The 47,883-nt window shown below is 55.9% G+C and carries 45 protein-coding genes and 1 pseudogene; 22 read left to right on the top strand and 24 right to left on the bottom strand.

What is annotated here, in order from left to right:
• The 13 genes and pseudogenes from ACO0LO_RS28345 to ACO0LO_RS28405 all read right to left on the bottom strand — a co-directional run.
• Positions 1–217: pseudogene (locus ACO0LO_RS28345) on the bottom strand (response regulator); the annotation flags it as partial.
• 278 nt (positions 218–495) lie between these two features.
• Positions 496–2,049 carry a DHA2 family efflux MFS transporter permease subunit gene (locus ACO0LO_RS28350; protein ID WP_422969789.1) on the bottom strand — a complete coding sequence of 518 codons (1,554 nt, stop codon included), beginning with the start codon at positions 2,047–2,049 and terminating at the stop codon, positions 496–498.
• A complete protein-coding gene (locus tag ACO0LO_RS28355) occupies positions 2,046–3,314 on the bottom strand; it encodes an HlyD family efflux transporter periplasmic adaptor subunit (RefSeq protein ID WP_422969791.1) in 1,269 nt (422 codons plus the stop codon). The genes ACO0LO_RS28350 and ACO0LO_RS28355 overlap by 4 nt, the downstream gene beginning before the upstream one ends.
• Positions 3,314–4,810, bottom strand: coding sequence for an efflux transporter outer membrane subunit (locus ACO0LO_RS28360; protein ID WP_422969792.1), 1,497 nt, complete (start codon positions 4,808–4,810; stop codon positions 3,314–3,316). The genes ACO0LO_RS28355 and ACO0LO_RS28360 overlap by 1 nt, the downstream gene beginning before the upstream one ends.
• 126 nt (positions 4,811–4,936) lie before the next feature.
• Entirely contained in the window at positions 4,937–5,413 is a 477-nt protein-coding gene (locus ACO0LO_RS28365; protein ID WP_422969794.1) for a MarR family winged helix-turn-helix transcriptional regulator, read from the bottom strand.
• A 164-nt stretch (positions 5,414–5,577) separates the two neighbouring features.
• Entirely contained in the window at positions 5,578–7,293 is a 1,716-nt protein-coding gene (locus ACO0LO_RS28370) for a PhoH family protein (protein ID WP_422969796.1), read from the bottom strand.
• 157 nt (positions 7,294–7,450) lie between these two features.
• A complete protein-coding gene (locus ACO0LO_RS28375) occupies positions 7,451–7,927 on the bottom strand; it encodes a peroxiredoxin (RefSeq protein ID WP_422969798.1) in 477 nt (158 codons plus the stop codon).
• Positions 7,928–8,135: 208 nt separating this feature from the next.
• Positions 8,136–9,077, bottom strand: a complete 942-nt coding sequence (locus ACO0LO_RS28380; RefSeq protein ID WP_422969800.1) for a polysaccharide deacetylase family protein — start codon at positions 9,075–9,077, stop codon at positions 8,136–8,138.
• 59 nt (positions 9,078–9,136) lie between these two features.
• On the bottom strand, positions 9,137–10,078 hold the full coding sequence (locus ACO0LO_RS28385; protein WP_422969802.1) for a formyltransferase: 942 nt from the start codon (positions 10,076–10,078) through the stop codon (positions 9,137–9,139).
• 68 nt (positions 10,079–10,146) lie between these two features.
• Positions 10,147–11,112 carry a glycosyltransferase gene (locus ACO0LO_RS28390; RefSeq protein WP_422969803.1) on the bottom strand — a complete coding sequence of 322 codons (966 nt, stop codon included), beginning with the start codon at positions 11,110–11,112 and terminating at the stop codon, positions 10,147–10,149.
• A gap of 15 nt (positions 11,113–11,127) precedes the next feature.
• Complete coding sequence (locus ACO0LO_RS28395) at positions 11,128–12,255, bottom strand: DegT/DnrJ/EryC1/StrS family aminotransferase (protein WP_422969805.1); 1,128 nt, start codon at positions 12,253–12,255, stop codon at positions 11,128–11,130.
• A gap of 83 nt (positions 12,256–12,338) precedes the next feature.
• Positions 12,339–14,054, bottom strand: a complete 1,716-nt coding sequence (locus ACO0LO_RS28400; protein ID WP_422969807.1) for a glycosyltransferase family 39 protein — start codon at positions 14,052–14,054, stop codon at positions 12,339–12,341.
• The gene (locus tag ACO0LO_RS28405; protein ID WP_422969809.1) at positions 14,051–14,428 is read right to left on the bottom strand and encodes an Mth938-like domain-containing protein; all 378 of its coding nucleotides are present in this window, start codon (positions 14,426–14,428) and stop codon (positions 14,051–14,053) included. Before ACO0LO_RS28405 ends, ACO0LO_RS28400 begins: the two co-directional genes overlap by 4 nt.
• Before the next feature lie 507 nt (positions 14,429–14,935).
• Here ACO0LO_RS28405 and ACO0LO_RS28410 point away from each other — a divergent pair.
• A complete protein-coding gene (locus ACO0LO_RS28410; protein WP_422969811.1) occupies positions 14,936–16,165 on the top strand; it encodes a pyridoxal phosphate-dependent aminotransferase in 1,230 nt (409 codons plus the stop codon).
• A 61-nt stretch (positions 16,166–16,226) separates the two neighbouring features.
• Entirely contained in the window at positions 16,227–17,537 is a 1,311-nt protein-coding gene (locus ACO0LO_RS28415) for a homoserine dehydrogenase (RefSeq protein ID WP_422969813.1), read from the top strand.
• A 92-nt stretch (positions 17,538–17,629) separates the two neighbouring features.
• On the opposite strand, the gene ACO0LO_RS28420 is transcribed toward ACO0LO_RS28415, so the two are convergent.
• The 3 genes from ACO0LO_RS28420 to ACO0LO_RS28430 are packed head-to-tail and all read right to left on the bottom strand — an operon-like array spanning position 17,630 to position 19,718.
• Positions 17,630–18,376: an NRDE family protein gene (locus tag ACO0LO_RS28420; protein ID WP_422969815.1), complete on the bottom strand. Its 747-nt coding sequence runs from the start codon at positions 18,374–18,376 to the stop codon at positions 17,630–17,632.
• The gene (locus tag ACO0LO_RS28425) at positions 18,367–18,669 is read right to left on the bottom strand and encodes a DUF4936 family protein (RefSeq protein WP_422969816.1); all 303 of its coding nucleotides are present in this window, start codon (positions 18,667–18,669) and stop codon (positions 18,367–18,369) included. The genes ACO0LO_RS28420 and ACO0LO_RS28425 overlap by 10 nt, the downstream gene beginning before the upstream one ends.
• On the bottom strand, positions 18,666–19,718 hold the full coding sequence (locus ACO0LO_RS28430; protein WP_422969818.1) for a YgfZ/GcvT domain-containing protein: 1,053 nt from the start codon (positions 19,716–19,718) through the stop codon (positions 18,666–18,668). The genes ACO0LO_RS28425 and ACO0LO_RS28430 overlap by 4 nt, the downstream gene beginning before the upstream one ends.
• Positions 19,719–19,858: 140 nt before the next feature.
• Between ACO0LO_RS28430 and mltG the strand changes: the two genes are divergently transcribed.
• The 15 genes from mltG to ACO0LO_RS28505 all read left to right on the top strand — a co-directional run bounded on the left by mltG (position 19,859) and on the right by ACO0LO_RS28505 (position 37,251).
• Entirely contained in the window at positions 19,859–20,845 is a 987-nt protein-coding gene (mltG, locus tag ACO0LO_RS28435; RefSeq protein ID WP_422969820.1) for an endolytic transglycosylase MltG, read from the top strand.
• A 100-nt stretch (positions 20,846–20,945) separates the two neighbouring features.
• On the top strand, positions 20,946–21,566 hold the full coding sequence (gene tmk, locus ACO0LO_RS28440; RefSeq protein WP_422969822.1) for a dTMP kinase: 621 nt from the start codon (positions 20,946–20,948) through the stop codon (positions 21,564–21,566).
• Positions 21,567–21,587: 21 nt separating this feature from the next.
• Positions 21,588–22,625 carry a DNA polymerase III subunit delta' gene (locus tag ACO0LO_RS28445; protein ID WP_422969824.1) on the top strand — a complete coding sequence of 346 codons (1,038 nt, stop codon included), beginning with the start codon at positions 21,588–21,590 and terminating at the stop codon, positions 22,623–22,625.
• 12 nt (positions 22,626–22,637) lie between these two features.
• A complete protein-coding gene (locus ACO0LO_RS28450) occupies positions 22,638–23,024 on the top strand; it encodes a PilZ domain-containing protein (protein ID WP_422969826.1) in 387 nt (128 codons plus the stop codon).
• A gap of 5 nt (positions 23,025–23,029) precedes the next feature.
• Complete coding sequence (locus ACO0LO_RS28455; protein ID WP_422969828.1) at positions 23,030–23,554, top strand: GNAT family N-acetyltransferase; 525 nt, start codon at positions 23,030–23,032, stop codon at positions 23,552–23,554.
• 243 nt (positions 23,555–23,797) lie between these two features.
• Positions 23,798–24,715, top strand: coding sequence for a 23S rRNA (adenine(2030)-N(6))-methyltransferase RlmJ (locus ACO0LO_RS28460; RefSeq protein ID WP_422969830.1), 918 nt, complete (start codon positions 23,798–23,800; stop codon positions 24,713–24,715).
• Positions 24,716–25,106: 391 nt separating this feature from the next.
• Positions 25,107–26,759 (top strand): 3-(methylthio)propionyl-CoA ligase, encoded by a 1,653-nt coding sequence (locus ACO0LO_RS28465; RefSeq protein WP_422969832.1) that lies wholly within the window; start codon positions 25,107–25,109, stop codon positions 26,757–26,759.
• Between the two features lie 131 nt (positions 26,760–26,890).
• Entirely contained in the window at positions 26,891–28,126 is a 1,236-nt protein-coding gene (locus tag ACO0LO_RS28470; RefSeq protein ID WP_422969834.1) for a branched-chain amino acid ABC transporter substrate-binding protein, read from the top strand.
• 95 nt (positions 28,127–28,221) lie between these two features.
• A complete protein-coding gene (locus tag ACO0LO_RS28475; RefSeq protein WP_422969836.1) occupies positions 28,222–29,169 on the top strand; it encodes a branched-chain amino acid ABC transporter permease in 948 nt (315 codons plus the stop codon).
• 2 nt (positions 29,170–29,171) lie between these two features.
• Positions 29,172–30,458 carry a branched-chain amino acid ABC transporter permease gene (locus ACO0LO_RS28480; RefSeq protein ID WP_422969838.1) on the top strand — a complete coding sequence of 429 codons (1,287 nt, stop codon included), beginning with the start codon at positions 29,172–29,174 and terminating at the stop codon, positions 30,456–30,458.
• Positions 30,455–31,216 carry an ABC transporter ATP-binding protein gene (locus tag ACO0LO_RS28485; protein ID WP_422969840.1) on the top strand — a complete coding sequence of 254 codons (762 nt, stop codon included), beginning with the start codon at positions 30,455–30,457 and terminating at the stop codon, positions 31,214–31,216. Before ACO0LO_RS28480 ends, ACO0LO_RS28485 begins: the two co-directional genes overlap by 4 nt.
• Positions 31,217–31,218: 2 nt before the next feature.
• Positions 31,219–31,920: an ABC transporter ATP-binding protein gene (locus ACO0LO_RS28490; RefSeq protein WP_422969842.1), complete on the top strand. Its 702-nt coding sequence runs from the start codon at positions 31,219–31,221 to the stop codon at positions 31,918–31,920.
• Between the two features lie 189 nt (positions 31,921–32,109).
• Positions 32,110–34,191, top strand: coding sequence for a 3-hydroxyacyl-CoA dehydrogenase NAD-binding domain-containing protein (locus tag ACO0LO_RS28495; protein WP_422969844.1), 2,082 nt, complete (start codon positions 32,110–32,112; stop codon positions 34,189–34,191).
• A gap of 191 nt (positions 34,192–34,382) precedes the next feature.
• Entirely contained in the window at positions 34,383–35,984 is a 1,602-nt protein-coding gene (locus tag ACO0LO_RS28500; RefSeq protein WP_422969846.1) for an ABC-F family ATPase, read from the top strand.
• Between the two features lie 139 nt (positions 35,985–36,123).
• A complete protein-coding gene (locus tag ACO0LO_RS28505; protein WP_422969847.1) occupies positions 36,124–37,251 on the top strand; it encodes an ABC transporter substrate-binding protein in 1,128 nt (375 codons plus the stop codon).
• On the opposite strand, the gene ACO0LO_RS28510 is transcribed toward ACO0LO_RS28505, so the two are convergent.
• From ACO0LO_RS28510 to ACO0LO_RS28535, 6 genes are all read right to left on the bottom strand, one after another.
• Entirely contained in the window at positions 37,248–37,868 is a 621-nt protein-coding gene (locus ACO0LO_RS28510) for a hypothetical protein (protein ID WP_422969849.1), read from the bottom strand. The genes ACO0LO_RS28505 and ACO0LO_RS28510 overlap by 4 nt on opposite strands.
• Positions 37,869–38,078: 210 nt before the next feature.
• The gene (locus ACO0LO_RS28515; RefSeq protein ID WP_422969851.1) at positions 38,079–38,354 is read right to left on the bottom strand and encodes a hypothetical protein; all 276 of its coding nucleotides are present in this window, start codon (positions 38,352–38,354) and stop codon (positions 38,079–38,081) included.
• A 1-nt stretch (position 38,355) separates the two neighbouring features.
• Positions 38,356–40,233: a ferrous iron transport protein B gene (gene feoB, locus ACO0LO_RS28520; RefSeq protein ID WP_422969853.1), complete on the bottom strand. Its 1,878-nt coding sequence runs from the start codon at positions 40,231–40,233 to the stop codon at positions 38,356–38,358.
• Positions 40,233–40,541: a FeoA family protein gene (locus ACO0LO_RS28525; RefSeq protein ID WP_422969855.1), complete on the bottom strand. Its 309-nt coding sequence runs from the start codon at positions 40,539–40,541 to the stop codon at positions 40,233–40,235. Before ACO0LO_RS28525 ends, feoB begins: the two co-directional genes overlap by 1 nt.
• Before the next feature lie 129 nt (positions 40,542–40,670).
• On the bottom strand, positions 40,671–41,180 hold the full coding sequence (locus tag ACO0LO_RS28530; protein ID WP_422969857.1) for a methylated-DNA--[protein]-cysteine S-methyltransferase: 510 nt from the start codon (positions 41,178–41,180) through the stop codon (positions 40,671–40,673).
• A 136-nt stretch (positions 41,181–41,316) separates the two neighbouring features.
• Complete coding sequence (locus ACO0LO_RS28535; RefSeq protein WP_422969859.1) at positions 41,317–41,838, bottom strand: DUF2726 domain-containing protein; 522 nt, start codon at positions 41,836–41,838, stop codon at positions 41,317–41,319.
• Positions 41,839–42,060: 222 nt separating this feature from the next.
• On the opposite strand from ACO0LO_RS28535, the gene ACO0LO_RS28540 reads away from it, so the two are divergent.
• The 5 genes from ACO0LO_RS28540 (at position 42,061) to ACO0LO_RS28560 (ending at position 46,652) form a co-directional block, all read left to right on the top strand.
• The gene (locus ACO0LO_RS28540; RefSeq protein WP_422969860.1) at positions 42,061–42,666 is read left to right on the top strand and encodes an RNA polymerase sigma factor; all 606 of its coding nucleotides are present in this window, start codon (positions 42,061–42,063) and stop codon (positions 42,664–42,666) included.
• Positions 42,663–43,349 carry a zf-HC2 domain-containing protein gene (locus ACO0LO_RS28545; RefSeq protein WP_422969862.1) on the top strand — a complete coding sequence of 229 codons (687 nt, stop codon included), beginning with the start codon at positions 42,663–42,665 and terminating at the stop codon, positions 43,347–43,349. The genes ACO0LO_RS28540 and ACO0LO_RS28545 overlap by 4 nt, the downstream gene beginning before the upstream one ends.
• On the top strand, positions 43,346–44,668 hold the full coding sequence (locus tag ACO0LO_RS28550) for a S8 family peptidase (RefSeq protein ID WP_422969864.1): 1,323 nt from the start codon (positions 43,346–43,348) through the stop codon (positions 44,666–44,668). Before ACO0LO_RS28545 ends, ACO0LO_RS28550 begins: the two co-directional genes overlap by 4 nt.
• Positions 44,669–44,687: 19 nt before the next feature.
• A complete protein-coding gene (locus ACO0LO_RS28555; RefSeq protein ID WP_422969866.1) occupies positions 44,688–45,365 on the top strand; it encodes a TorF family putative porin in 678 nt (225 codons plus the stop codon).
• Positions 45,366–45,521: 156 nt separating this feature from the next.
• Positions 45,522–46,652, top strand: a complete 1,131-nt coding sequence (locus ACO0LO_RS28560; RefSeq protein ID WP_422969868.1) for a TIGR03118 family protein — start codon at positions 45,522–45,524, stop codon at positions 46,650–46,652.
• A 60-nt stretch (positions 46,653–46,712) separates the two neighbouring features.
• Here the strand turns inward: ACO0LO_RS28560 and ACO0LO_RS28565 are convergent, their stop codons facing one another.
• Positions 46,713–47,495, bottom strand: a complete 783-nt coding sequence (locus tag ACO0LO_RS28565; RefSeq protein WP_422969870.1) for a SprT-like domain-containing protein — start codon at positions 47,493–47,495, stop codon at positions 46,713–46,715.
• Positions 47,496–47,614: 119 nt separating this feature from the next.
• The coding region (locus ACO0LO_RS28570) for a hypothetical protein (protein ID WP_422969872.1) at positions 47,615–47,883 on the bottom strand (269 nt) is incomplete at its 5' end.

Here is a 47,883-nt window from a genome sequence, read left to right on the forward strand (position 1 = left end):
CGCGCGCTTCGGCGGCGGAGTAGGCGTGCAGGAAACTTAAGGCGCGGTGCTGGATTTCCAGGCTGCCCAGCGCAAAGGTCGTCGCCGAATGCACGTCGGGATCGTCGTCTATTATCATGATCCGCCACGTCGGCCGGCTGGCATCCGGAGACGACGGAGCCTCATGGTCGTCAAAAAAGACCAGGCTGTCGTTATCCAGATTGATTTGTGAACTCATAGATATTTCTCCGAGTCTCAGTATATACCGCCAGATTGCGAGTATATAAGGAAACCAGGGGCTATTGGCAGATGATTGGGCTAGAGAATCATATGCCAGGCTGCCGGAATTACCTATGAGTTGCCTATGAAATTCAGGAAAATGGGGACTGAGTGTGTGTTTGCGGCAAAAAATGCAAACTAAGGTTAATTCGGCCAGTTTTCACTGGCGGAACCGGCCTGTATCGGCCATTGGAGGGTTTTGACAAAGCTGCGCTGCAGACAGCGCAGCTTTGTACTTTAGTGCGCTCCGCCTGCGTCCACCGGCACGGCCGATTTTGATGGCTTGGTCAGCCAGACCAGGCCGATCAATCCAAGGAACATCACGGAAGATATCCAGAAGATATCGGTGGCCGCCATCGTGCTGGCCTGCACGCTTATGGTTCTGTCAATAACGGCCCATGCGCCGGATTCCGGTATGCCCAGCTGTCCCATTTGTTGCACTGTTTGCACAAAAGCCGGATAGCTGCTGCCTGTGTGTTCGGTCAGTTGTGCATGATGCAAGGTGCCGCGGCTGTCCCAGATTGTCGTGGCGATCGACGCACCCATGCCGCCGCACATGATGCGGACAAAGTTGGATAAGCCGGCCGCTGCCGGTATTTTATGCGGCGCCTGGCCGGACAGGATGATGGACGTCAATGGAATGAAGAACATGGACATCGCGGCACCCTGTATCAGCGTGGGGATCAATAGCGACATCGTATCGACGTCGGTGCTGAATTTGGAGCGCATGTAGAAAACCAGCGCAAACAGCAGGAAGGCTACCGTGGCGACCCTGCGCGCGTCGAGTTTGGGCAGGAATTTGCCAATCAGCGGCGACAGCAGGATCGCAAACACGCCTACCGGCGCCATCACCTTGCCGGCTTCGGTGGCGGTGTAGCCCAATTGCGTTTGCAGCCATAGGGGCATGATGACAAGACTGCCGAAAAACAGGCCATAGCCTATCGATATCGCAACCACGCCGGCGCTAAAATTACGCCCCCGGAAGAGCGACAGATCCACCACCGGATGCTCTTCGCCCAGTTCCCAGATGATGAAATAAACCAGGCCGACCACGGCGACCAGCGTCAGCGCAATGATTTCGCCGGAATTGAACCAGTCCAGTTCCTTGCCCTTGTCCAGCATCAATTGCAGCGAACCTACCCAGATCACCAGCAGGCCGAGCCCGACCTTGTCGATAGGCACGAGCCGTATTGCCGATTCGCGTTTGCGGTATAGCGTCCAGGTGACCCATGCTGAAAAAACGCCGACCGGGATATTGATATAGAAAATCCACGGCCACGTGTAGTTATCCGAGATCCAGCCACCGAGCAGCGGCCCCATGATAGGGGCGACCAGCGTTGTCATGCCCCAGAGCGCAAGGGCCATGGAGCTTTTGGCAGGCGGGTAGCTGCCCAGCAGCAGCGATTGCGACAGAGGAATCATCGGGCCGGCGACCGCGCCCTGCAACACGCGTGCGGCGATCAGGATTTCTATGCTGGGAGACATGCCGCACAGCCAGGACGAGATGACGAACAGCAGGATGGAAGTGATGAACAGCCGTACCTGGCCGAAGCGCTGCGTCAGCCATCCGGTCAGCGGCACCGAGATCGCGTTCGCCACCGAGAACGAAGTGATGACCCAGGTGCCCTGTTGCGGCGATACACCCATATTGCCGGAAATCGCCGGAATGGATACGTTCGCAATCGACGAATCCAGCACGTTCATGAAAACCGCCAGCGACAAGCCCAGGGTGCCCAGCGCAAGCTGGGCACCTTTCAGGGGCTGGAGGGCGGGGGCTCCGGGTGCGCTCATTGATGGCTGGCGCCGCTGGTGGCAGCGGCCAGGTTATCCGTAACGATTTGCCCGATGTGCTTGTCTGCTTCCTTGCCGGTCTGGTCAAATACTTCGGTCTTATAGGCAGGGGTAGTGCGCGCCGGAGCTGCTGTCAGAGGCTGGCCCTGTTCCTGCGAAATATTGACCTTGACCTGCATCGACAGGCCTACGCGCAAGGGGTGGGCGGCCAGCTCTTTCGGATCCAGCGAAATGCGCACGGGTACACGCTGCACGACCTTGATCCAGTTGCCGCTGGCGTTCTGTGCCGGCAGCAGCGCAAACGCGGAGCCCGTGCCGGCAGACAGCCCGGCCACCTTGCCGTGGTATTCAACGTCGGAACCGTACAGGTCGGACTCCAGTGTCACATCCTGGCCGATGCGCATGTGCATCAGCTGTACTTCCTTGAAATTGGCGTCGATCCACAAGGCGTTCAGCGGCACGATGGACAGTAGCGGTGTGCCGGCGGCAACGCGCTGGCCAAGCTGCACTGAACGGCGGGCGATATAGCCCGTCATCGGCGCCGGCAGACTGGTACGGGCATACGCAAGGTAAGCCTCGCGCACGCGGGCCGCCGCGCGCTGCACGTTGGGATGCTGCTCCACACTGGTGTGGTCGGTCAGCACGCGGTTGGAGGCCAGTTGCTCCTTCGTTGCCAGCAAGGCGGATTCCGCACTCTGTAAAGCCGTCTTTGCGTGATCCACTTCTTCGGTAGAAACCGCGCCCGTGCTCAGCAATTGCTGGCGGCGCGCCAGGTCGGATTTTGCGCGTTCTACGTCGCTGCTGCGCTGACTGACATTGGCAGCCAGCGAGCCGTTATTGGCAAAAAGCACACGCACTTCACGTACGGTTTGCGCCAGTTGGGCATCCGCCTGGTCCAGTGCAACCTTGGAGTCGGCACGGTCCAGATCCACCAGCGGCTGGCCGGCTTGCACCATTTCCGTATCGTCGGCATGGATCGCCAGCACAGTACCGCCCACCTGCGGCGTTACCTGCACGACATTGCCGGCGGCATACGCATCGTCGGTGTGCTCATATTTTTTGCCGACCAGTTCCCAGTAGACGAGATAGGCCAGCCCAAGAATGACGAGGACGATCGTTACCTTGATCAATATGCCTTTACGCTTGCCGTTGCTGCCGTTTCCGTTTCCGTTTTCATTTCCACTTCCATTAGATGCTGGAGCCGGTGTTGCCGGTGCTGGATTTGCTTGAGTCGTTTGATTATTGTCTTGAGCAGGAGCGGTCATTACGCAGCCTCCGAATGAGATTTCTGTTGATCGGTAGATTGGTTTGAAGAGGTAGATGCTGCGCCGGGCAGGGCAGGGACGACCGGCGCGCGCAATTCGGGCGAGGCTTCAAAGCCGCCTCCCAGCGCCTTGATCAGGCTGATCTGCAAGTCGGCGCGGCGCATCTGGTTATCCAGCAGCATTTTCTGCTGTGTGATCAGCGCGCTCTCCGCTGCCAGCACGGGCAAGATGCTCGCTGTTCCTACTTTTCGCCTTTGCTGGGCTAGCATCACGGTGCGCGCGGAGGCTTGCTCTGCGATGCTTTGGTTCTTGTTCTGTTCTTCCGCTGCTTTCATCGACTGGACCTGGTCCGCCACTTCATGCAGGGCGTCTGTCAGGCTCTGGTTATACGTTGCCACCGCACTGTCGTAAGCGGCAACCTTGCCCTTCAGTTGCGCGCGCAGCCGGCCGCCTTCAAAAATAGGCAGCCTGATTGCAGGGCCGCCGCCGACGATGGCGCTGCCGCTTTTAAAGAAGTCGGAAAAGCCCAGGCTGGACAGGCCGACAAAGGCGCTCAGGTTGATATTCGGGTAGAACTGCGTCTTGGCCGTATCGATGTCGCCCTGCATTGCCTCCACGCGCCATCGCGCGGCAACGATATCCGGACGGCGGCCCAGCAGTTCCGACGGCAGCTGGGCGGGAAGCACGGCATTCCCGATCTGCGCCAGTTCCGGCCGAGGTATGCTTTGGCCGCGTTCAGGCCCTTGGCCAAGCAAGGCTGCCAGCTGGTTGCGGGTCAGCGAAATGGCTTCCTGCCACTGCGTGATCTCAGCCTTCAGTGTGGAAGTCTGCACCAGGCTTTGTTCTGTATCGGTCCTGGTGTCCAGTCCGGCTTTCAGCCTTTGCTGCGTCAGATCATCCAGCTTGTTGCGGATGGACAGCTGTCGTGTCGCCAAATCCAGTTGCGCATACTGGCGTGCCAGTTGCACCCACGCATGGGCAATGGAACTGCCAAGCACCAGGCGAGCGCTTTGCTGCTCCGCCAGCGCTGCTTTTTCCTGCGACAGTGCGCTGCGCATCTCGGCTGAGTGCTTGCCCCAGAAATCCACTTCGTACGAGATATTCAGCGCGAGCTCATTGTCGGTGTAATAGTTGCCGGCTAGCGGAGGCGGGATCAGCCCGTGTTCGGTAAAGCGCTGATATGTGCTGCCTGCGCTGGCGCCGACTGTGGGCAAAGTATCCGCATGCGTGGCTTCGATATACGCCCTGGCGGCGGCTACCCGCGCAGCAGCGACCTGCAGGCTGGGATTGTCCGCAATCGCAGAATCGATCAGGTCTTGCAGCGGCTTGCCGCCTATGCCCTGTGCCCAGCTGGCGTCCGGCCACGCGCCGGTCTGATTGACCAGTACGCCTGCGCCGCTTTGCGGCGTCAATGATTTCAATTGCGCATTGCTCTGGATACCGCTGAAGCTGACGCAAGCCGACAGCAGTACTGCTGCGCTGCTTGCCGCAAGCAATCCTGCAGACCTGCGCAGCCGACTAGGCAAGCTGCAGTGCAAAGATGAAGAGAGGAGATGTGTCATAGTAGGCTAGAAAAAATGGCAAATCTGCCGGTGTCGGACAGGAATGAAATGATTGTCATGTCAATTAGTATTTTTTGATTCCAGCAGCGGTCGGTTGGCGAGCAATTTCCTTAGCAGACTTTTCAAGAAACCTATTTCCTCGGGGCTGAAACCGGTGAATCCTACATTCAGTACGTCCGCAAAAATGCCGGGAATATTGAGCGCCAGTTGCTTGCCGGCGTCGGACAGCGCCAGCTTGAACAGGCGCTTGTCATGCGGGTCCGGAGTGCGTTCCACGAAACCCTTTGCTTCCAGCCTGTCCAGCATGCGCTTCATTGCCGCCGAGTCGATAAAGAGTTCGCGCGCGAGGTCGGCAGCGGTATTGCATTTGTCCATTGCCAGCAAAATGAAAATGCTGGCCTGCCCGTGGGTAATTCCCAGTTCGCCGAGGGATTCGTCGGCCGCTTTGGATAACATGGTCCTCGCACGGGCAAGCAGGTAGCCCACGCTGTCTTCCACTTGGTAATTATCGAATTTAAACGGAGAAGAGTTGCTCATGTGTTCATGTAAATCATTGCCTAGGCAACAGTCTACCTGAAATTAAATTCTTTTGCACAGGCTGAAATTGAATGCTGACCAGTGCTCTTTTGGTGTGGTCGTAGTCGGGCGGGGCAAAAAAAATCGGCGCCCAGGACGCCGATTTTGTTCGAGAAACAATATTACTACAAGATTTCGCTCGCATGATCCGCTAGGCGCGAGCGTTCGCCGCGTGCCAGTGTCACGTGGCCGCTGTGCGCCCAGCCTTTGAAGCGATCCACGACATAGGTCAGGCCGCTGGAACCTTCGGTCAGGTAAGGCGTATCGATCTGTGCGATATTGCCGAGGCAGATGATCTTGGTGCCCGGACCTGCGCGCGTGACCAGTGTTTTGACCTGTTTCGGCGTCAGGTTTTGCGCTTCGTCGATGATCAGGAACTTGTTGACGAAGGTCCTGCCGCGCATGAAGTTGAGCGACTTGATCTTGATGCGCGAGCGGATCAGGTCCTGGGTCGCAGCACGCCCCCAGTCGCCAGCATCGTTGTCGGACTTGTTCAGCACTTCCAGGTTGTCGTCGAATGCGCCCATCCACGGCGACATTTTTTCTTCTTCAGTGCCCGGCAGGAAGCCAATGTCTTCGCCAACAGGAACCGTTACCCTGGTCACGATAATTTCGTTATAGGTTTTGGTTTCCAGCACTTGCGCCAGACCTGCCGCCAATGCCAGCAGGGTTTTGCCGGTGCCGGCCTGGCCGAGCAACGTAACGAAATCGCATTCCGGGTCCATCAGCAGGTTCAGTGCAAAATTCTGCTCCCGGTTGCGGGACGTGATGCCCCAAACGCTGTGCTTGGCATGGCCATAGTCGCGCAAGGTCTGCAGCACCGCAGTCTTGCCGTTGATCTGCCTTACCTGACCATAGAAGGAAGCTTCCCCATTGTTCGGTTCCAGATAGACGAACTGGTTAACCAGCAGCGAAGGGATGATAGGGCCGGTAATCCGGTAGAACGTGGTGCTGAGGCCGTTCTTGTTTTCCTGCCAGGTTTCCACGCCTTTGCCGTGCTTGTTCCAGAAATCGTCCGGCAGTTGCACAATGCCTGAATACAGCAGGTCGGAATCTTCCAGTACATGGTCGTTGAAGTAATCCTCGGCAGGCAGACCCAGCGCACGCGCCTTGATGCGCATATTGATGTCTTTGGACACCAGCACTACCGGGCGACCCGGCTGGTCTGCTTCCAGCGCGCGCACGACAGTCAGGATCTGGTTGTCGGCTTTGCCCTGCGGCAGGCCAGCAGGCAAGGTGGCAGTCTGCAGCTTGGTCTGGAAGTACAGGTGGCCTTTGGCGTCCTTGTTGCCCAGCTTGGACAGCGGAATGCCTTGCTCTATTGCGTGGTGATCAATGTCGCCGACCAGCGCATCCAGCGAGCGCGATACCTGGCGCGCGTTGCGGGCGACTTCCGACATGCCTTTTTTGTGATCGTCCAGTTCTTCCAATGTGATCATCGGCAGGTAGACATCATGCTCTTCAAAACGGAACAGCGACGATGGATCGTGCATCAGCACATTGGTATCCAGCACGAACAGTTTGGTGACGCCGGATTTGTCCGCCGCACGGCTGGTGCCGGATTTGACGCGGCTTTCCGTTGTTTTTGCCTTGACGGCAGCGGGCTTTGCCGTTTTTGCCGCCGGCGTTTTTGCACGGGCCGGGGTAGCGGGAAGCTTGGCAACGACAGGCGTAGCCGTATCCTGCCTGGCAAGCGTTTTTGCCGGCAATGCCTGTGGAGGAACTGCCACTAATTTTGGTTCTGGTTTATCGGTTCTTGCAGGCTTACCCTTTTCTGCTTTCGGGTAATCCTTGGGGGACAACAGGGCCGCAGGTTTAGTCGGCATTTTCGGCAGGGGCATTAGGACCTCTTATCAAAGTTGTGAGAGCTAAAAATCATCGACTGCTTATCGACTGCTAGTGAACCCTAAAAGTCAAAAAGCCGCTATGGGCAACCCGGACAAGTTCGGGTCACTTCCATGCGCGGCTTTTTTCAAAGAAGATTCTGGGTTCCAATTACTAATGTGCGCTCACAAATTCCAACACTTCATCAACGTGTCCAGCTACTTTTACTCCACGCCATTCTTTCACTAATTTACCCGTTCCGTCAATGACAAATGTGCTGCGTTCGATTCCGCGCACTTGCTTGCCATACATGTTTTTCAGTTTCATGACATTGAACAGATTGCAAACCGCTTCGTCAGGGTCGGAAATCAGGTCAAACGGCATGCCCAGCTTGGATTTAAAACCTTCATGCGAACGTATGCTGTCGCGGCTGATGCCAAAGATGATTGCTCCATGCTCGTCAAACTGAGGATGCAGATCCCTGAAAGCCATGCTTTCCGTTGTGCAGCCTGGTGTATTGTCTTTAGGATAAAAATACAGCACCAGCTTTTTCCCTGCATAGTCACTGAGCTGGAACGCTTTGTCTCCTGTCATTGCTGCTGAAAAATTCGGAACTGTTTTATTAAGTGCGGATGGGCTTTCGTCGGCCACAGTGGTCTCCTGAACTGTTGATGGGGGAGAAAAGCGAGGGTAATGCAGAATTCCGGTCAATCTTCGCGACAAAGGGCGTCGTTGCGGCAGCGTCCTAGCCGGGTAAAGCACTGGCAGGCATCGCGGACGACCGCATCATAGTCTTGCATCGCTTGCATGGCAAGGGCTCCCTGATACTTTGGGCGGCGGCAACCAGTGTCAGCGTCAATCAGGCCGTCAGCGCCATCAGTTCGCCTGAACGGCCTGGCAATTCAGCCCAGCTGAAAGGGCGCACCGGCAATTCATCTGCCTTCAGCGTCTGGTAATAATCCGCCATGGATATGCAAGCGTAACCCTGCTTGCGCCATCCTGTCAGCAATTCTTCGAAAATGGGGGCGAGTTTCTGACCTTCAAGCTCCGCATGTAGCGTAAACACATGATTTTTTTGTATTGCCGTCAACTTCAGCAGCATAGCGGCAATATTTGACGTATCAATGACGGTGCCGTCTATCGTACGGCCCAGCAATTCGTCCAGTGTAGGCAGTGTGGTCGGCATCTGTACGCAGGCCAGGGTTTTTCCATTGATGCCCAGGCGGTAAGGGCCGGCGCCGGGGTCGGCAAGCTCGCCGTTGTCCTTCAGCATCGCCCGGCCATCGGACGCGTAGGCCATATTGAAGCTGTCTAGCTGCGAGAACGCGTGTTCATTCATTTGCCAGCCTGCCGCGCCGTGCGTTGCCGGTGCATGGCCGAAAATCTGCTGGAAGCGCTGAAAGGACTGCTGCATCTGCTTCGCAGTCCATTCGGCGCCACGTTGCCTGACATTATCCTGCCATACCACGTGGTCCCAAGTATGGATGCCGCATTCAAAACCGGCATCCTGCACTGCGCGCATGTTGGCCGCACATTGTTTGCCGATGTCCGGCGCCGGCAGCATGACGCCATACATGAGCGTTTTGATACCGTAGTGCTCGACGACGGAGGTGCGGGATACTTTCTGGAAGAAACCGGGGCGGAAAGCCCGCCGCAGTGCCCAGCCGGTATGGTCGGGGCCGAGGGAGAACAGGAACGTCGCCTGGGACTCATGCTTCTTCAGCATGCGCACCAGATTGGGAACTCCTTCGCGTGTGCCGCGATAAGTATCGACGTCGATTTTCAAGACTATGCTGGGCATGGAGACTTTCGGTGATGCGCTGCTTTTTCAGCTTATGATGAATCTGTAGATGATGCCTGTCAGGCTGGCGGCTGTGCATCTAGGATGGGCTGAAGTTCGACTGATGTCACAGGCTTGCCATCCTGCACCAGTTCCAGGATATGCAATGCACGGCCATCGCCGCAGACGCCGAGGATGGTATTGCCGGATACGGCAAGCCCGGGTTTCAGCTTGTGCGCATCCAGTTTCGACAGCCTGGCCTTGCCTATGACGTAGTGATGGCCGGCCTGTTCAAAGAAGGCACCGGGGTAGGGCGGCGCTACCGCCCTGTGCAGGTTGTAGACTTGCTGGGCGGGCTGGCTCCAGTCGATCTTGCCGTCTTCCGGTTTTCGGCCGCCGAAATAACTGCCTTTGGACAAGTCGTTGGCCGATCTTGGCGCTGTGCCGTCGATCAGCGCCGGCAGCACCGGCCACAAGGTTTGCTCCACTGCCACGGTCAGCTTGTTGAAGACTTCGTAAGCGGTATCATCCGGCAAGATGGGAACGGCGGTCTGCGCGATGATGGCGCCGGCATCCGGTTTGGCGGCCATCTCGTGCAGGGTGGCGCCGGTTTCGGTTTCCCCGTGCAGCACTGCCCAGTTGACAGGCACGCGGCCGCGGTATTTGGGTAGCAGCGAGCCATGCAGGTTATAAGCGCCGCGCTTTGCCAGCGCCAGCAGTTCAACCGGCAGTATGTGGCGGTAGTAAAAGCTGAAGATGAAGTCAGGGTGGATTTTTTCTACCTGGGCCATCAGCTCGGGCGATTTGGGATCGGCCGGCGTAATTGCAGGGATACCGTGTTCCTGGCATAAATCGGCTACCGATTCAAACCAGATGGTTTCTGCCGGATTGTCCTGGTGGGTAACGACCAGGGCCACATCCACGCCGCGCGCCAGCAAGACTTTCAGACAGCGCACCCCCACGCTGTGGTAGGCGAATACGACGGCTTTTACTGCAGGCTGGGGAGAAGCTTCATTTGCCATTTCGATATCCTGAACTGATGTCGGCTGCGTGTTGGTTGCGTATCGATTACTTGTCGGTTACATCAAGGTCAGTTGCTGTCCGGCCTGTCGGCACTGCCTTGTTCCAACACGGCTTGCACGACATAGCGCGGCCGGCCGCGTACCTGCTGGTAGATCCGGCCCACGTATTCACCCAGCAAACCTATGCCGAACAGGATGACACCCATCAGGAAAAAGGCGATGGCAAACAGCGTGAACAGACCTTCGGCTTCCGCGCCGAACAGGAAACGCCTTAGCAGCAGCCAGATGACCAGTGCGCCTGATGCGGCAGACAGGATCATGCCGAGCATGGAAAATATCTGCAGCGGCACCACCGAGAAACCGGTCATCAGGTCGAAATTCAGGCGTATCAGGCTATAGATAGAATATTTGGATTCGCCTGCAGCACGTTCTTCGTGTTCGACAATGATCTCTGTCGGCTTGCGCGCGAAGGTATAGGCCAGCGCCGGAACGAAAGTATTGACCTCGCTGCACTGGTTGATCAGGTCGATGACATTGCGGCCATAGGCGCGCAGCATATTGCCCTGATCGGTGATCTTGATGCGGGTAATCCTCTCGCGCAGGCGGTTCATGGCCTTGGAGGCATACGTGCGCCAGGCAGAATCCTGGCGTTTGCGGCGGATGGAGCCGACGTAGTCGTAGCCCTCGCGCATTTTTTCGACCAGCTTGCCGATTTCTTCGGGAGGGTTCTGCAAATCGGCATCCAGTGTCACGACGATATCGCCGCGGGTAGCCTGGAAGCCGGCCAGTATCGCCATGTGCTGGCCGTAATTGCCGTTGAACAGCACGACCCGCGTCACGTCTGGCCTGAGGCGGAACTGCGTCGCCAGCATTGCCGCAGTGCCGTCCCGGCTACCGTCGTTGACGAATACGATTTCATAGCTGACGCCGGTGGCAGCCAGCGCATCCAGCGCGGGATACAAGCGGGCGTACAGGCGGTCCAGACCTGCTTCTTCGTTATAGACGGGGATGACAACTGAGAGTTCTGGTTTCATCAGGCAGCGCTTATTTTATTGAAGGCAGGATTTTACCGCAGCTACGGCGCGTTCCACATCAGATTCGTTCATTGCCGGAAACAGCGGCAAGGTCACGATCTGCTTGCCGACCCTCTCGGCGATGGGAAACATGCCGTCGGTAAAGCCGCGTGCGCGGTAATAGCTGAACAGGTGGATCGCACGGTAGTGGTAGCCGAGGCCGATTTTCTTTTCCATCATCTGTTCCATGAACGTGGCGCGGTTGATGCGTTCGGGCAGTACGATATGGAACATGTGCCAGTTGCACTGCTCAAAATCGGCAACCGGCAGCTCGGCTCCGGTACTGGCTTCAAAATCATTGCCGAAAGCGGCAAAATAGTGTTTTGCCAGCGCCAGTCGCCTGGCATTGAATTCGGCCAGGTGCTTCATCTGGCCCAGGCCTATCGCCGCGGCAATGTCGGTCATATTGTATTTGCCGCCAAGCACGTCCACATCGATACCGTCCAGGCCGCTGCGGGTCACGCCCTGCAGCCGGTATTTCTCTGCCAGCCGGGCTTCTTCTGCATTGTTCAGCACCAGGCAGCCGCCTTCGCCGGTCATGATGTTTTTGTTGACCTGGAAGCTGAACGACGCAAAATCGCCGAACGAGCCTATGCGCTTGCCTTGCCAGGTCGAGCCTATCGCCTGCGCAGCATCTTCCACCACGCGTAGATTATGCTTTTTTGCCAGTGCATACAGTTTATCCATATCGCAGGGCAGGCCGCAGATGTGGACCGGAATGATGGCCTTGGTCCTGGGAGTGATGACGGCCTCGACCTTGTCCAGATCGATATTGTGCGTACGCGGGTCAATATCCGCAAAGACCGGCGTGGCGCCGGTTTCTATGATGACATTGGCAGTGGCAACCCAGGAGTTCGGCGTGGTGATCACTTCATCGCCGGCGCCTATGCCGGCGATGCGCAGCGCGATTTCCATCGTGCAGGTGCCGGAATTGAAGGTGCGCACCGGACGCCCGCCGAAATATTCGGATAACTGGGCTTCCAGTGCCTGCACATTGGGGCCGCTGGTCAGCCAGCCGGAACGCAATACATTGCCTACTGCGGCAATGGTTTCTTCATCAATGGTCGGTTTGGTAAACGGCAGGAAAGGCAGTTGCTCGCTCATGGATATCCCTTGTCTGGTCTTTGTCGGAATTATTATAAAGCCGGGAAATAGATTGCCCGGCCCTTGATTTGCGCCGCCTGCGTCTATTTTTCGGCCGGAGTTCCGGCCTGCGCAGGCTGCCGTGCTATGGTGCTGGCAATCACTGCCCGCCGTGGATCTTGCCCGATAAGCCGCATCGGCACACCTTGCTTTTGCATGTCCTCATAGACTTCCGTTCGCAGAATGGCGATGGAGAGTTTGCCGCTGGCGTAGTCGGCGCGCCATTTCTGGACAAAAGTGCTGCGCTCCGGTATCCACAACTGCGGTTCCTGCTGCAGGCCAAATTCCAGTTCATCCGGGAATTCTACCGGGATCAATGTGCGTCCCAGATAAAAGGGCAGGCATTGTTCGTACTGGCCTACCGTGTATATGGGCGTATCCGGCTTCAGTTCAGTCTGGATGGCATGCAATTGCAGCAGGCCCGCGCGGTAATAGCCCCATGGTTCGTAGCCCAGCAATACAGTCTGGCTGGCGAGAAGCCCCGCAGCCGACAGGCTGATGACGGCCCAATCCCTATGGCTGCGTGCAATGGCTGCCGCCACGATACCGCCGGCGGTGATGATCAGCGCCGTGGCGATCAGCCAGGGGATGACACCCTGGTTCAGCGCCTGTTCCAGCGGCGGCAACTTCGCCGACGCAATTTTTTCCGGCGAGACAAGGACAAATCCCAGCGTGGCTAAACCAAGCAAGGTAAACAGCATAGCGGCAAAACGCAGGCTTTTACTGGAACCGGCTTCCAGCTGGCAGGCAATCAGCAGCGCCAGCGATGGGAAGATAGGCAGGATATAGCCGGTCAGCTTGGAGTGGGAAATGCTGAAGAAAAAGAAAATGAAAATGGTCCACACCAGCAGCATCTGCCGGGCCTGGAAACCCTGGCTTTCCCTTTTGACGCCCGCCCACATGCCCTGCAGCAGCAGGCCTAGCCACGGAATAATTCCTATGGCCAGAATGCCGAAAAAGAAATAGGCCGGTTGGTTGCGCTTGTGCACGTTGCTGGTGAAGCGGTCCAGGTGTTCGTGGATAAAGAAAAAGTGCGGGTGTTCCGGATTCTTGATTGCCACCAGCACAAACCACGGAGCGGAGATGGCGAAGAAAAGCAGCAGGCCCTTGCCCATGTGCAGCCGCTTCCAGATCGCCCAGTCGCGCGAAACGAAGGTGTAAATCACCAGCACTGCTCCCGGCAATACCACGCCGATCAGGCCCTTGGTCAGCACTGCCAGCGCCATGCCCGCCCAGCACAGAAGCATGCCGTTTCGCTGTTCCGCTGCACTGGCGCCATTGCGCTGGCCCAGCAGCACGCCGCACAGCGTGATAGTCATCATTCCCGCTACCGCCATATCCAGCGAGTTATAGTGTGCCGATGCTGCCCATAGCACGCTGGAACCCAGCACCAGCGCAGCATTGATGCCGGTTCTGGCGCTGAATACCTTGCGCCCGGTGTAGGCAACCAGGCCCACGCCCAGCAAGCCGCACAGGCCGGTCCACAGGCGGGCCTGCCATTCGCCTACGCCGAACAGTTCAAACGTGATGACATTCATCCACGCCTGCAGCGGCGGCTTTTCAAAATACTTGATGCCGTCCAGGCGTGGGGTAATCCAGTCGCCCGTGACTAGCATTTCGCGCGCCATCTCCGCGTAACGGCCCTCGTCGGTGGGTATCAGCGTGCGGTTGCCCAGCATGTAAAACCAGACAATCAGGAAAAGTATCGACAGTATCCAGAGCAGGCGGCGGGAATCGAACGGGGACGAGGTTTGCTTCATTCAGTTTCCATGATCAGGGCCAGCGCGACTTTGCGGCCTTCCGCCATCAGGATGTTGTAAGTACGGCAAGCTGCCTGGTTGTCCATGCACTCAACGCCTATTCTTTTTTCCGTCAGCACGGCGGTCAATTTGGGGTGGACAAAACGCTGTTTGTAACCGGTGCCAAGTATCACGACATCCGGCTTGGTCGCTTCAAGCTGTACGAAATGCTCGGTGGTAAGGTCTTCGAACTTGCCGACAGGCCAGGCGGCAGGCAATACTTCGGGCAATACAACGAGGCTATGCTCATAGCGTATGGCATTCAGTTCGACACCGGTTTTATCGTAGGCGGTAACGGTTTGATATTGCTGGGTAAGGGTGGTGTGCAGCTTCATGGCGAGGTGGTGTGCGGTCCGACTCCTGCTCTTGGCAAATCGTCAGGCATGCTTTGCTTGATAATTGCCGCATTGTAGCTGCTTTTTTATTGCATAGCTTGTCAGTTTTCTGCTGCGGGCGTGGATTTTCCTGCCGGTGCGATCGGGGGGAATAAGGCTCTGTGAGGAATTGCTGTGCCATCATTAATATATTAATGGAGCGTAATTACTTTTATCTTCATTCACGCAACAGAATCGCCTGTAGCCCCGCGCTGTGTCGTGGTGCGAGGCAGGCGATCGCCCTCGGACATGCTTGCTAAATCAAGTTGATACGCCAAAAAAGCAAATAATATTAGACAATTTCGCAAAACGGATTGATAAAACCGTGCGCATTGGGCAGAATGGTTGGTTCGGCAGTGCAGCATTTTGCTGCATCCTTGCACCAAACTTTAGCAAAGAATCTATTGCCGGCCGCTGGGAGACGCGTGGCCGCATCAAGCTTCCGTAACCGATGGAAAGACCGCTGCAGTGAGAACCATACAAAAATCGAATAAACTCGCCGACGTCTGCTACGACATCCGTGGACCTGTGCTGGAAAAAGCCAAGCAGATGGAGGACGAGGGGCACAAGATCATCAAATTGAACATCGGCAACCTGGCCGTCTTCAATTTCGGCCCGCCGGACGAGATCGTGCAGGACATGATCCACAACATGCACAATGCTGCCGGCTACACCGATTCCAAGGGCATGTTCGCGCCACGCAAGTCCATCATGCATTACACGCAAGAAAAGCATATACGCGGTGTGACGATAGAGGATATCTATATAGGCAACGGCGCATCCGAACTAATCGTGATGGGCATGAATGCCTTGCTGAACACCGGCGACGAGGTGCTGGTGCCGGCACCGGACTATCCTTTATGGACGGCCGCGGTCAGCCTGTCGGGCGGCAAGCCTGTGCATTACGTCTGTGATGAAAGTGCGGACTGGATGCCGGATATCGACGATATCAAGAGCAAGATTACGCCGAATACGCGCGCCATCGTCGTCATCAACCCGAATAATCCTACCGGCGCGCTGTACCCGGTGGAAGTGCTGCAGCAGATTGTCGACGTCGCTCGCGAGCACCAACTGATCGTGTTCGCCGATGAAATCTACGACAAGACCTTGTATGACGAAGCCGAACATACATCGATTGCATCGTTGGCCGACGACGTATTGTTCCTGACGCTGAACGGTCTGTCTAAAAATTATCGCTCCTGCGGTTACCGCGCCGGCTGGATGGTGGTGTCGGGTGAGAAGCGGCATGCGAAAGACTATATTGAAGGCCTGAACATGCTGGCCTCGATGCGACTGTGCGCGAATGCGCCGGGGCAATTCGCAATCCAGACCGCATTGGGAGGCTACCAGAGCATCAATGACCTGGTCGGTCCGGGCGGCCGGCTGTTGCGCCAGCGCGATCTGGCGCATAAGCTGTTGACGGCGATACCGGGCGTTACCTGTGTCAAACCCAAGGCGGCGCTGTATATGTTTCCGAAGCTGGATCCTGAAATGTATCCGATCAAGGACGATCAGGAATTCATTCACGAACTGTTGACCGAACAGAAAGTGTTGCTGGTGCAGGGCACGGGGTTCAACTGGATCAGGCCCGATCACTTCCGTGTCGTATTTTTGCCGAATTCCGACGACCTGACCGATGCTTTCGGCAGGATTGCGAATTTCCTTGAAGGATACCGCAAGCGCCACGGCACCGGCTGAACGAACTTGTCATTAAAGTTTTACCTTGTTTACCTCATTAACCAGCATCATTGAAGATTATATGAAACCCATCAAAGTAGGTCTGTTAGGCATAGGAACGGTAGGTTCCGGCACATTCAACGTCTTGAAGCGCAACCAGGAAGAGATTATGCGTCGCGCAGGCCGTTCGATTGAGATTACGATGGTGGCAGACCTGAACGTGGACAGGGCGCGCGAGTTGACCAATGGAGAGTGCGAGGTCGTCAACGACGCCAATCTCGTCGTGAACCATCCCGATATCGACATCGTCATCGAACTGATAGGCGGTTACGGCATCGCCAAAGACCTGGTGCTGAAAGCCATTGCGCAAGGCAAGCATGTGGTGACGGCAAACAAGGCGCTGCTGGCCACCCATGGCAATGAAATTTTCCAGGCTGCGCAAGAAAAAGGTGTAATGGTGGCGTTTGAGGCGGCAGTAGCCGGCGGCATTCCCATCATTAAATCGCTGCGCGAAGGCCTGACGGCCAATCGCATACAGTGGATTGCCGGCATCATCAACGGCACGACGAATTTCATCCTGTCCGAAATGCGCGACAAGGGCCTGGACTTTGACGTGGCGCTGAAGCAGGCGCAGGCCTTGGGTTATGCCGAAGCCGATCCTACCTTCGATATTGAGGGCGTGGATGCCGCACACAAGGCGACCATCATGGCATCGATTGCCTACGGCATCCCCATGCAGTTCGATAAGGCGCATGTGGAGGGCATTACCAAACTGGAAGCAACCGACATTCGGTATGCTGAGCAGCTGGGCTACCGCATCAAGCTGCTGGGTATCACCAAGCGCACCGACAAGGGCATAGAGTTGCGGGTGCATCCAACGCTGATCCCTACCAGGCGGCTGATTGCCAACGTGGAAGGCGCGATGAATGCGGTGCTGGTGCAGGGCGACGCCGTCGGCGCAACGCTTTACTACGGCAAGGGCGCCGGCGCTGAGCCTACCGCATCCGCGGTGATTGCCGACCTGGTGGACATCACGCGCCTGGCGACTGCCGATCCTGAACATCGGGTACCACACCTGGCTTTCCAGCCGAATGCCATCAGCGACCTGCCTATTCTGCCGATGTCGGAAATCGTCACCAGCTATTACCTGCGCATGCATGTGGCCGACCAGGCCGGCGTATTGGCCGACGTCACCCGCATCCTGGCGGATTCTTCGATTTCCATCGATGCGATGCTACAGAAGGAGCCGGCCGAAGGCGAAACGCAGACCGACATCATCATTCTGACGCATCAGACTCAGGAGAAGAATATCGTTGCAGCAATTGCCCGCATAGAGGCGCTGAGTTCGGTCTTCGGCACCGTGACCAAGCTGCGGCTGGAAGAACTGAGCTAGAAGCTGTTTACCTGTCCACCGTCGTTCTGGGACGGGCAGATACTGAAAAGCCGGCTGTGCCGGCTTTCTTGCGTTTGCGACGAGCTGTCTTGTCAGCGCGCTGTTTTTTCCAGGAATTCAGCCGGCTTGCCATCGTGGATATATAGCAGGCTGGAGGCGCGCGTGCCGTAAGTGGGCGATGCGATAAAGGCGGACGACAGCAAGCGCTCCATGTCGATGCTGACGCCGGTGTCGGGAAGCCGGCAATCGGGTGCCTTGGTCGAATCTGCCAGCATTTCAAAATAGGCGCCTTCCGGTGCGCGCTGGCACAGCAGGCTGGCGAACTCCGCCTTGGTGCTGACGACCTTGGGCCAGGGGGTATCCAGCGCGGCATTTGAAATGCCGTATATTCCCGGCAGCAGCGGCTTGCCGTTGCGCTCGTCCTGCTGCCAGCGGTTGGAAAACCAGATCAGGTCGTCACCGTCTCCCAGCAGCAGGTTGAAGCCGTTGTAGGCTTGTGCGCCATCCTTGATCTGTTCAACATATTTCGCCGCTGAAGCACTGCCCTGCAGGAAATCGCTGACCAGTGCGCCCCTGCTGGGCGCATCGGGCCGTTTTTCTGAAGGTGCGCGGATATTGGTGATGGCAGCAAATCTGGTGGTGACTGAGTCCGGGCCATTCCTGGTGGAGATGCCCATCCAGGTGCCGCCGGCCTGCAGATCGCGGCCCGCATAAATGTTTGGCACATCCTGCCACCAGCCTGCCGGCGCTGCCGGGCGTTCGTAAAATTCATCGCGGTTGCCTGCCACGACCAGCGGCGTGGAGGGGATCAGCTTCCAGGCGAAAACGATCAGGCACATGGAGTGATATCCATAAAATATTCGATATGGCGTTTGCCTCCATCGGCTATCACTGCAAGCAGTTGCGTGTGCTGCAACGCGGCGCGCATTTGTGCCTCGAAATCTTGCGGCACCCCTTTGTAGACTTCCATCCAGGTGTGCATGCCGTTTTCCGCTTCAGGCCGCCGCTTCAACTCAGTGGCAACCCCGGCCTGCTCGAACAGTTGCAGCAGTTTGCCGGCCTGCTGCCCAACCTGCTGCTGATGCTGGGCCTCAGCACGGTAATAGATATAGCAATCCATCTTGGCGCTCATTGGGTAATGTCGAGCACGGCATAGGGCAGGGGCAGGAATTCCAGCACCGGGCCGTCGCTGGCGCCGAGGCGGATGTCGCCGGCCTCCTGGTCTGCTACTTTCAACTCCACCAGGCACAGGCTCTGGCCTGCCGCAACAGTTTCAGCGTTGACGATCATGCCGCAAGGCTGGCTGGCGTCGCTGCCGCTAAAGACTTCCGTGCCCGCGACAACTTCCGCCACTGGGGCGCGCACAATGGACATCCTGCGCCTGAGTTTGCCCAGATACTGGCTGCGGGCGACAATTTCTTGCCCTGGATAGCAGCCTTTTTTGAAATTGACGCCACCTATCAATTCAAAATTGACCATTTGCGGCACGAACTGCTCCTGCGTCGCGGCCGTGATCCTTGGAATGCCGGCCTGGATTTCGCTCAGGCGCCAAGCGCTGGTATTGGCCGGTTTCAAATGCGCGCTCAACACGGGCCATGCCTGCATTGCCGTTTCCGCGCCCGTGATCCACTGGTAGCGGGCAATGCCGTCCGCGTCTGGCATGCGGATCAGGCTACCGAAATCGTTGTCCAGCTTGGCGAAGGGCTGGGCGGGCAGGGCAGGGAACCATTGCTGCAAGGCTTGCGCTGCTGCTTTGCCGCCCAAGCCGAGCACAACGTAGTCAGCGCTGACGTCGGCCAGCTTGGCCTTGGACCGCAATATAAACATTTGCAGGCGTTTTTGTATCGGCGCCTGTATGCGGCGTGAGAGCTGCAGGAAGATGCCTGCCTCTGTTTTCCACGTGAGAAAACTCGCCATCATGCGGCCCTTGGGCGAACAAAAGGCTGCCAGCCTGGCTTCAGTGACACCGAGGCCCTCTATATCGTTGGTCAATTGGTTATGCAGGAAGCTCGCGGCGTCATCGCCGGAGGCCAGGATCAAGCCCAGATCGGTCAGCGGTGCGAAGAAGCCGGTTTGCAGGCTGTCATCTTGCCAGGCAGGCGGGTAGCCGATAACATCCGCGCCGTCTTCATCCGCTATTTGCGCGCCGTGCTGCGCCAGGAACTGCTGCCAAGTCGTCATCTTTTCTCTCATAATCCTGTGGTCTTACTCAATAAACCAGTATCATTACGCTCTTGTCCGAGGCCGTTCCGGCCAGCGGAGCAAGTACCGTGGCACAGATTATAGTGGCGTCGCGGAATTTACGTTTGAAACCGGTTGGCATGGCCTCTTTTAAAAAACTCATTTTATTATCATTGTTGCTGTTGATCGCAGCCGCGGCCGGGCTTGCCTACTGGGCTTTCCAGCCCATACACCAGTCGGAAAAAGCGATCGACTTTAGCATCAGGCCGGGCAGCAGCGTGCGCAGCCTGTCATCGCAGATCGTGGAGGCGGGTGTTCCGCAGAATCCGCTGCTGTTTGAACTGCTGGTGCGGGCCAGCGGCAAGGGCGCCAGGTTGAAGGCCGGATCCTACGAGGCCGAACCCGGCATTACGCCGCTGGGTCTGCTGGACAAGATTGCCAATGGCGAGTTTTCGCAGGCATCTATTGCCATCATCGAGGGCTGGACTTTCCAGCAGATGCGCAAGCTGATCGATGCCCACCCTGCAATCCGGCACGATACGGCGGCCTTATCCGATCCGGATCTGATGAAGAAGGTCGATGCGGATTATAAATGGCCGGAAGGCCTGTTTTTCCCTGATACCTATCTGTTCGCCAAAGGCAGCAGCGATTTGCAAATTTACCAACAGGCACATACCGCGATGCTGAAACGTCTGGCGGAAGCCTGGAACGTGCGCAGCCCGTCTCTGCCTTATAAAAATATTTATGAGGCGCTGACCATGGCATCCATCGTGGAAAAAGAAACTGGCCAGAAATCCGAACGCAGCCTGATCGCGGCAGTGTTCATCAACCGCCTGCGGACGGGAATGCTGCTGCAAACCGATCCTACCGTGATCTACGGCATGGGCGATGCGTATAAGGGCAAGATCTACAAGCGTGATTTGCTCACCGATACGCCCTACAATACCTACACTAGGGCAGGTTTGCCGCCCACGCCGATTGCATTGCCTGGCATTGCTTCGATTTCCGCGGCCCTGAATCCGGCCGATTCCGGCGCCTTGTATTTCGTTTCCCGGGGAGACGGCACCAGCCATTTTTCCGATAACCTGACCGAGCATAATCGGGCAGTCAATAAATACCAGCGCTAGCAGCACCTTACAGGCGCCGCATGCTGAAGGATACGGTGTAGGGCGGGTGCAGGGCACGGCGGCATAAGACAATGAACAGCGATACAGAAACAGGAATTGAATGAAGCAGGCGGGGAAATTTATTACGTTTGAAGGCATTGATGGGGCGGGCAAATCCACCCATATTGCCTACGTGACTGAGCTGATCAGGCAGCGTGGCATCCAGGTTGTCAATACCAGGGAACCGGGCGGTACGCCGCTGGGCGAAAAGCTGCGCGACCTGGCCTTGAATGAGAAAATGCACCTGGAAACCGAAGCTTTGCTGATGTTTGCCGCGCGCCGGGAAAATCTTGCGCAGGTGATCGCGCCAGCGCTGGAGCGCGGCGACTGGGTGATTTCCGACCGTTTTACCGATTCCAGCTTTGCCTACCAGGGCGGAGGGCGCAAGCTGGCGCTGGAAAAACTGGATACGCTGGAGCAATGGGTGCACCCCCAACTGCAGCCGGACCTGACGCTGCTGTTCGACGTGCCGCTGGAAGTAGCGCGCGAACGTTTGGACGCAACCCGCGTGCAAGATAAATTCGAACAGGAAAAAACGGATTTCTTTGCTGCGGCGAGAGCGGAATACCTGCGACGCGCGCGGGAATTTCCGGCCAGGTTCGAGGTCATCGACTCGACCCGGGCGATACCTGAAATACGGCAATTGCTGGACGGGCTGCTGGCGCGCCTGTGGCCGGCATAATGCAATAGGAATGAAACCTCAATGACGAATCCTTTGTACCACTGGCAGGAATCCGCATGGCAGCAACTGCAGCAATTCGGCGAGCGCCTGCCGCATGCGATTTTGCTGCATGGACCGGAAGGGATAGGAAAGACATTGTTTGCGGAGCATTTTGCGCAGTCGCTATTGTGCGAAACGCCCGCGGCCGACGGTCACGCCTGCGGCAGTTGCCTGTCATGCGGCTGGTTTTCCCAATATAGCCATCCAGATTACCGCCGGGTCCGGCCTGAACTGCTGGATGAGGAGGAGTCCGCCGGTGTGGAAGGGGAGGCAGCGGAGAGCGACAAGAAGACCGCCAAGGCAAGCAAGGCGCCATCCAAGGAAATCGTGATCAACCAGATCCGCGCATTGACGGACTTCATGAATCTCTCCACCCATCGTTCCGGGCGCAGGCTTATCGTGTTATACCCAGCCGAAGCCTTGAACGTGCCAGCCGCTAACGCGCTGCTCAAGTCGCTGGAGGAGCCCAGCAAGAATACGGTGTTTGTGCTGGTGACAAATAGCCTGGACAGGCTGCTGCCGACCATTCTGTCGCGTTGCCACAAGTTTGGGATGGGTATGCCCGGCAAGGAAGAGGCGCTGGCCTGGCTCAAATCGCAAAAGGTGGATGACGCGGAAAGCTGGCTTGCGCAGCAGGGTGGCGCCCCGCTAGCTGCGTATCAGGCGTCGCAATCGGAAGGAAAGGCGGAACTGGATGATTTTCTGCGCCAGCTATGCAAGCCTGGTCCCGACAGCAGCCTGAAAATTGCAGAGAAAATGCAAAAAATGGATATGCCGACAACCGTGTCGTGGATGCAACGTTGGTTATACGATATTTTTTCTTTCAAACAAACGGGCAGAATCCGGTATTATCCTCGCTATCAGAAAGAGTTGGCGATACTGGCGGGCCGCGCCGGCAGCACGGAACTGCTGCAGGCGATCAAAAGCACCGATGAGCGTCAGGCTATTGCCAGCCACCCTTTGGCTGCTAAACTATTTATAGAAGACATGCTGCTGGACTATTCGGCACTTTTCCATTGAAAGCTTGCATATATGGCTGACTCACCAGATACGACCACGCCAGTGAATGCGCCTGCGCCGGCACGGCCATCCGTGCTTTCCCTGGCGATTAAGGAGAAGGCGGCGTTGTATTCGGCATACATGCCTTTTCTGAAAAATGGCGGCATTTTCGTGCCTACCAATAAGTCCTATCGTCTTGGCGAAGAGATCTACCTGATCCTGACCTTGCTGGACGATCCGAATAAATATCCTATCGCCGGTAAAGTGGCCTGGATTACTCCCGCCGGCGCCGGCAATAACAAGTCGCAGGGGATAGGCGTGCACTTTCCCGACGATGAAAGCGGCACCAGGATCAAACTAAGGGTGGAGGAATTGCTGGGAACGGCGCTCCGCTCATCACGCGCAACCCACACCTTGTAAACTGCATGTCTGTAAATACTTCCGCATCCCCATTCAAGCCTGAGCACAGGCTGGCACGTTTTGACGACCTTCCGGCTATCGTTGACATCTACAATTCCACCGTTGCATCGCGCCAGGTCACTGCCGATACCGAACCTATTCCGGTAGAATCACGTCTCGCATGGTTTGACGACCATGACCCGGCCCGCCGGCCGTTGTGGGTTATGGAGCAGGATGGCGCCATCCTCGGTTGGCTGTCGTTTTCCAATTTCTACGGCCGGCCCGCGTACTCTGGAACGGCTGAACTGTCCATCTATCTGCATGAAGACGCACGCGGCAAGGGGCTGGGACGGTATTTCCTGACCGAGGCGATTGCCCACGCGCCCAAGATACAGGTGCACACCTTGCTTGGCTTTATTTTCGGGCATAACGCGCCCAGCCTGAAACTGTTTGAAGCCTTCGGCTTCGACGTATGGGCGAATATGCCGCGGGTAGCGAACCTGGACGGCATTGAGCGCGATCTGATCATCGTCGGTAAACGCGTCGCCTGACAACGCTCTCCGGCATTGCTGAACCCTCTGCGGCCCTTTCCGGTGAAGGGCCGTTCGGCGTTTGCTGTTCGTATTTCTGGCAGTTGCAGGCCAAATAAGGTTAAAATCCGGTATCCCGCCTTGATGACTTGTTTTTCGCGAGCAAAAAAGCGATGCGATCCGGCTCTTGCCCGACTGTCTTTCGATCGCATTCCCTGAGCCGCCGTTAAGTCCCTCTCTATTTTTATAGGAATTACCCAAGCCATGCTGAGCTATCGCCATGCTTTTCACGCGGGCAATCATGCTGACGTACTCAAGCATTTTGTCACGATACAACTGTTCAATTACCTGGCACAGAAAGATACGGCTTACACCTATATCGATACCCACGCCGGCGCCGGCATGTATGCGCTGGATGGCGGCTATGCGAGCAAGAATGCCGAGTATGAAACCGGCATCGGCCCGTTGTGGGACCGCAAGGATTTGCCTGCTGCGCTGGCCGAATATGTCAGTCTCGTCAAGGAGATGAATCCCAGCGGCAAAATGCGCTACTACCCTGGGTCGCCGTATTGCGCCGAGAAGTTACTGCGCGAGCAGGACAGGCTGCGCCTGTTTGAGCTGCATCCCAGCGAGATCAAGATACTCAGCGAGAATTTCCAGCGGCTGGACGCGCACAAGGAAGCACAAGGACAGCGGCCCACCACGCGTGGCAAGCGCACCATCATTGCTGCAGGGGATGGCTTCATGGGTCTGAAAGCCTTGCTGCCACCGCCATCGCGCCGCGGCCTGGTATTGATCGATCCGCCTTATGAGGTGAAAGACGACTATCGCCGCGTCAAGGAAACCCTGGAAGATGCGCTGAAGCGTTTTCCGACCGGTACTTATGCAGTCTGGTATCCGGTGCTGAACCGCCCGGAATCGAGGCAATTGCCGGACCGGCTGAAGCGCATTCCCGCCAACGGCTGGCTGAACGTGACGCTGTCTATCAGCGGCCCTTCGCCGGACGGCTTTGGCTTGCACAGTAGCGGCATGTTCATCATTAACCCTCCGTGGACGCTGGAAGCGACGCTGAGGGAGGTAATGCCGTACCTGGTGAAAGTGCTTGGCCGTGATCCCGGCGCCGGTTTTCTTCTGGAATCAGGGGAAACGGAAACGATAGGCAAAAAAAGGCCAAAACAATAACGGCCGGAACGACGTTAAAACAACGCTAAAGCAAGCTTTACAAAGACAGTACTGATGCAGGCTGTGCCGGGAAAAATGCGGCAACCCGGCGGGCGGCGTGCGTCTGGTGCGTGGTGATGTTCGCTCCGCAAATAAGTCGATATGAGACACCTCAGCCTTGAAAAGGCGCTATGCAGAATCACAGAATGCTGCACTGCAATACATTCGAACCATAGAGGATTGCAGAATCTGTGAGAGTATTCCTCGACAATTACCATCAAGATATGCGGCGGTGCAGCAAAAATAATCATTGACGAATTAGTACGGTCGTACAAAAATCGTATCCGAAGTCACGAATAATAAAGAGCAGCACATTAAATGTACTAGCCAAAATTAAACTTCAGGAGACCAGATGGTGCAGTATCAGAAGAGTCCCGTAATGGGGCAGATGATGGATCAGCCGCTGCTTATCTCAAGCATTATCCAGCATGCGGACAGGTATTTTGGAAGCAATGAGATTGTATCGCGCCGCGCTGAGGGCGATATTCACCGCTATAACTACCGCGAATGCCATAAACGCTCAAAGAAGCTGGCAAATGCTTTCAAGGCCCTAGGGATCAAGCTCGGTGACCGCGTTGCCACGCTGGCGTGGAACGGATACCGGCACCTGGAGGCTTATTATGCTGTATCAGGCTCCGGCGCCGTGCTGCATACGCTGAATCCGCGCCTGCATGCTGAACAAATGGGCTACATCATCAACCACGCAGAAGACCAGTATCTGCTGTTTGACCTGACCTTCCTGCCCATCATCCAGGCTATTGCGGCGCACTGCAAGACTGTCAAAGGCTTCATCATGATGTGCGACCGCGACAGGATGCCGACCGATGGCAAGATCGCGAACCTGATGTGCTATGAAGACCTGATCGCTGAAAATTCCGAAGATTTTACCTGGCCTCTGTTTGACGAGAATTCTGCGTCCAGCCTGTGCTACACGTCCGGCACTACCGGCAATCCCAAAGGCGCGCTGTATTCACATCGTTCGACTGTGCTGCACTCGTATGCGTCGGCAATGCCGGACAGCCTGAATGTGTCCGCCCGCGATTGCGTGTTGCCTGTCGTCCCGATGTTCCATGTGAATGCCTGGGGCTTGCCTTATTCGGTGCCGATGACCGGCGCCAAGCTGGTATTTCCGGGAGCGGCGCTGGACGGCAAGTCGCTGTATGAACTGTTTGAACAGGAGCAGGTGACTTTCTCGGCCGGCGTGCCTACCGTATGGTTGGGCCTGCTGACCTACGTTGCGCAGAACGGCTTGAAATTCTCCAGCTTCAAGCGTACCGTGATCGGCGGCTCTGCCTGCCCGCCCGCGATGATGAAAACCCTGCGCCATACCTACGATGTGGAGGTGGTGCACGCCTGGGGCATGACGGAAATGTCGCCGCTGGGCACAGCGGGAACTTTGCAGACCCGACACCTGTCTCTCCCGGAAGAGGCAAAGCAGGCCGTGCTGGAGAAGCAGGGCCATGCAATCTACGGCGTCGACATGAAAATTGTCGACGACGCGGGCAAGGAGCTGCCATGGGACGGCCGCACCTATGGCAATCTGCTCGTCAAAGGCCCGTGGGTCATCAGCAGTTATTTCAAGAATGAGGGCGGGGACGTACTACAGGACGGCTGGTTCCCTACCGGCGACGTCGGCACGATAGATGCAGACGGCTACCTGCAGATTACCGACCGCAGCAAGGACGTCATCAAGTCCGGTGGCGAATGGATAGGCACCATCGATCTCGAAAATGTGGCGATGGGCCATCCCGCAGTGTTGCAAGCGGCATGCATAGGCGTATTTCATCCGAAATGGGATGAAAGGCCTTTGCTGCTGGTCGTTAAAAAGCCGGGTGCAGAAGTCGAGAAACAGGAGTTGATACAGTTTTATGAAGGAAAGATAGCAAAATGGTGGACCCCGGATGATGTCGTCTTCATCGACGCGCTTCCTCTTGGTGCTACCGGCAAGATATTAAAAAATAAGCTGAGAGACCAATTCAAAGAGTATAAATTACCGACGGCATAACTCTCAGAGGGAAGCAGGAAAGCTTTAGACGTTTGTGTTGCAAAGCAAAAAAATAATCGGTCTGGCATCGTATTACGCTGGGCCGGTTGTTAATAAATAAATCCCATCAATGAGGAATTGGAGTGAGACAAATGAAATTTCAATTACGTGCATCTGTTGTAGCAATTGCTTTTGCCCTGACCGCACCGGTCGCCATGGCCGATACGATCAGGATCGCCTACATCGACCCGCTGTCCGGCCCGTTTGCGCCGGTAGGGCAAAACATCCTGAACTCCTTCCAGTTTGTCGCTGACGAAGCCAATGCCAAAAACTGGGCAGGCGCGAATAAATTTGAAGTCGTCGGTTTCGACAACAAAGGCAGCCCGCAGGAATCGCTGACCGTACTGAAAACCGTCATCGACAAAGGCTTCCGCTATATTACCCAGGGTAATGGCTCCGGCGCCGGTATGGCCTTGCAGGATGCGGTCAATAAGTACAATGAACGTAATCCAGGCAAGGAAATCGTCTACCTGAACCACGCTGCTGTCGATCCAGACATGACCAACAGCAAGTGCAGCTTCTGGCATTTCCGTTTCGATGCCAACTCCGACATGAAAATGGAAGCCCTGACGACCTACATGGCACAGGACAAAACCATCAAGAAAGTCTACATCATCGGCCAGAACTATTCGTTCGGCCATCAGGTAACGCGCGCTGCCAAGGAATACCTGGCACGCAAACGCCCTGACGTGCAGATCGTCGGTGATGACCTGCACCCTATCGGCCAGGTAAAAGACTTTTCTCCGTACATCGCTAAAATCAAGGCAGCCGGTGCAGATACCGTCATCACAGGTAACTGGGGTGCCGATCTGGCCCTGCTGATCAAGGCAGCGAAAGACGCCGACCTGAAAGCCAACTTCTACACCTACTACGGCGCAACGACAGGCGTGCCGACGGCAATGGGTGCAGCAGGCCAGGACCGCGTGAAATACGTGGGCTACTGGAATGCCAACAATGAAACCTTTGCCGGCAAGGATATCGTTGAAGGCTTCAAGGCAAAATATAAAGACGATTATTATTCGATGGCGACTTACACCATCATCGCCGCGATGGCGCAGGCTGTAAAACAGGCCAAATCCATCGAACCTAAGGACGTGGCTTTTGCACTGGAAGGCGCAAAAATCAAGAGTCTGAACGGCGAAGACGTGATGCGTAAATCGGATCACCAGCTGCAGCAGCCTCTGTATATTGCCACCTGGGTAAAAACCAATGGCAAGGACGTGAAATTTGATCAGGAAAACACCGGCCTGGGATGGAAGACCAATCAGAAGATTGATGCTTTCATTGCGACACAGCCGACTTCCTGCCAGATGAAACGCCCAAGCTAACAAGCTCCACATGAGAGAGTTCCGCCTGTGCGGGCTCTCTTTTTTTGTACTTAAAAATAGTACGATCGTTCAAGAATTTTAATAAGGATCTCGCTGTGGAATTCACACTGATCACCTTGCTGAACGGAGTTAGTTACGGCTTGCTGTTGTTTATGCTTTCGTCGGGACTGACCCTGATTTTCAGTATGATGGGCGTACTTAATTTTGCCCACGCAAGTTTTTACATGCTAGGCGCGTATTTTGCCTATGGCATCAGTGTCAAACTGGGCTTCTGGCCCGCATTGTTCGTCGCACCTATCCTGGTGGGCCTGCTTGGCGCGCTGGTAGAGCGCTATGGCCTGCGTTCGGTGCATAAATATGGGCATGTGCCGGAGCTGCTGTTTACCTTTGGTTTGTCCTTTGTGATTGTCGAGCTGGTGCAACTGATCTGGGGGCGCTCAACCGTGCCTTACGCTATTCCGGCGCAGCTGGATGGTCCGTTGTTCACACTCTACACAACTACTTTCCCCATCTATCGCGGCTTCATGATGCTGGTGGCGCTGCTGATGCTGGCATCGATTTACCTGCTGTTGACGCGCACCAGGATAGGCCTGGTGATCCAGGCGGCATTGACCCACCCCGACACTGTGGAAGCGCTTGGACACAACGTGCCGCGCGTTTTCATGCTGGTGTTTGGCGGCGGCTGTGCATTGGCGGGGCTGGCCGGCGTCGTTGGAGGCAATGCCTTCGTGACTGAACCCGGCATGGCGGCCACGCTGGGCAGCATTATTTTCGTGGTAGTGGTGGTCGGCGGCATGGGCTCGCTCGCGGGCGCGCTGGTTGCCTCCATCCTGATCGGCGTGCTGCAGACCTATGCTGTCGCACTGGATTATTCGTTTGCCTCCGTACTGGCGAAAATGGGTACCCAGATCACTGCGGCAACACCGGGATATGCAATGCTGAGCCTGACGATCGCGCAAACTGCGCCGATCCTGCCGTATCTGCTACTGGTTCTTATCCTCATCTTCCGGCCAAAAGGTTTGCTGGGCACACGCGAAGGATAACCATGACAACGACACTTAAATATAAACCAATCAACCTCACGCGCTGGATCATCTGGGGTGCGTTTTTCATCGTACTGATCATTGCTCCGCTGATATTCAATAAAGGCAGCTCGATATCCCTGTTGTCGCAAATGGGCACGATCATGATTTTCGGGCTGTCGTTCAATATGTTGCTGGGGCAGGGGGGCATGCTGTCCTTTGGCCACGCGGTGTATTCCGGTTTGGGCGCATTTTTTGCGATCCATACAATGAATCTGGTCACCAACGGTGCATTCCCTTTCCCGATCACGATGATTCCCCTGATCGGCGGCATCGCCGGCATGTTCTTCGGCGTCCTGTTCGGGTATGTCACTACCAAGAAGTCGGGAACGACTTTTTCGATGATCACGCTGGGTATCGTGGAGCTGGTGTCCGCGTGCTCGCTGATGTTCCCGAGCTTCTTCGGCGGCGAAGGCGGCATTTCGACCAATCGCGTCATCGGACAGTCTTTCATGGGTATTACCTATGGACCGCAAATCCAGGTGTACTACCTGGTGGCGCTGTGGCTGTTTGTCAGCACCATCGGCATGTATGCTTTTACGCAGACACCGCTGGGCCGCCTGGCAAACGCCGTGCGGGATAATCCTGAACGCGTGGAGTTCGTCGGCTACGATACGCAATGGGTACGCTATATGACGCTGATCCTGTCGGCCTTTTTCGCTGGCATTTCCGGTGGATTATCTGCAATCAACTTTGAAATCGTCAGCGCGGAAAATGTCAGCGCCGCTCGCTCGGGGCTGGTGCTGCTGTTCACTTTCATCGGCGGCATCGGCTTCTTCTTCGGTCCTATCCTGGGTGCTGTCCTCGGCGTGTTCCTGACGGTGATGCTGTCTGACTACACGAAAGCGTGGCAGCTGTACCTGGGGATATTCTTCATCACGATCGTAATGTTTGCGCCGGGTGGCATGGCCAGCATCCTGATGATGAACCTGAGGGTTGCGAAGTTTGGCCTGTACAAGCGTATCTGGCCTGCGATGTGGAAAATATTGCTGGTTTCGGGCGTGGCACTGGTCGGTGTCATCGTTGCGATAGAAATGCTGTATCAGCGCACGGTGGATGCCACGCAGGACGCCGTCATCAACCTGTTCGGCGTCATGGTTGATACGACCCAGCCTGTACCCTGGATAGTGGCCTTGCTATTGATTGCCGTGGGCGGCTTTGGATTCTGGCGCTGCAAGATTGTATTTAAGCAGAAGTGGGGCGAAGTGAATACTGAGATTGAAGAGCAGATGCGGAGGGCGCAGGCATGACGACGTTCTCGCTTGAGTTAAAAGAAGTCCGGAAGAGTTTCGGCAAATCCGAAATCATACGCGGCGCCACGCTGCAGGTACCGAAGGGTGAGCGCTTTGCGATCATCGGGCCCAACGGCGCAGGCAAGTCCACGCTGTTCAACCTGATCTCGGGCCGCTTCCCCGTCACGTCGGGCGACATCCTGTTGAATGGCGAGAGCACGACGCGGTTGCGTCCGTTTGAGATCAACCGCAAAGGCTTGTCGCGCAGTTTTCAGATTACCAACATCTTCCATCGCCTGTCGGTGTATGAAAACCTGCGTTGCGCGGTCTTGTGGTCGCTGGGATATAAGTACTCTTTCTGGCACAGGCTGAACGGCCTGAAGGATGCGCATGAAAGGGCGGAGTCGGTGCTGGAGCAGATAGGCCTGAAGCGCCGGCGCGACATCACTGCCGGCTTGCTGACTTATGCGGAACAGCGTGCGCTGGAGATCGGCATCACGATTGCCGGCGGCGCCGATGTGATCCTGCTGGATGAGCCTACCGCCGGCATGAGCCGTTCCGAATCGGACATGGCGGTTGAACTGATCCGCAAGGTCACCGTGGGCAAGACGCTGCTGATGGTGGAGCACGACATGAGCGTGGTGTTCGGTCTTGCAGACAAGATTGCTGTCGTGGTCTATGGAGAGGTGATTGCCTGCGACACGCCGGTAAATATCCGCAACAACCAAAAAGTGAAAGACGCGTATCTGGGTGGTCATGCACCGGTGGAGGCATAACGATGAGTGCATTACTAGAAATCAAGGACCTGAACGCGTATTACGGCAAGAGCCATGTGCTGCACGGCGTGGATCTGGTCGTCAACCAGGGCGAGATTGTCAGCCTGCTGGGGCGTAATGGGGTAGGGCGTTCGACTACAGTCAAGGCGACCATGGGGCAGGTCAACGCCACCGGCTCCATCCGTTTCAAGGGTGAAGAGATTATTGGACTGAAGGCCTTCCAGATTGCGCACAAGGGCTTGGGCTACGTGCCTGAAAACCGCGACATCTTCCCCACGCTGACGGTGGAACAGAACCTGATACTGGGTGAAAAGTCCGGCAAAAAATCGCGCTGGGCGCTGGCCGACATGTACAAGATGTTTCCGCGCTTGAAAGAGCGCCAGCATACGGCGGCAGGTGTGTTGTCCGGCGGCGAGCAGCAGATGCTGACGCTGTGCCGTACGCTGATGGGTGACCCTGACCTGATCATGATCGACGAGCCTACCGAAGGGCTTGCGCCGAAAATCGTTGAGCTGGTGGCCGAGTACCTGAAGGAATTGAAAAACCGCGGCATCTCGGTGCTGCTGGTGGAGCAGAAGCTGGCGATTGCTCTGGAAATTTCACAACGCTTGTATGTGATGGGCCATGGTTCTATAGTGTTTGAAGGCAGTCCGGCGGATTTGAAAGCGAACGAAAATATCCGCAAGGAATGGCTGGAAGTATAGGTTTCCCTGGGGCACTTTGAACGTTTTCTAGCAGGGAGGTATGAAAATACTTCCCTGTTTTTATTGGAATGCCGGTGTTCGTTTAAAAAAAATAATACGGTCGTTCTTTTTGCGGTATATTAGTAGTCTGGACATAACAGCACGGGCCGGCTTTTGTCTGCCACATCCAAATCAACCATAGGAAGAGACATGACTGCAGAATATCAAGTCAACGGCAATGTCGCCGTCATCACCCTGAACAACCCCCCGGTCAACGGTCTCGGGCATTCGACCCGCAGCGCGATTGTAGAAGGTATGAAAAAAGCCTTGAACGATGCTGCCGTCAAGGCCATCGTCATCACCGGCGCCGGCAAGGCGTTTTCGGGCGGCGCGGACATCAAGGAATTCAATTCCCCGAAAGCGATGGCGGAGCCGACGCTGCACACCGTGATCAATGTTGTTGAAGGTTCGGACAAACCGGTGATCGCTGCCATCCATACCGTTTGCATGGGCGGCGGCCTGGAGTTGGCACTGGGCTGCAACTACCGTGTAGCCACGGCGGGCGCGCAGATTGCGCTGCCGGAAGTCAAGCTTGGTATCTTGCCGGGTGCCGGCGGCACGCAGCGCCTGCCGCGCGTACTGGGCCTGGAAATGGCATTGAACATGATCGTGTCGGGAACTGCCGTTCCTTCCGAAAAACTGGCAAAAACCGCCTTGTTCAATGAATTAATTGAAGGCGACCTGATGGCCGGCGCGCTGGCTTTTGCCGCCAAGGTGGCCGATGTGCGTCCTTTGCCGCGCGTGCGCGACATCAAGGTCAATTATCCAAACTACGAAGCCTTCCTGCAATTCTCGCGCAATACCGTCAAGGCGATGTCCGGCCCTTTCCCTGCGCCGCTGAAATGCGTGGAAGCAGTTGCCGCGTCCATCACCAAGAAATTCGATGATGGCATCAAGTTTGAGCGTGAATTGTTTGTGGATCTGGTGCAAACCACTGAATCCAAAGCGCTGCGTCACGCCTTCTTCGGCGAGCGCGCTGCCAGCAAAATTCCTGACGTGCCGGAAAGTACGCCAACACGCGCGATCAAATCGGCGGCCGTCATCGGTGCAGGCACCATGGGTGGCGGCATTGCAATGAATTTTGCCAATGCTGGCATTCCGGTGCAGATACTGGAAATGAAACAGGAAGCACTGGACAAGGGGCTGGCGACGATACGCAAGAACTACGAAAACACGATGAAGAAAGGCAAGCTGACGCAGGAGAAGTTCGACCAGCGCGTAGGCCTGATTACCGGCACCTTGTCGTATGAAGGCATAGGCCAGGCAGATATCGTTGTGGAAGCCGTATTTGAAGATATGGGCGTCAAGGAGCAGGTATTCAAGAAGCTGGATGAAGTAATGAAGCCCGGCGCGATCCTGGCATCCAATACCTCCACGCTGGACGTAGACCAGATTGCTGCTTTCACCAAGCGTCCGGAAGATGTCGTCGGCACCCACTTTTTCAGCCCGGCCAACGTCATGAAGCTGTTGGAAATCGTGCGCGGCAAGAAAACAGCGAAAGATGTGCTGGCGACCACGCTGGCATTGTCCAAGAAGATCAAGAAGACCGGCGTAGTCTCTGGTGTCTGCGATGGCTTTATCGGCAACCGCATGATAGAACAGTACAGCCGCCAGGCAGGCTTCCTGCTGGAAGAGGGCTGTACGCCTGAGCAGGTGGACAAAGCCGTGGAAAAATTCGGTTTCGCGATGGGACCTTTCCGCATGGGCGATCTGGCCGGCAATGATATCGGCTGGTACATCCGCAAACGCCGTTATGTGGAGAAACCACAGATCAGCTATTCCAAAACAGCGGACTTGCTGTGCGAACTGGGCCGTTTCGGCCAGAAAACAGGCGCCGGCTGGTACGACTACAAACCGGGCGACCGCAAGGCTTATCCTTCGCAACTGGTCAATGACATGATCATCAAGCACTCCGCCGACATCGGCGTGGAACGCCGCAAGATCAGTGACCAGGAAATCGTGGAGCGCCTGGTGTTTGCGCTGGCCAATGAAGGCGCATACATCCTGGAAGAGGGTATTGCGATGCGCGCTTCTGACATCGACATGGTGTACCTGACCGGTTACGGCTTCCCATTGCATCGTGGTGGCCCGATGTTCTACGCAGATACAGTGGGCTTGCCCAACGTGGTCATGGCGATGGACAAGTACGCGAAAGGCCGTCACGGCGATGCATGGAAACCTGCGCCGCTGCTGTCCAGGCTGGCTGCCGAAGGCAAGGGCTTTAACGGCTGAATGATGAATACCGCTTGATGAAAGCGGTATTGTAATAAACGAAACCCGACGGGCTGAAAGGCGCGCCGGGTTTTTTGCGTCCGGACAAGCGTGAAGGGCTAAGTGCCTGTTTTCATGGGAAGTAGCGGTAGCGATGATATAATGGAAGGTTAGTTGTATCTCTCTCGTATTTATCTCGCAAAAGGTTTTTCGTGCTTTCTACCGCAAATATCACGATGCAGTTCGGCCCCAAGCCGCTGTTCGAAAACATTTCTGTCAAATTCGGCGATGGCAACCGCTATGGCCTGATCGGCGCCAATGGCTGTGGCAAATCCACATTCATGAAGATCCTGGGCGGTGACTTGGAGCAATCTTCGGGCACCGTGATGCTGGACCCGAATGAACGCCTGGGCAAGCTGCGCCAGGATCAGTTTGCTTTTGAAGACATGCGCGTGCTGGACGTGGTGATGATGGGCCACACGGAGATGTGGGCGGCAATGGCGGAGCGCGACGCGATCTATGCGAACCCGGAAGCAACAGACGACGACTACATGAAGGCCGCCGACCTGGAAGCCAGGTTTGCTGAATATGACGGCTACACTGCAGAAGCCCGCGCGGGCGAACTGCTGCTGGGCGTGGGTATCCCTACCGACCAGCATCAGGGTCTGATGAGCGCCATCGCTCCCGGCTGGAAGTTGCGCGTATTGCTGGCGCAGGCCCTGTTTTCCAATCCAGACATCCTGCTGCTCGACGAACCGACCAATAACCTGGATATCAATACCATCCGCTGGCTGGAAGATGTGCTGAACGAGCGTAATTCCACGATGATCATCATTTCCCATGATCGCCACTTCCTGAACCAGGTGTGCACGCACATGGCCGATATGGATTATGGCACGCTGAAAGTGTATCCCGGCAATTACGACGACTACATGCTGGCTTCGTCGCAGGCGCGTGCGCAGCAGATGGCAAACAATGCCAAAGCCAAGGATAAAGTCGCCGAACTGCAAGATTTTGTGCGCCGTTTCTCTGCCAATAAATCCAAGGCTCGCCAGGCGACTTCCCGCGCCAAGCAGATCGAGAAGATCAAGGTTGAGGATATCAAGCCTTCCAGCCGCCAGAATCCTTTCATCCGCTTTGACGGAGAGAAGAAACTGCATCGCTTGGCAACAGAAGTGCAGGGCCTGACAAAGGCTTATGACAGGACCTTGTTCAACAACTTCAGCATTATGGTGGAAGCCGGTGAGCGGATTGCCATTATCGGCGCCAACGGCGCCGGTAAGACAACACTGTTGCGTTGCATAGGCGGCGCCGATGTGACCGGTTTGAATCCGGACCGGGGCATGTCCAAATGGGCGGAGAATGCCAACGTGGGCTACATGCCGCAGGATCCTACCGAAGAATTTTCGGAAGACAAGAACCTGACGGACTGGATAGGACGCTGGACCCAGGAAGGCGACGATGACCAGGTCGTACGTTCCATCCTCGGACGCCTGTTGTTCGGCGGCGACGACGTGAAGAAGTCGGTCAAGGTACTGTCCGGTGGCGAAAAAGGCCGCATGATGTATGGCAAGCTGATGCTGGGCCGCCACAACGTGCTGCTGATGGATGAGCCGACCAACCACATGGATATGGAATCGATCGAATCACTGAACATCGCGCTGGAAAAATATGCCGGCACGCTGATCTTCGTTTCACATGACCGCGAGTTTGTGTCTTCGCTGGCGACGCGCGTGCTGGAAGTAAAGGAAAACGAAATCATCGATTTCCAGGGCAGCTATGAAGATTATCTGAATAGCCAGGGCATAGAATAAGCCGGAAACTGAAAATAGCGAAAGAAGCCAGGTGAGCCTGGCTTTTTTTATGGGCAAAATCCGGGGAGGGGGGCTGACCGTCATTGCGTCGTCACATTCAAAATGCACTATTTCAACATTGCTTCTTGGGAAATATTGCATGCCGAAATTAACTGGATATCTGCTGGCCTTTTTGACTGTATATGCCGGCCTGATGGCGGTGGACGCGAGTGCGGCAGAAAAAAGTATCGTCGTTGGTCAGGCGATCGATCTGTCCGGCCCTAACGGCAGCATAGGACGCGATTACGTGACCGGCCTTGCGACGTATTTCGACAGTGTGAATGCGGCCGGCGGCATCAACGGCAAGAAAATCAAATACCTGACACGAGACGACCGCGGCGAGCCGGCCGAATCAGCCAAGGCCGCAGGTGAATTGCTGGAGCAGGACAAGGCAGATTACCTGTTAGGCGGAGTGGGCGGTGATGCGGTGCAGGCCGTCATCAGTTCGGCCATTTTTTCCAGGAGCGGGCAGGTCTTGTTCGCGCCGCTGGCGAACGCCTCCAAAAACTACGGCCAGATGGTGTTGTTCTGGCGCCCCAGCCAGGAGCAGGAGTTGCAGTATATTTTTTCCTATTTCGGCAAGTTGGGCATCAAGAGCGTAGGGATTGCCTTCCAGGACAATCCTTTGAACCAGGAAGCGTACCAATATGTGGTCGCGGAGCTGAAGCGGCGCGGCTTGATCCTGAGCGGCACCGCAAAGATATTTGCCACGCCGGCTGATACCGATAAAGATGCCGGGAAACTGGCGGCAGCATCTCCGGATATCGTCATCGCCATAGCCGACACGATAGGCACCGGCCTGTTCCTGAAAGAATTTCGCAAGCATGCATCCAAGACTTTTGTTGCAGGTACGTCGCTGATCAACCTGACGACACTGGCGGAGATGACCGGCCCCAAGATGCTGGAATGGACTGTATTTTCGCAAGTGGTGCCAAATCCGGCATCGGCAATCTCGGTGCTGCAGAGCGACCATATCCGTATGATGAGGAAGTACCGGGACGAAAGCCTGTCTTCGCTGACGCTGGAAGGTTTTGCCGTGGGCAAGTCCCTGGTCAAGGCGATACAGATGAGCGGGTCCGGCAGCCGGGAGGGCGCGAAGAATTTCTTTGCGCAAAAGGGGCAGATAGACCTGGGAGGTCTGACGATCAATCCGGCAGACCCGGATCTGCATTTGTCCGGCTATGTGGACATTGCCCTCTTCAGGAAGGGCGGCGGCCTGATGTTTTAAGGCCCCATCAAGGTTGTATCCGATGGCGGTTTTTCGCCCGGATACAGCAACTGGTCCAGGCGGTGGCGCAGGCTGCGCGCCATTTCATTGCCCTTGGCTTTTTGCACGGCTTCCAGATAAGTGCGCCTCAATTCACGGAAGTCTTCCAGCGTGGCGGCGCGCTCTACCTTCATCTGCAAGGTGAAGCCGCGCAGGCCCAGTGTGCTTTTGATCGTTTCATTGAAGAAGGTATGGATGGCCTGGAACCGGGTTGCATCGTCCATGGTTCCGCCGTCTTCGCCCAACCCTAATACCGAATCGGGACCATTGTCCTCTGTGGGCGCGGCTGTTTGCGCAAGTTCCTCGGGAGCCGTCTTGGCTGGTGGTGCGGCCTTGGGAACAGCTACGGTTGACGCCATAGATGCTGCAGATACGGCGATAATGAATTGCTGCTCCAGCAGATCGTCAATGTTTTGCTGGTTCAAGCCAAGGCCGGCTACTTTTTTCAGCAGCTCGTCTTCAGTCTGCTTGCCATCCACCATGACCAGCAGCGTCCTGACGCGCGATGCAAGCTGATACTTGCGGGTCGCTATCTCTTCCCGGCCTTTATCGGTTTTGTCGTATACCAGCGTGCTCATGGGCTATCGCTACCTTGTTTGTCTCGGATATTTTTATTATGGGGATATGAGGGCATGTCGCTGCCGCATCGCACATGCCTGAAAGCTCAAGCATGTATTAAATATTAATTATTGATTTCAGGATACACTAAATATCTTGATATCGCCAACTTGCGCCCGCTGGCTTGTTCCCGGTGTTGGCGCATGGTGACAGTCCATTTTTGTTGCAGCCTACTGCTGGGGCTTGATATGGATAACACGGCGACCCTGGCTGTTTGTATCCGGCATGGCCTCAGTACTGCATCCTGTACTGTCGGCATTGCTGTTGCTGCAGGAAGAACAACCGCTGGAGCAGCCGCCTGAGGACGCCTGCAAGTAGGGGGACAGCGCGGGTGCGTGCCTGGCAACCCAGCCGCTGATATCTTTCTTCAGCATCTGGGGCATCCAGCGCCAGCCGAGGTAGGCCGCGGCGCACATCAGTATCAAGGCAACAATCAGTATTTGCATGTCAGGCTCCCATCAGAAAACGAGCTATATGGTAGGTCGCGAATGAAGCAATATAGGCCAGCGCGAACAGGTAGCCAGCCATCAAAAACGGATAGCGCAGGGTATTGGTTTCCCTTTTCACGACGCTCAGCGTCGCAATGCACTGTGGCGCAAACACATACCACGCCAGCAGCGACAATGCAGTCGGCAGGCTCCAGGATTGCGCAATCAAGGGTTGCAGCGAGCTTGCCAGCTCCTCGCCGGATTGAGACAGCGCATATACTGTCCCCAGTGCCGCTACAGCCACTTCCCTGGCGGCCAGGCCGGGCACCAGTGCAATGCAGATCTGCCAGTTGAAGCCTATGGGCGCAAAGACGGTTTCCAATGCGCGCCCAAGTATGCCGGCGATGCTGTAATAGATGGCCGGATGAGTCGCATTTTCCGGCGCGCCGGGGAAGCTGCTGAGGAACCACAGCAGCACCATCAGCGACAGGATGATGGTGCCTACACGTGTCATGAATATCTTGACGCGCTCCCACAGGCCGATCAGCAGGTTGCGGGAGTTGGGCCAGCGGTAATCAGGCAGTTCCAGCATCAGTGCCTGTTGCTGCGTGCCGCCCCATTGCTTTTTCAGCACGAAAGCAACCAGCATGGCGGCGGCGATGCCTGCCACATACAGCACAAACAGTACAATGCCTTGCAGGCTGAGCCAGCCCCAAACCATTTTTTCGGGGATGAATGCAGCGATGATCAATGCATACACCGGCAGCCGTGCAGAGCAGGTCATCAGCGGTGCGATCATGATGGTGACGAGCCGGTCGCGCGGGTTCTGTATCGTGCGCGTGGCCATGATGCCCGGGATGGCGCAGGCGAAGCTGGACAGCAGCGGGATGAAGGCGCGGCCCGACAGGCCCACCTTGCCCATGATGCGGTCCAGCAGAAAGGCCGCGCGTGGCAGATAGCCGGAATCTTCCATCACGAGGATGAAGAAAAACAGGATCAGGATTTGCGGCAAAAATACCAGCACGCTGCCGGCGCCGCCGATCACACCCTTGACCAGCAGGCCTTGCAAGGCTCCTGCAGGCATTGCCGACTCCACCAGGCTGCCCAGGTGATCCATGCCGTCCTTGATCTGATCCATAGGCCACTGGGCCCAGGCAAATACTGCCTGGAATACCAGGAACATCAGCACCGCAAAAATGATAGGCCCCAGCAGCGGATGCAGCACGAGGCTGTCGATTTTATAGCTGAAGCTGCTTTCCTCCGCATCGGTATAGGAGACCGCACGTTCCAGAATGGCATTGGCTTCGCGTTGTATGTTTTCCGGCGATTGCGGCAACGCCGCACTGATATGCGTGGCGGGTGATTGCAGATTGCCCGCCAGCTTTTCCAGTCCTGCCAGCAGCGCATCTACCCCCTTGGGGTCGACCGCAACTGTTTCCACGACAGGAACTCCCAGCATTTCCTGCAAGGCCTGGATGTCGATGTGGATATTTCGTTTTTTTGCCACGTCCATCATATTAACGGCAAGCACCATCGGTATGGACAGGCTTTTCAATTCCAGAACGATGCGCAGGCCGCGCTTCAGGTTGGTGGCGTCCACGACGCATACCACCGCATCGGGCAATGCTTCGTCCGGTCGCAGGCCTTTAACCACGTCGCTGGTGATTTTTTCATCCGGGGTGATCGCATTCAGGCTGTAGGTGCCGGGCAGATCCAGCACTTGCCACAGGCGACCGGTGTCCGAACGGAATTTACCTTCCTTGCGCTCTATGGTGACGCCTGCATAGTTGGCGACTTTTTGCCGGGCGCCCGTGAGGCGATTGAATAATGCGGTCTTGCCGCAGTTGGGATTGCCTACCAGGGCGATGCGGGGCGATGCGATATTTACTGTGTTCATTAAACGGGTCCAGGCTGGATGATACTGATCAGCGCAGCCTCAAATTTGCGCAATGCAAAAGTGGATTGACCTATGCGGACAGCAATTGGTTCTCCACCGAAATATCCTTTATGCAGGATTTTGACTTTTTCACCTTGTACGAAACCTAGTTCCTTCAGGCGCAGGGCCACGTCGAAATCGCTACCGTCCTTGATGCTTGCTATGGAATCCACCAGCGCGGACGCGCCTATAGCTAATTGATCCAGCGTATTGGTCGTCTTGGGCAGCGTGGCCATCGGGGAGGTTACAGTCCTTGAAGCATCAGGCATATGATTCGTTCTTACATAATGATATGCCATTCTAAATGATAATGAGAATAAATATCAAACTGGATCAAGTTCGCTTTATCCAGGGGATTTTTGCCTGGCAGCTTTGATGGATGGTGAACTCTGCTCGCTTTAAAACAGGCGATGCTGGCTTTCCAGATCGAGCAGGATGGATTTATTCAGCAGGCCGCCGCCGAATCCGGTCAGTGCGCCGGAGCGGCCGATCACGCGATGGCAGGGGATGATGATGGGGATGGGGTTTCTATTGTTGGCCATGCCCACTGCGCGCGAGGCTTTAGAGTCTCCCGACAGTGCGGCAAGTTCGCCATAAGTGGCGGTTTGTCCGAAGGGTATATCCTGCAGCAGTTGCCATATCTGCAGCTGGAACGGTGTTCCCCGCGGAGCCAGGGGGAGGTCGAAAGTCTTGCGACGGCTGGCAAAATACTCTTCCAGCTGCTTCTGTGTTTCTATTAACAGGGGATAATGCGGATCGTGATGGAATCCTTCGGCCTGGATTTGCGCCTCATCCTCCCAGTGGACGGCATGTAGGCCAAGCTCCGATGCCAGCATGGTCAGCGTGCCTACCGGGCTCTCCATGATTTTGTAGACGGCGCCGGCATCTATATTTTCTCGCCTGCTCATTCGGCTATCTCTATGTGTTCTTATTTATCATTCGCTGATGTTAAGCGAATTCCTGAGCTGGGAGCAGGGGAATAAACAAGAGCAGCCGAAAAAAAGCGGTCAAAGCCGCTATATTACAATCGCAAATGCTAATGACTTAGCCCGCAGCGCCGCTTTCCGTATTAAAACTTTCCGAGGGAACGATCTTCAGGGCGGGGGCTTTGGGTTTTATGCCCAATACCCTGCTCAGGATTTCGGCATCCGTAGGCAAGGCAGAAGATTTCCATTTGATAAGTTTAATGCCTGCCTTGTCTAGCGCAAATTTCTTCGCTTCTTCGGCGCGTTTCCTGCTGCCGCTTGGCGATTTGTCTTCAATGTCGATTGCGGCGACGAGTGTAAAATCTTTTTCGCAGACGAGGAAGTCCAGGGTTTTCTGTGTAATGGAACCCCTCGCTTCTACCGTAGAAGAGCTAAGTATGCGTGGCAGGGAGATTTTGGTCAGTATCACATGCTGAGGCAAAGCCTGCACCAATTTCCAGTACATTTGCTCTTCGGCTTCAGTGAGCGGTTTTTTCTTGCGGAAATCAAACTGGTCCTTGCTTTTTTTGCTATAAAAAAACCAGCCTGCGGCTCCCAGAGCAAAAATGATTAAGGCGTAAATAAGATAGGTGATGTTCATCGTGGCCTCCAGGCACTATTAGACACCATATAAGCGAAGCTGTTGTTTCCTTTTGGCAAATGTAACGTATTTTACGAAATGAAACAAAGTGGCGGGAAATTGCTCTAATGAACAATATTGGCACGTCGGCCAGCCACTTTTTTGAGCGGACGAGTAAGATGAAATGGTATTTGAACCGTTTCCTTTGGAAAAGGTATAAACGGGCATAACAGGGGAGAAGGAATGCAGCAAAGCTGGGATGCAGATGCCCGAATACCGGGAAGCCGTACTTCGGTAGCAGAGTCGAACGAGGTACAACTGATCGGTCTGATTGCCGGCGGGGATCGCCGCGCGCTCGAGGTATTGTATCGTAATTACTTTCCCAGACTGGTGAGGTTTCTCGACAGGATGACGCGCAATGCTGCGCTGATAGAAGAGATCGTCAACGACACCATGTTCACCGTCTGGCAGAAAGCCTCCAGCTTTAACCACAGCTGCAAAGTCTCCACCTGGATTTTTGCGATCGCATACAGGAAGGCGCTCAAGGGCATACGCTCGCTTGATGAGCCGCTTGAGTCGGATTTCGAGGAAGCCTGCCTGGATGATACGCAGAACGAACCCGAGCAGGATGTCATGTATAAACAATTACAAGCAAATGTGGAGCAGGCGCTTAGCGTCTTGCCGATGGAGCAGCGCGCAGTGGTCAACCTGACTTATTATCATGGAATGGCCTATGGGGAAATTGCCGAGATTATGGATTGTCCGGTCAATACAGTTAAAACACGCATGTTCCATGCGCGGCGCCGCTTGAAAATCTTGCTTTCTTATCAGGCGGAGGACGGAGAATGAGCGCCCGCATAATGACTTTGGATACGACCGTGCACAAGGCGGTGCAGGAGCTGCTTCCCTGGTTTGTGACCGAAACCCTGGAAGGCGAGCAACTGGCAATGGTACAGGAGCATGTGCGCACCTGCGCGCAGTGCCAGTCCGACATTGCGTGGCAGCGTAAATTTCAGACGGTGTATTTGCCGAGTAACGCCTTGCCCGATGTGGACAAAGCGTTTGCGCAGTTCAGCGCCAGACTGGATGCGCCTCAGGAAGCTCCTGTGCTGCGCAGCCTGCCTGCACAGTCGGCAGCATCGAAGCCGGATATATTTGCAAGGCTAAGGTCCTGGTTTGCAGGTGAAAATTCGCACTGGATGGGCTGGGCTTTGGCTGCGCAATGTGCTGTCATCGTCGGTCTTGGATTTCAGCTTGCTTCGCCCATGATGGCGCCTGCTGCTTACCATGTGCTGGGTTCGCCCAGGGATGTTACCGGTAACGTGGTCGTCATGTTCAAACCGGAAATGAAGGAAAAAGACCTGCGCCGTATTTTGCAGGCCAGCGATGCGAGAGTGGTGGATGGACCTACGGTGACAGATGCCTACCTGCTCAATGTGCCGGACGAGGGGCTTGCGCATTCCGTTGAAAAATTGCGGGCCGAACCCGGCGTGGCGCTGGTGGAGCCCTTGAATGCGGGAGGTGCGCATTGATCAGGATATTGATAAGCCTGGTGGTTCTGTGTGGATTGGCGTTTTCGGGGTTGCCTGCCTGTAGCGCCGCCGATGTCGAGCCTGCCGTACCCGCCGCGGTCGCATCTTCGGTAGATGCTGCAGATGCCGAGCAGGGGCCATCGCAGGTGCTGGTAATGCTGCATCTGCCGCCTCCGCATTTTCGCCCGGATGCCAATTACGGCGGACGTTACTCGGATGATAGCAGCCGCAGCGCCCGCCGCCGTATTGCGGAAGACCTGGCCCATCTGCACGGCCTGACCGTGCTGGATGCCTGGCCCATGGCGATCCTGGGCATAGACTGTTATGTGATGGAAGTGCCTGCCGGCGAAACTACTGCGCATGTCATCGAACAGCTCTCCAGGGATGCGCGGGTGGAATGGGTGCAGGCTATGGAGTCTTTTCATGTGCTGCAAGGCAGCGACCCGCTTTATCCGGTGCAGCCAGGCGGCAAGGAGTGGCATCTGGCCGAAGTACATCAGACGGTAACTGGAAAAAATATCAAGGTGGCTGTCATCGACAGCGGGGTTGAAGAAAACCACCCCGACCTGAAAGGACAGGTCCAGCTGAGAGAGAATTTTGTCGACGGCAATCCTTATGCGGCCGAGACGCATGGTACAGCAGTGGCCGGCATTATCGCCGCCCGCGCCGGCAACGGCATCGGCATTGCCGGTGTGGCGCCAGGTGCCAGGCTGATGGCACTGCGTGCTTGTTGGGAGGAAGGCGGTAAGGCCGACAAGGCCACCAGATGCAACAGTTTTACCCTGGGCAAGGCGATTAACTTTGCGATATTGCATGATGCGCAGGTAATCAATCTGAGCTTAAGCGGCCCGCCCGACCGCTTACTGCAACGCCTGCTGGATGCCGCGCTGAGCCGCGGCATTGCCATTGTCGGCGCCGTCGATCCGCACGTCGCGGGAGGGGGCTTTCCTGCATCCTATCCTGGCGTGGTGGCAGTCAGCGACGATACCGTGAAAGATGGGAAGAGCAAGGTGTTGCTTGCGCCCGGACGCGATATACCAACGACAGTGCCGGGCTCCAAGTGGCGCTTTGTTTCCGGTTCTTCTTATGCGGCTGCCCATGTATCGGGCATGCTGGCCTTGCTCCTGGAGTTGCGTCCGGTTAATATCGCGGGACACGGACAAAACGAGCTGCTTGTGAACGTGATCAGCACAAGTGGCGTTGCCGACGCCCGGACGGCGGGCGTCATCGATCTCTGCGCAACAATTACCCAAGCCTCAGGAAAATGCCTATGCTCATGTTCATCGACGCATGCATCGAAAGCGAATCATAGCCTTTGATTTGAAGAGCACCCGTTTTATGAGTCTGCTGCTTTCTGCGGCAGGTATGCTTGCGTCTGAATATGCCTGGTCACAGGTCAGTGGCAGTGTGTCGCTTGTCTCCGATTACCGGTTTCGCGGGGTGTCTTTAAGTGATGGGCAGCCCGAGCCGCAAGCGAGCCTGGGCTATGACAGCACAGCTGGGTGGTATGCCGGCGTGTTCGGCTCCGGTGTCAAATTGCGCGAAGGCAGGGACCAGCAGTTGATCGCTTATGCTGGATATTCCCAGCGGCAGGCGTCGGGCTTGACCTGGGAAGTGGGGGCAACCAATTCGTCGTTCATGCAGACTTCTGGCAGCAACTATGCCGAGGCTTTTGCCGGCCTGAGCTTTGATGAATATAGTGGCCGGCTATATATCTCACCCAATTATTTCGGGCAGTCCACGACGACCGCCTATCTTGAATTGAATGCTTCGCATCTGGTGGCTGAGCGGACCAGCCTGCTTGCGCATGTCGGCTATCTGCGCTGGTTCTCCGGATCCCAAAGTCCGGCATTTGTACCGGTGTCGCGCATGGATACGCTGATAGGCGTGAGCACAAGCTGGTCTGACTGGCGTGTGCAACTGGCATGGGTCGCCACGGCGAGGAACCGCGCGCGCTCCTCTATTTATGACCATAACGCCAATACGCTGATGCTAAGCGGCTCCTATTCTTTTTGAACTGATGCCTGATGTGTCATGCACAGGTTGCCGGTTGCCATTTAATCGCTTACAACCGGTAACAGTATTCTTTTATAAATCCTGAACCTTTTGCCAACGGCCATGGATACACGGAAGATCGTGTTCCATTTTTTCGTCGACGCAAAAGGAGATGTGATGAAAGCGCAAACTCATGGTATTAGCCGGCTGGCTGCAATTCTTGCGGCTCTTGGTCTTGCAGGCAGCCTGGCTGCTTGCGGTGGCAGCGATTATGGTGGATCAATGGCGGCGCCGGCAGCATCCCCTCCCGTAACTCCGGTCACCCCCCCATCTGCCGTTTCTGCATACGCTGTAAAAGATATCGTCGCGGATACGAGCGGGGTTGCCACCAATACCGATGCCAGGGTGAAGAATGCCTGGGGCATTGCATTTAATCCTACCGGCTTCGTGTGGGTTGCCAATAATGGAACATCGACCTCTACCTTATATGATGGAAACGGGCTACCGCAGTCGCTGGTGGTTGCTGTGCCCGGCAACCCGACCGGCATCGTTTTCAATTCCACGAAAGACTTCAAGGTGACACAGAACAGCGTGTCCGGGGCGGCTCCATTTATTTTTGTCGGAGAGTCCGGCACCGTGTCTGGCTGGTCGCCAGGGGTCAATATGACGAACGCCGTTGGGGTGGTGGACGCCGGCGCCGCCGGCAAGGTATATAAGGGGCTGGCAATCTCCGCTTATTTGGGTATCAACTATATCTACGCCACCGATTTCCATAACGGGACTATCGATGTTTATGACGGTACTTTTACCAAGGTGTCCTTGCCGGGCGGGTTCCGGGATGCGACTATTCCGCCCGGCTACGCGCCTTTCGGCATACAGGCCATTGCCTCCAACATTTATGTGACGTATGCCAGGCAGGATGCGCAGGCGCATGATGACGTGCCGGGTGCAGGCATCGGGATCGTGGATGTATTCGATGCCGGTGGCAATTTCATCAAGCAGTTAGTCAAGGGCGGCGCCCTGAATGCGCCTTGGGGGCTGGCGATGGCGCCAGCCGGTTTCGGCACGCTCAGCGGCAAACTGCTGGTGGCCAACTTTGGCGACGGCAAAATAAATGCGTATGATCCCGCCGACGGCAGTTTTGCAGGCGCATTGAGCAAGGCCGACGGCACGCCTGTTGTCATCGACGGTTTGTGGGGTATTGCATTCGGCAATGGCGTCAACAGCCAGCCCGTCAATACGCTGTTTTTCACTGCCGGGCCGGCGGATGAAGCACATGGCTTGTATGGCAGAGTAGATCTTCAGTAAGAGACGGCAGCCACTGGAGCAATGCCATTGCTATCCGGCCGCGCTGGTGGCCGCCGTCTTCTAGACCGAGATAAAGGTGAGGTCACAATCCTCGCAGCGGATGGAAAGCTGGGGTTTGCCCCAGACGTTCGTCTCGCAACCGGGGCAGTAGTACTTTGTCTTGGCGCGGACTTTTGTGTCGGCAGGCAGTATCAGCTGGTATGCCGCATCGGGTGCCAGCTGTGTCATGGGCAGGTCCAGTATGGCTTCCGCGGATGTGATCGCGAGCGAAGCGGTGGCGCTTGCCGGGGCTTCGGCCATCTGGCTTGCGGCCGGCGGGGCCTCATACCCGCCCTGGTGCCTGGCGATGCGCCTGTCTATCCAGTTAAACTGGTATCCGCTTGTCATCAACTGCACGCAGGCTTGCCGGAACCGGCCTCCTTCGATTGGGTAATCCGACATTTTTTGCCCGAGCTTGTCTCCACCGGGCGCGCCGGTGGCGCTGGGCATCAAGCCTATGGACTCCATTTTTTCAGACCATTCGCGGTTGTGATAACCGGTCCTGCTGGGATTGCCGAACTCATGCTGCCACACGTGGCATTGTTCATGCACCAGCGTCTGGAATACCTCGATGACCTTGCGGCGGGCAAAATAGGCGGGATTCAGTGCAATCTCATGGACATCTCTTTTGCCGTTATTACTCCAGCGCGCTGCAGAGAAAAAGCCCATCGTATTCTTTTCCCTTTGGACCGTGATCAGGCAGTGGGGAAGGGCATTGTCAAACAGTGCGAGATTGAAGTAGTCGTAGGCGGCTTGCAGGCGCCCATAAAACTCGTCGGTGGGCTTGGTGGCGCTATTGCTCATTCATGAAATGTATCGTACGAGACATTTAATGTCAAAACGCAGGCAAAAATACCTGCTCCTTGTGATGCCCGATATTGGTCGCTTGCATGCCCTGGATGGCGTCAGCTTAATCGTTTGAATTATTTTGAATGATTTTCAAAAAGCGCTTGCCAAGTTGAATGTGGTCTTGCTATAGTTCGGCTCCCGTCGAGGCAAGCAGCAAATAACGCGAAAGGGACAGCAAGAAGTCGGGCTGTTTTTGAGCGGGATGAGTGGGTAAGCGAAGACGGAAAAAGAAGTAAAAAGCGAGAGAAGCAAGGCAAGAAGTGCGGTAGTAAAAAAGAAAGCGCCGAGTTAAAAAGAAGTTGACGAAGCGAATTAAATACTACATAATCTCGTTTCTCTGCTG

The sequence above is a fragment of the Undibacterium sp. TJN25 genome (assembly GCF_049339885.1).
GTDB lineage: Bacteria > Pseudomonadota > Gammaproteobacteria > Burkholderiales > Burkholderiaceae_D > Undibacterium.

Bases quoted from the DNA above. Each gene is read 5' to 3' on its own strand.
- ACO0LO_RS28350 (WP_422969789.1), bottom strand. From the start codon at position 2,049: ATGAGCGCACCCGGAGCCCCCGCCCTCCAGCCCCTGAAAGGTGCCCAG.
- ACO0LO_RS28355 (WP_422969791.1), bottom strand. From the start codon at position 3,314: ATGACCGCTCCTGCTCAAGACAATAATCAAACGACTCAAGCAAATCCA.
- ACO0LO_RS28365 (WP_422969794.1), bottom strand. From the start codon at position 5,413: ATGAGCAACTCTTCTCCGTTTAAATTCGATAATTACCAAGTGGAAGAC.
- ACO0LO_RS28370 (WP_422969796.1), bottom strand. From the start codon at position 7,293: ATGCCCCTGCCGAAAATGCCGACTAAACCTGCGGCCCTGTTGTCCCCC.
- ACO0LO_RS28380 (WP_422969800.1), bottom strand. From the start codon at position 9,077: ATGCCCAGCATAGTCTTGAAAATCGACGTCGATACTTATCGCGGCACA.
- ACO0LO_RS28385 (WP_422969802.1), bottom strand. From the start codon at position 10,078: ATGGCAAATGAAGCTTCTCCCCAGCCTGCAGTAAAAGCCGTCGTATTC.
- ACO0LO_RS28390 (WP_422969803.1), bottom strand. From the start codon at position 11,112: ATGAAACCAGAACTCTCAGTTGTCATCCCCGTCTATAACGAAGAAGCA.
- ACO0LO_RS28395 (WP_422969805.1), bottom strand. From the start codon at position 12,255: ATGAGCGAGCAACTGCCTTTCCTGCCGTTTACCAAACCGACCATTGAT.
- ACO0LO_RS28400 (WP_422969807.1), bottom strand. From the start codon at position 14,054: ATGAAGCAAACCTCGTCCCCGTTCGATTCCCGCCGCCTGCTCTGGATA.
- ACO0LO_RS28405 (WP_422969809.1), bottom strand. From the start codon at position 14,428: ATGAAGCTGCACACCACCCTTACCCAGCAATATCAAACCGTTACCGCC.
- ACO0LO_RS28415 (WP_422969813.1), top strand. From the start codon at position 16,227: ATGAAACCCATCAAAGTAGGTCTGTTAGGCATAGGAACGGTAGGTTCC.
- ACO0LO_RS28420 (WP_422969815.1), bottom strand. From the start codon at position 18,376: ATGTGCCTGATCGTTTTCGCCTGGAAGCTGATCCCCTCCACGCCGCTG.
- ACO0LO_RS28425 (WP_422969816.1), bottom strand. From the start codon at position 18,669: ATGAGCGCCAAGATGGATTGCTATATCTATTACCGTGCTGAGGCCCAG.
- ACO0LO_RS28430 (WP_422969818.1), bottom strand. From the start codon at position 19,718: ATGACGACTTGGCAGCAGTTCCTGGCGCAGCACGGCGCGCAAATAGCG.
- mltG (WP_422969820.1), top strand. From the start codon at position 19,859: ATGGCCTCTTTTAAAAAACTCATTTTATTATCATTGTTGCTGTTGATC.
- tmk (WP_422969822.1), top strand. From the start codon at position 20,946: ATGAAGCAGGCGGGGAAATTTATTACGTTTGAAGGCATTGATGGGGCG.
- ACO0LO_RS28445 (WP_422969824.1), top strand. From the start codon at position 21,588: ATGACGAATCCTTTGTACCACTGGCAGGAATCCGCATGGCAGCAACTG.
- ACO0LO_RS28450 (WP_422969826.1), top strand. From the start codon at position 22,638: ATGGCTGACTCACCAGATACGACCACGCCAGTGAATGCGCCTGCGCCG.
- ACO0LO_RS28455 (WP_422969828.1), top strand. From the start codon at position 23,030: ATGTCTGTAAATACTTCCGCATCCCCATTCAAGCCTGAGCACAGGCTG.
- ACO0LO_RS28460 (WP_422969830.1), top strand. From the start codon at position 23,798: ATGCTGAGCTATCGCCATGCTTTTCACGCGGGCAATCATGCTGACGTA.
- ACO0LO_RS28465 (WP_422969832.1), top strand. From the start codon at position 25,107: ATGGTGCAGTATCAGAAGAGTCCCGTAATGGGGCAGATGATGGATCAG.
- ACO0LO_RS28470 (WP_422969834.1), top strand. From the start codon at position 26,891: ATGAAATTTCAATTACGTGCATCTGTTGTAGCAATTGCTTTTGCCCTG.
- ACO0LO_RS28480 (WP_422969838.1), top strand. From the start codon at position 29,172: ATGACAACGACACTTAAATATAAACCAATCAACCTCACGCGCTGGATC.
- ACO0LO_RS28485 (WP_422969840.1), top strand. From the start codon at position 30,455: ATGACGACGTTCTCGCTTGAGTTAAAAGAAGTCCGGAAGAGTTTCGGC.
- ACO0LO_RS28490 (WP_422969842.1), top strand. From the start codon at position 31,219: ATGAGTGCATTACTAGAAATCAAGGACCTGAACGCGTATTACGGCAAG.
- ACO0LO_RS28495 (WP_422969844.1), top strand. From the start codon at position 32,110: ATGACTGCAGAATATCAAGTCAACGGCAATGTCGCCGTCATCACCCTG.
- ACO0LO_RS28505 (WP_422969847.1), top strand. From the start codon at position 36,124: ATGCCGAAATTAACTGGATATCTGCTGGCCTTTTTGACTGTATATGCC.
- ACO0LO_RS28510 (WP_422969849.1), bottom strand. From the start codon at position 37,868: ATGAGCACGCTGGTATACGACAAAACCGATAAAGGCCGGGAAGAGATA.
- ACO0LO_RS28515 (WP_422969851.1), bottom strand. From the start codon at position 38,354: ATGCAAATACTGATTGTTGCCTTGATACTGATGTGCGCCGCGGCCTAC.
- feoB (WP_422969853.1), bottom strand. From the start codon at position 40,233: ATGAACACAGTAAATATCGCATCGCCCCGCATCGCCCTGGTAGGCAAT.
- ACO0LO_RS28525 (WP_422969855.1), bottom strand. From the start codon at position 40,541: ATGCCTGATGCTTCAAGGACTGTAACCTCCCCGATGGCCACGCTGCCC.
- ACO0LO_RS28530 (WP_422969857.1), bottom strand. From the start codon at position 41,180: ATGAGCAGGCGAGAAAATATAGATGCCGGCGCCGTCTACAAAATCATG.
- ACO0LO_RS28535 (WP_422969859.1), bottom strand. From the start codon at position 41,838: ATGAACATCACCTATCTTATTTACGCCTTAATCATTTTTGCTCTGGGA.
- ACO0LO_RS28540 (WP_422969860.1), top strand. From the start codon at position 42,061: ATGCAGCAAAGCTGGGATGCAGATGCCCGAATACCGGGAAGCCGTACT.
- ACO0LO_RS28545 (WP_422969862.1), top strand. From the start codon at position 42,663: ATGAGCGCCCGCATAATGACTTTGGATACGACCGTGCACAAGGCGGTG.
- ACO0LO_RS28555 (WP_422969866.1), top strand. From the start codon at position 44,688: ATGAGTCTGCTGCTTTCTGCGGCAGGTATGCTTGCGTCTGAATATGCC.
- ACO0LO_RS28560 (WP_422969868.1), top strand. From the start codon at position 45,522: ATGAAAGCGCAAACTCATGGTATTAGCCGGCTGGCTGCAATTCTTGCG.
- ACO0LO_RS28565 (WP_422969870.1), bottom strand. From the start codon at position 47,495: ATGAGCAATAGCGCCACCAAGCCCACCGACGAGTTTTATGGGCGCCTG.